Below are 57,671 nucleotides of genomic sequence, written 5' to 3'. Positions count from 1 at the left end.
GGTAGGTCGTGCCCGTCCGCCGATCGGCCCGTATGGACAGATCGGGAAGCGTCCGATCCCGTTGTTGACCGGGCATATACGGACACCTGCCTCCCGCGAGCAGTTTGCACTGCCCGACGATGATCCGTCCGATGTGTACACCCGACTCGGCACCGACGTCGCGGCCGCGATCCCCGGCACAGCCGGTGCCGCGTCCGCACCTCGCGGCAGCGGACAACGTCGACTGGTGGTGTACGACTTCGCTGCGATCGTCGCGGGCACGGTGTATCTGGAGCTGTCGGGCAAGGAAGGCGACACCGTGACCGGGGCTCTCGTCGAGGCGGTGTCACCCGTGGCGTTTCGCAGCGCGGCCGCGTTCGAGGTGACGATGCGGAACGGCGATCTGTCGTTCGAGCCCGACAACCCGGTGGGTGGCCGTTATCTCGTGCTTTCCGTGAACTCTCCGACACTCGAGATCCATCGAGTGGAGGTGCGCGAGCGCAGACGTCCGCGCGTGCCCACTGGTGGCTTCCGGTGCAGTGATACCCTGCTCAATCGGATCTTCGACGTCTCGGTACGAACCGTCGACCTCACGTCTCGGGATGCCTACCTGGACTGCCCAACTCGCGAACAGCGTGCGTGGACTGGTGACGCCGTCGTGCACCAGTCGGTCGACCTGGTCGTCAACGGCGACTGGAGTCTTGCCCGATGGAATCCACGCCTGCTCGCCCAACCACGGCAGGACGGAATGCTACCGATCGTTGCGGTCGGTGACTTCGCCAATCCGGTAGTGCCGCCCATTCCCGACTGGGCACTGCACTGGATCCGATCGGTACACAACCTCTACCGCTACACCGGTGACCGAGCGCTGGTGGCGGAACTACTTCCCGTTGCCGAGCGGGTCCTGCGCTGGTTCCTGCCGTACCGTCGTGCCGACGGCCTTCTCCACGAGGTTCCCGGCTGGGTGTTGATCGATTGGTCTCCGGTCCAGGTGACGGGATGCTCGGCAGCACTGAATGCACTGTGGGCCAGAGCACTTCGCGATTTCGGTGAGATGAGCGAATGGCTCGGCGACGCCGGGAAAGGGACGTGGGCGCAATCGTTGCACGGGGACGTCCGCGTCGGCTTCGAGGCATTCTGGGATCCGGTGCGCCGGGCGTACCGGGATACGCTGCCCGATGGTGACCGTCCCCGTGCAGTCAGCGAGCACACGGCAGCGGCAGCGGTAACTGCGGGACTCGTGCCGGCCGAACGCAACGATGCCGTACTGGCCTTGCTGCTCGACCGCGATGCCATGTTCACCCGGACTCCGCTCAGTGACCACGGTGTGGACAAGGCCGGACCGGAGAACGGTGCTCCCATTTCGGTGCGCCCCGAACCCGATTGGGACACGGAGACACTGGTGGTCGGCGCGCAGCCGTTCTTCCGCTACGTGGTGCACGAGGCCATCGTCCAGCTCGGCGCCGCACACCGGCTCCCGGTACTGTGCCGGGACTGGCGTGAGCTGCTCGCGACGGGACCGACCGCTCTGCGCGAATGCTGGGAGGGGGGATCCTTTGCCCACGGCTGGTCCGCGACCCCGGCCCGCGACCTTGTCACCTTCACACTCGGGATCTCCCCCGCGGCGCCCGGATACGGGCGGGTGCAGATCGCCCCGCGGCTCGGCGACCTGGACTGGGCCGAAGGTTCCGCCCCCACCCCAGCCGGTGTCGTCACCGTCCGAGCCACCTCCGAACTGGTGGAACTGACATCCCCGGTGCCGGTCGACTATATCGGGGAGGACGGTCGCGAACTGTCGCTCGATCCGGGAAACCACGAAATCGAGGTGCGCTTGTGATGACTCGGTTCACCTCGGTCACCATCTCGTCGGGACCTCTTCGCGGAACCACGGTCGACGGCGTCGATCGTTTCCTGGGCGTCCCGTACGCCGCCGCGCCGTTCGGTCCTCTCCGCTTCCAGGCGCCCAGACCGCACGCTCGCTGGGACGAGGAGCGGGACGCCACCCGGAACGGCCCGACAGCCCCGCAAAATCCATACGCCGACGGTCTCGAACGGTTGTTGCCGACCATCCGGATCGACGGTGCGGAGATCCTCACCGCGAACATCTGGGCTCCCACCGAACGCACCGGAGGCGGGGTACCTGTGCTGGTGTGGATCCACGGCGGCTCGCTCTCGCACGGCAGCAATGCCCTACCGATGTACGACGGTTCACGTTTTGCTCGGGACGGAATCGTGTTCGTGGCGTTGAACTATCGACTCGGGGTCGAGGGCTTCGCGGTTCTCGACGACGCCCCCCTCAATCTCGGTCTCGCCGATATCGCTCACGGTCTGCAGTGGGTGCACGAGGAGATCGCGGCGTTCGGCGGCGACCCGACGCAGATCACCGTGGCCGGGCAATCGGCGGGCGGCACTCTCGTCGCCGGTCTGCTCGGGCACCCTACCGTCGGGCATCTCGTGCGACGGGCGGTGATCCAGAGCGCTCCCCTGCAGGCCGACGATCGGAGCAAGGCCGGGCGCATCACTCGGCTCGTGGCCGACAAGCTCGGCACAGGGACCACCCGCGCCGAGTTCGCGGCCCAGAAGCCTGAAACCATCTTGGGGGCACTACGCGCTTTGACGGGGAAGGCCACACCGCTGGCTGGTGGTCCCGGCTTCGGCCTCGTCCTCGACGAGTCGACCGTGCCTGGCAGTCCCGTCGATGCGCTCGCAGGTGGCATTGCGGACCACGTCGACATCCTGATAGGCACCACGCGAGACGAATACCGCTTGTGGACGGTGCCGACCGGACTCTCCGAGAGGATCGGCCGCGTCCATCTGACGCTCGCACGTCTCAAGTCTGGCGTCGGCCGGTGCGTCGTCGCACGGTACCGGGCCAATCGGCGGGGAATGAAAGCAGGCGACGTACTCGGTGCAGTCGTGATCGACATGCTGCTGCGCCGGCCTCTGGTCCGGATTGCCGACGCCCGTTCGCGACGCGGCGCCAGGACGTGGGTATACGAGTTCGTCTGGCCGAGTCCGGTCGAACGACTCGGTGCCGCACACGGAGTCGAACTCGGTTTCGTCTTCGATCTGCTCGACCTGCCCGAATACCGGGCGCTGAACGGGCACGGAGCACCCCAGCAGCTTGCCGACGACATGCACGGTGTGTGGGTGTCTTTCGCCCGTGGCGACGATCCGGGCTGGCCCGCCTGGGACGAACACCGGAAGGTCCGAATCTTCGGTCCGGTACCGGGACCCGTACAACCGCTACCCCGCGCGGATGAGATAGACGTCTGGGATCGCTGACATCGTCAGCCGACGCCACCGGTGGACACCCGAGGCACGAGCACCGGCTGGAAGTGCAGGTGCTCAGGTGCCCGGCCGGGGTCGTCGACCGTCGCCGTCAGTAGGTCGACAGCGGCGGCACCGATCGTCGCGCGCGGCTGCCGCACCGACGTGAGCGGGACCACCGCCGACGCCGCGAAGTCGATGTCGTCGTAGCCGACGATCGCGATGTCCTCCGGCACCGCCGCGGCACTGCGGAGCACCAGTTCCTGGACGACGCCGAGGGCGAGGAGGTCGTTGGCGCAGAAGACGGCGTCGGGACGGCGGCCGACGTGAATCCGAGCGAGTCGTTCGGCGGCGCTGCGTCCTGCTGCCACATCGGACCCGGCAGTCTCGATCACCTCCACTGTCACCCCGGCGTGCGCCGAGGCGGCGCCGCGAGCACCGTCGAGACGGTCCCGGATCTGTCGTAGCGTCGACGGTCCACCGACGAATGCGATATGTCGCCGTCCGATCTCGGCGAGGTGGTGTACCGCGATCGCTCCGCCCGCCACGTCGTCGACGGCAACCGACGAAAAGGGCGTGCCCGTGCCGTCCCGATCGACCAGTACCACCGGAGTGCCGCGGGACTGCATCTGTTCGAGGCGCGTCAGGTCGTCACCCACGGGGGAGACGAGCATCCCGTACACCCGGAGCTCATCGAAGGTGTCCAGGTATAGCCGTTCCCGCTCTGGGTCCTCGTCGGTGGTACCGAGCAGCACTGTGAGACTGTTCTCGGCCGCGCGTTCCTCGGCAGCCCGTGCGATGTCGGTGAAGAACGGATTGCCGACGTCGAGAACTGCGAGGCCGATGCAGCGGGAACGCCCAGCGCGCAACTGCCGGGCTGCGTCGTTGCGCACGAAGCCCAGCCGGCGGATTGCCTTGTGGACGCGCTCGACGGTGGCAGGGGCAACCTTGTCAGGGTTGTTCAACACGTTGGAGACCGTTCCGACGGACACCGACGCCGCCGCCGCGACATCTCGCATACTCACGGCCATGACGCGTCCTCCTCACCGACCGGTGGCAACCAGTCATACCAGAGCCGGGCTCCCCCTTCTTCGGGTGCGGGGTGTGTATGTGCGCGGAACATAGGTGCCGGCGACGAGCGCCCGCAGTGTCTCGAGGTCGCCGCGTACCAGTCCGTGGGCACGGGCCTGGACGAGGGCGTTGCCGAGCGCGGTTGCCTCGACCGGTCCGGCGAGAACGGCGATGCCGGCACGATCCGCGATGGCCTGACACAGCAGCGTGTTCTGAGCTCCGCCACCGACGAGGTGAATCCTGCGGACGTCGACTCCCGAGAGGGCCGCGGCGGTGTGCACTGCGGCGGAGAACGAGGCCGCGAGGCTGTCGATGATCGCGCGGACCAGGTGCGGACGGCCTGGTGGGACCGGTAGATCGTGCTCGGTGTACCACCGCTCGATGCGGTCCGGAACGTCACCGGGCGGGAGGAACCGCGGATCGTCGGTGTCGAACAGCGCGATCGGCTGCGGGCACTCGGCGGCTTGCATGAGCAGCTCGGGCAGGTCCACCGGGCCGTCGTCCCGCTCCCACGTCCGAACCGACTCGCTCAGCAGCCACAATCCCATGACGTTGTGGAGCAAACGAATTCGTCCGTCAACCCCGGCCTCGTTGGTGAATCGGGCGTGCTGTACCTCCGGCGAGACCACAGCCCGGGGAACCTCGACACCGACGAGCCCCCAGGTCCCACAGGAAATGTAGGCCGCCGCCGTCGCATCCATGGGAACCGCGGCCACGGCCGACGCGGTGTCGTGCGACGCCACCGCAGACACCTGGACATCGGAACCGAGTCCGAGCAGATCGGTGATCTCCGGCAGGACCGGCCCCAGTACGGTGCCCGGATCGACCGTGTCCGGGAACAGATGGGCCGGAACCCCAAGTTGCGCACACAGGTCCCGGTCCAGGGCGCCGCCGAGATCGCGCAATCCCGTTGTCGACGCGTTGGTGCGCTCGGCAACAGCGTGTCCCGTGAGCCAGTACACAACGAGGTCCGGGATGAGCAGGGCACGGTCGGCCGAATCCAGCATGCCCGAGATCCGTTCGGCGGCCAGTTGGTACACGGTGGTGAAAGGCAGAAATTGGAGGCCGTTGCGTTGGAACAGTTCGTCGGGAGAGACTATCTCGTGCACCGCCGCGACGCCCGCCTCGGTGCGGACATCGCGGTAGTGATGGGGCAGCCCCAGAAGCTGCCCGCCGCGCAGCATTCCGTAATCGACAGCCCACGAATCGATGCCGATCCCGAGCAGTGCATCCGCTTGCGTCACCGCGCTTCGAAGTCCCCGGCACACCTGCCCGAACAGCCCGGGAAGATCCCAGTGCAGGGCGGCCCGGGTGCCGTTCCACAGGTGCACGGGCTCGTTCGGGAACCTCGCGACGGCATGCATCTCGAGCACGCCGGGCCCCACCGACGCCAGCATCACCCGGCCGCTCGTGGCGCCAAGATCGACCGCGGCGACCTGCCCGGCGTTCATCGCAGGAACGCCGCAGCGACTCCGGCGTCGACCGGAACATGCAACCCTGTCGTGTGCGAGAAGTCGGAGGTGCACAGCGCGAACACGGCAGCGGCGACGTGTTCGGGAAGCACCTCTCGCTTCAGCAAGGTCCGCTGCGCGTAGAACGCGCCGAGATCGTCCTCATCGATCCCGTACACAGCGGCTCGCTCGGCGCCCCATCCACCTGCGAAAATGCCCGAACCTCGCACCACACCATCCGGATTGATGCCGTTGACCTTCACCCCGTGCTCGCCGAGTTCCGCGGCGAGCAGGCGTACCTGATGTGCCTGGTCGGCCTTGCTCGCCGAGTAGGCGAGATTGTTCGGTCCCGCGAACACCGAGTTCTTCGACGAGACGTACAGGATGTCGCCCCCCATCCCCTGCTCTATCAATGCCGCGGCGGCGGCGCGTGAGACGAGGAACGATCCGCGGGCCATCACATCGTGCTGAAGGTCCCAGTCGGCAACGGTGGTCTCGAGCAACGGCTTCGACAGCGATAGACCGGCGTTGTTCACGACGATGTCGATACCCCCGAAGGCCAGCACGCATGTGTCGACCGCCGCCTGCACGGCCGCTTCGTCGGTGACGTCCGCGGCGACCCCGACCGCGACATCTGCGGACCCGATCTCGGCGGCGACCGCACGGGCCTGCGCGGCATCGAGGTCGGCCACCACCACGCACGCGCCCTCGGCAGCGAGGCGACGTGCGACCGCCCTCCCGATGCCCGACGCGGCACCGGTCACGAGCGCGATCCGGGTCGCCAGTGGCTTCGGTTCCGGCATGCGTTGCAGCTTGGCCTCCTCGAGCGACCAATACTCGATGCGGAACTTCTCGGAGTCATCGATCGGCCGGTAACGGGAAATCGCTTCGGCGCCACGCATGACATTGACGGCGTTGAGGTAGAAGTCGCCGGCGACCCGAGCGGTCTGCTTGTCCCGGCCGTAGCTGAACATGCCGACGCCGGGCACCAACACGATCGCGGGATCTGCCCCACGCATGGCGGGTGAATCGGCGGTGGCGTGTCGCTCGTAGTACGAGCGATACTCGTCGCGGTACCGGGCATGTAAGACCGCCAACCGTTCCTTGCACTCGGTGACGGTCGCCGACGCCGGAAGATCGAGCACCATGGGACGAACCTTGGTGCGCAGGAAGTGGTCGGGACAGCTCGTGCCGAGCGCGGCGAGACGCGGATGCTCGCTGCCTTCGAGGAATTCGAGAATCTCCTCCGTGTCGGTGAAGTGGCCGACCTTCGGTTCGTCGGTGGACGCCAGTCCGCGCAGGAACGGCGCCAGGGCGGCCGCCCTGGCGCGACGCTCGATCGACGGAAGAGCGCCGTATCCGGGCAGCGGTGCCCCGAAGGGCTGCGCCCGGCCGTGGCTCCGGATGTACTGCTCGGCGGTGTCGATGATCTCGAGGGAGTTCGCCTCCGCCTCGTCCGACGTCCGTCCCCACGCCGTGATTCCGTGGCCTCCCAGGACGGTGCCGATCGCCTGGGGATTGCGCCGACGCACGGCGGCGATGTCGAGACCGAGCTGGAACCCGGGGCGACGCCACGGAACCCACACGACGCGGTCACCGAAGATCTTCCGCGTGAGTTCGGGTCCGTCGGCGGAGGTCGCCAACGCGATACCCGAGTCGGGGTGCAGGTGGTCGACGTGTTCGGCGTCCACGAGTCCGTGCATCGCGGTGTCGATCGACGGAACCGCGCCGCCACGACCGTGGAGAGCGTAGTCGAACGCTGCAACCATCTCGTCCTCGCGGTCGACGCCCGGATACACGTCGACCAGAGCACGGAGGCGATCGAGGCGCAGCACCGCCAGTCCTTCCTCGGTCAGCGTACCAAGATCACCACCGGATCCCTTGACCCACAATACATCTACCGGATGACCCGTCACCGGATCGGTGTCGATTCCTTTGGCGGACGTGTTGCCGCCGGCGTAGTTCGTGTTCTTGGGATCGGCGCCGAGCCGGTGTGCCCTGGCGAGGAGGGCGGCGACGGTGGGGTTGGTCATGGGATGTGCGTCCTAGGGTCGATGATGTGTCGAAGAAGGATCCGAGGTGGGATTCGTCAAGAACCCCATGTAGACTGTGTCCCCCCGATCCGAGCCCTTTCAATTTCCTGCTGGTAACCCGATTGTGCGTATGCAGTGACCGGATCCGCAGGAAGCCCGCGTCGGGACCGCCAGAGCGCCAGGAGTGGGCGAACGTCGGTATAGAAGGCGTCCATGAAGACGGCGTTCGCGGTCAGCACGTCGTTCGCCCGCTGGGCGGTCTCGAGTGCGTCGAGATCGAGCAGCGCCGCACGCGCCACCATCTCCTGCACGTTGAGGACCGACCGGATCTGCGCGGGGATCTTCTGTTCGATGTTGTGACACTGATCGAGCATCAACGTGAGGTCCGAGTCGGACGCGAGGCAGTCGGCACGGAGCACCTCGACGAGGATTCGGTAGAGCTGGAACGGGTCGGCTGCGCCTACGATGAGATCGTCGTCCGCGTAGAAGCGCGAGTTGAGGTCGAAGGCACCGAGTTTCCCGAGCCGGAGCAGCTGCGCGACGATGAACTCCACGTTGGTTCCGGGGGCGTGATGTCCGGTGTCCAAGCAGACCACCGCCCGCTCCCCCAGCGCCGCCACGTGCACGAAGGCCGTCCCCCAGTCCGGTATGTCGGTCGTGTACATCGCAGGTTCGAAGAACTTGTACTCGAGGACGAGTCGCTGATCGTCGCCGAGGTTGCGATAGATCACATCGAGCGAGTCGGCGAGCCGCTCCTGTCGAGACCGGATATCGCCCTGCCCAGGGTAATTCGTCCCGTCCGCCAGCCAGATCTTCAGGTCCGTCGAGCCGGTCTGGTGCATGATGTCGATACATGCGAGGTGGTGGTCGATGGCCTTCTGCCGCACCGACCTGTCGCCGTGGGTCAGGCTACCGAATTTGTAGGAATCGTCTTGGAAGGTATTGGAATTCACCGTACCAAGGCGCACACCCAGGCTCTCGGCGTGAGCGCGCAGCCCCGAGTAGTCGTCTACCGCGTCCCAGGGAATGTGCAGGGCGACTGTGGGTGCCAGCCCGGTCAACCGATGCACGGTCGCGGCGTCGGCAATCTTCTCCTCGACCGTTCGGGCGGTACCGGGCGAACCGAAGACCTTGAAGCGGGTGCCCGAATTACCGAATGCCCACGACGGCAGTTCGATGGCCAGCGAGTCCAGAATCCGATCGAGGGTCTCCATCGACACCTTCCTGATTGAAACGTTTCAATCACGGTAGCGTCGATACGTCGAATCGGTCAATCGTCGGACAGTGGCCGGCTGCCTTTACTGGCCTGCCTCGTCACCACGCTCGACCGCGGCGACTCAATCGCAGTGGAGCCTTCGTGCACCAGGGCCCTCCGCGGAGAGTCTGTCTTCGGGATTCAGGATGCGGCACGTGTTCAGTGAGAGGCAGCCGCAGCCTATGCAGCCCGACAGTTCCTCCTCGAGCCGCTCGATCTCCCGGCGCCGCGCCTCGAGCTTGCCGTGCCACGCGGCCGAGATGCGACGCCAGTCCCGCTTACTGGGCATACGGTCGTCCGGGAGTCGGGCGAACATGTCGGAGACCTCCGAGAGAGGAATCCCGAAGCGCCTCGCCGCGAGAATTATCCCGATCCTCCGCAGCACGTAACGGGGGTAGCGACGCTGGTTGCCCGCCGTCCGCACAGACGAGATCAGATTCCGATCCTCGTAGAAGCGTACGGCGCTGGTAGCGATGCCGGCGCGTTTGGCGACCTCACCTACGGTGAGCAGATCCTTCGGGGTGTACGACACATCGCTCCTTGACTTCAACCGAACTTGAACTTCTAGGTTAGCCGACATGAGTGAATCCGCCCTGGCAGAGGATCAGCCGCCCAACGTACCCAATGATGGATGGGGCACCCTATTCCGTCGTCCGCACCTTCCCGTAGTTGTCGTACTCGCGAGCGGGATAGGCCTTTACGCGATGAACCTGTACTTCACCGCGGCGCTGATGCCGTCGGTCGTCGCGGAGATCGGAGGTGCCCGGTACTACGCATGGGCCTCGACCGCCTACCTCATCACCGCGGTCGTCGCGACGATGTTCGTCAGCCGCTTTCTCGGAATGCAGGGCGCCGCACGCTCATACGTCATCGCGTTCCTCACCTTCGCCGCCGGTACCGTGGTGAGCGCCGTGAGCCCGACCATGGAAGTGTTCATCACCGGGCGCGCGATCCAAGGATTCGGCGCGGGTCTTCTCACCGGACTCGGCTACGCGGTCATCAGGACCGTGCTCCCCGGGCAGCTCTGGACGCGAGCGACGGGGCTCGTCTCGGCCATGTTCGGCATAGGTACGCTGCTCGGCCCCGCGCTGGGAGGTCTCTTCGCCGAACTTGGCGCATGGCGCACGGCCTTCGGCGGCCTCGCCGCGATCGCGCTCGTGCTCATTCTGGTCACCATTCGCTCCCTTCCAGGCGAGAGAGTGGGGCCCGCATCGAAGGCGGCAGTACCCGTGTCCTCCATCGTCACCCTTGCCCTCACTGCCGCAGCGTTGAGCATCAGTTCCACCCTCACCGGATGGCTCGTTCCTGCGACGATCATCGGCGCCGCCGCTCTGCTCGCCGTCTTCGTGAGCGTCGACGCCAGGAACCCCGATGGTGTCTTGCCGCGCCTCACATATGTGCGGAGAGGGCGTTTGAAGTGGATCTACCTCACCGTCGCCGCGCTGTGCGCGGGCGTCATGACCGAGAACTTCATCCCGCTCTTCGCCCAGGAACTGGGTGGATTCCCGCCCCTCGTGGCCGGGCTTCTCGGCGCCGTCCTCTCGCTGGGCTGGGTCATCGCACAGTTGTTCAGCGCCAACGCTTCCGCCACCGCAAGTTCCCGATACATCCGCATCGCCCCATGGTTGCTCACGGGTGGACTACTGGGGTACGGACTGCTCCAGTTCGAGGCGCCGGGGACAGGCGTCCTGATCCTCTGGGCCGGCCTGCTCTTCCTCGCGGGCCTCGGCATCGGTCTCGCATTTCCGCACCTGTCCGTCGCGGCCATGAGCAGCACGACCGACCAACTCGAGGGCTCCAAGGCCGCTGCCGCGGTGAGCACGACACAACTGATCGCGTTCACACTCTCTTCCGCCATCGCCGGCAATCTCATGGCGATCGGAGGCGACTCGCTCCTCGTGTCGGCACGGTGGTTGATCCTCGGAACAGCCGTCCTCACGTTCCTCGGAACGTTCACCTCGTTCGCGGCCACCGGGCGATCCACGGGTTCCCGGTCCCCACGCTAGTGGGATGCCGTTGACGCAGCTTTTCCGCGGTCCTGTTCGACGATCCCGCGGGGCCTGCCCCGAACGCACACCTCAGCCGGAGCGGATCTGTTCCGACAATGCGGTTCGGGGCCGCGCGCTCGGCTTTGCGGCGGACTCGCGGGCCGCGGGGATCCGTGTGCTCGTCGCACCGGCCCTGCTCTCGTACGCCGGACCCTCCGGCGTCACGGCGGCCGGTTGTGCCCCCTTCGTGCGGTTGTGTGCATAATGACGCGAACGTTGCTGACACCCGCCGCAGGGGAAGTCCGGTCGAAATCCGGCGCTGACCCGCAACGGTAGACCGTCGATTCGACGGTGAGCCCGAATACCTGCCCGGGGGTCCGCGACTCCGATTGTCGCCGTGGTCTGCGAGACGGGGTCCAGCAAGGCAGTTCGGGCACCTCGCCATCGGCGCCTGCTGTCGTGGTGGCCCGCTCGAGCCACCCGAGCAGAGCAGAGGTCCATGATTCACCAGACCTACCCCGACCGCCGCCACATCATCGCCCTCGCCTCCGTCGCAGCCGCGGCGCTGCTGCTGACCGGCTGCTCACGCGGCACTGTCATCACCACGGACACCACCGTCGAACCGTTCGCCGAACCGGTGACCATCACGAACTGCGACCGCACGGTCACCTTCGACGCTGCCCCCCAGCGCATCGTCTCGATGAACGACCACGTCACCGAGACGTTGATCCAGATGGGTGTGGGCGACCGCATCGTCGGCATGGGATACGGCGAAAAGTCCGATCCGTTGCCTGAGACCGCGGAACAGTTCCGTGCCATCCCGGCGCTCGCAAAGGAGTATCCGAGCTCAGAACAGGTCTTCGATCTCGAGCCCGATCTCATCGTCGGGGGCATGCGCAGCGCGTTCGACGAGAAGATCGGATTCGGCCGCGACACTCTCGAAGCCTCCGGTATCGGCACATTCCTGTTCTCCGAGTACTGCGGGCAGGGATTCTCCGACATAGGGCTGCTCGTAAACGACTTCGCTCAGCTCGGGGTGATCCTCGGTGCAGAAGAAGCGGCGGCAGAACTGTCGGAACGGATTACTTCCGGTCTCGACGCTGTCGGTACCCGACTCGACGCCGCCGGCGTGCGACCGATCCGCACCTTCTTCTACGACTCCGGGGAGGCCGAGCCTCTCTCGGTTGGTGGGGTCGGAATCGGCAACCTCATCGGTAAGTACGCCGGGCTCGAGAACATCACCGCCGAAGGTTCCAAGCCATACTTCGCAACCAGCTGGGAGATCGTCGGCGAACGTCAGCCCGAAGCCATCGTGGTCCTCAACTACGGGTCGACCCGTGCCGAGGACAAGATCACCTTCCTGAAGAACCATCCCATCATGGCAACCACTCCGGCGGTACGAAACGGACGCTTCGTCGTCGTCCCACTCGACGATTTCTTCGAAAGCTCACGCATGGTCACTTCTGTCGAGACCATTGCGCGAGCGCTCCACCCGGAAGCGTTCGTGGCGTGAGCACGCTCACCGCCGATACCCCGCCCCGTCGCGCACGAATCACGCCCAGAGAGGCGTTGAGAGAGCGTCGATGCCCGCCGGTGATGGTGCTCGCGCTACTCGCCGCAGCGCTCGTCCTCGCGATAGGGGTCGCGGTGTCGCTTGGCACGCTTACCATTCCGCTCGGTGACGTGTGGGCCATCGTTGCATACCGCCTCTCTCCCGTCCCACTCGAGGCGTGGTGGGGTGACGCATGGTGGAGCCCGACCCGCGACGCGATTGTCTTCGAATCTCGCCTTCCTCGAGCACTGACCGCCGCGGTGGTAGGCGCCGCCCTCGCTGTCGCCGGAGCCGTCGCGCAAGCGGTGACACGCAATCCCCTCGCCGATCCTTATCTTCTCGGGGTGTCCTCCGGCGCCGGCTTCGGTGTCGCCACCGTGACGGTGCTCGGCTTCGGCGCAGGTACGCTCGGGATCTTCACGTTGCCTCTCGCTGCGTTCTTCGGAGCCCTGTTCCCCCTTGCCGCGACAATCGTGGTCAGCCTGCGCGCGCGTTCGGTGACGGCGATCGTGCTGGTCGGGGTGGCGTTGTCGATGGTCTTCTCCTCGCTCGTCACCTTCGTACTTCTGGTCTTGGGCGACGTGCACCAGCTCGGAACCGTGATGCAGTGGCTCGCGGGCGGATTCGGCGACGCGAACTGGACGTCGTTGATGGTGCCCGCGGGGGTTTTGTGCATCGTCGGAACCGCGGTCGTACTGTGCAGTCGGCCCCTCAATCTGCTTCTCGCCGGTGACGACGGCGCGACCGCGCTCGGCATGAATGTTGTTCGTTTCCGCATCCTGATCCTGCTGGCCGTGTCGTTGCTGGCGGCCTCGGCGGTGGCGGTATCGGGAACGATCGGGTTCGTGGGCCTGCTGGTGCCTCATCTGGCCGCATATCTCGTCGGCCGCAACGCGGCGCATCTCGTCCCGACTGCAGCTCTTCTCGGCGCAGTCACACTCGTACTCGCCGACATCCTCGCCCGCTCGCTGAGCAACACCGCCGAACTGCCCATCGGCGTGATCACCGGCCTTGCAGGAGGCCCCCTGTTCATCGTCATGCTGTGGCGACGTTACCGGCAGGTAGCCCGATGACCCGACTGCGCGCGGCCGGAGTGCACGCCCGGCTCGGGGAACGCACCGTCCTGCACGGGGTCGATCTCGAGGTCGCAAAGGGCGAAGTGATCGGCCTGGTCGGACCCAACGGTAGCGGCAAGACAACGCTGCTGCGAACCTGCTATCGTGCCCTGCCGATCACGGCCGGCGCGATCGTGCTCGACGACGAGAAGATCCACACTCTGCGTCGCCGACAGGTGGCGCGCACGATCGGGGTGAGCACCCAGGAACCCGTCGCCTTCGGCGGTCTGACCGTACGCGAATCCGTCCGACTCGGTCGCACCGCGAGACGTGGCTGGCTCACACCCTTCCAACCCGAAGACGACGATGTGGTGGCAGGTGTACTCGACCAGCTTGCTCTCACCTCGCAGGCCGACCGTGATGTCACCGAACTCTCCGGCGGAGAACGCCAACGCGTGTCGATCGCCCGCGCGCTCGCGCAGGAACCGAAGGTGCTCCTTCTGGACGAGCCGACCAATCACCTCGACCTGCGCCACCAACTCGGAGTGCTCGAACTCCTGCGCGAACTGGCCGCCCGCGGCCTCGCGGTGCTCGTCACCCTGCACGACCTGCGCCTCGCAACCGAGTACTGCGATCGGATCGCCGTACTGCAGGCGGGAGAGGTGGTCGCCGTCGGCACGCCCGAGCACGTCCTCACAACCGAGCTGCTCGGAGCCGTCTTCGGTGTACGCGGGAGCGTACGAACCACCGGCCGGCGGGTCCTCGATCTGTGGGGTCGCGTTGACACCTGACATCGTGGTCGGCCTCGATGCGCAGATGTCAGTCGCCGGAGCATACCGGCGGCTGGCACCCTTCCTCGGCGAAGTCGCTCGCACCATCGACTTGGTTGGCGAGACGTTCTCCGGGAATCGGATGACCGACGGAGACTGGCTCGCCGCCCGCGTCGCGGATACAGGCGCACGGTGGAGCTGCAACGATCCGCGTGTGAACGGCACGTTGTGGTGGTATTCGGCCAGTTCGACGTTGGTGGCCGCGCCCATCTTCATGTTGTCGACCGAGCGCCGCGCGCCCGATCCGCACTTGGACCAGCTGGAGTGCACCCTGCGCGACGACGGATACCTCGGTGCGGTGCGCTCGCACCGACTCGAACACGACGCCCGTTCCTTCGCCGCAGGACTGGTCGTCGCCTATGGATCGGTGATCGACGCTCTCGCTGCGGTATCCGGTGCAGCACATCGCGCCCTGTGGGCGATCGTGACGGACTCCGTCGCCAGCCATGCCCTCGCTGCAGGCCGCACGCTGGGCAAGATCGACGAGGCGTGCGCGCTCGCGGTCGAGCTCGCCGTACCACCGCTGCCCACACCGAGGTTTGTTGACATCGAAAGTTCTTCTCGCACCGATCGGTTCGTCAGACGAGCATCGTGCTGCCTCATCCATCTCAGGGCAGGCAACGACAAATGCACGAGTTGTCCTCGTCGGGATCCGACCGACCGCCACGCGCGGCTTCTCCGGCGCATCGACGGATCGTGACGAGATGTCCGGCCCGATACCGGCAGCCCTGAGGAACCTCGGTCGCTGGAAACCAGCTGTAGCGGCTACCCGCGCGACGGGCCGGGCACCACCGCCGGTAGCGGTGCACCGGTCCGTGTTCACCGCTCGTTCCGGTGCATCGCCAGTCCCGCCCATCGGGGCTATTTCTTCGCGAACCTGATCTCATACTTCTCGTCCGGTGTTGCGACGCCGGACACGGTGATCTCACCTCTCAGACCGGCGTACCTGCCCGTCCCTCCGGTGATGGTCATGTCGAACGGTGCGGTGGTGTGAATTCCGAGGCCCTGTGCGAAGATCTGCCCCTCCTCGAACTGGATGGTCAGCACGCAATGGGTGATGGGGCTGTCGGGCCCCGCGATGTTGGTGAACCAGCACACGCCGCCGTCGTGACCCACCTGCCGCCCGTCCTGACTGAGCTTGTCGGAGAATACGTCCACGTCACCGACATCCAGCCCCGGGGCACCGAAGTCGTGTTTGGCGACCTGGTCGTTCTCGACGTGGACGGTGATGGGATCGGGGACGGGGTCGGCCGCGGCGGGCAAAATGTCGTCGAACACGAGGACGGCGGTGAACCCGAGGACTGCGGCGCCGGCGAGGACGGCTCGGACGAGATTCTTTCCCAGCATCGTGGGTACCCCCTTCAGGGATCGACGGATCGTCGGCTGGCGCTACCGATCCGGCCGCGGGTGCGGCGCGGCGTTCACCGGATCCGAATGTATGTGGTTGCGGCACAGAGTAACTCGAACGTCATGGAGCAAATTCGCCACAGTCTCGACTGTGGGTATGTCAATGCTGAGGGAGATCCTCTACGGAAGTCCAATATCCGAATCTGCTTGCTGCTAGCATCTTCTCGCATGGAACTTCGGCAGCTGGCATACTTCGTGACCGTCGCCGAGGAGGCGAGTTTCACCAGGGCTGCCGCCAGGTTGCACACCGCACAGTCGGGTGTCAGCGCGCAGGTTCGACAGCTCGAACGCGAACTGGGCCAACCGCTTCTCGACCGGAGCACACGCACGGTGCGCCTAACTCAGGTGGGGGACGAGGTGCTGCCGTACGCTCGCGCCGCGCTTGCCGCGGCGGCCGACATGCGCCGCATCGTCGACGAGCACTCTGGTCTACTGCGCGGTCATGTGAACCTCGGAATCGTCGCGTCGTCGTCGGTGGCGTTCAATCTGCCCGCGTTCCTGACGCGGTTCAACCGCGAGCACCCGGAGGTCGGAGTATCGGTATCCGAGGCCGGTTCGGACACGCTTGTCGACGCATTGCTCGACGGCCGACTCGATGCGGCAATTATCGCGCCCGCCGGACCGGTGCCGCCGGGGCTGCAACTGGAGGTGGTGGCCGACGAGCCGCTGGTCGCGGCGGTCCGACACGACGACCCCTGGTCGGATCGATGCGAGGTCACGCTGGCCGAACTGGGCAGTCGGCCGCTTATCAGCTTCCCTCGCAGCGTCGGAGCCCGCCTCGTCTTGGAGGACTCGTTCGCGATCGCCGGGATCGTGCCGCGTATCGGTATCGAGGCAGGCGATCCCGAGGTGCTCGCGGAGCTCGCTGCGGGCGGTCTCGGGGTCGCGATTCTGCCTGAGCCCTATGCGGTTTCCCGCCGGAGCTCGTTGCATGTCCTCGGCATCGCATGCGGTTCCCTCCGGGGCCGCCTGGCGTTGGCGTGGCACGCCGGCGGCCCTCGGACCCCAGCGGCACGTGCTCTGATCGCGCAGTACCGCGGTGCGCACCCACTCGTCCGACCCACCGCCGCAGCGTCGGCGGCAGGGGGCCGGACGGGTGGGCCTAGATGAATGCGGGCGCGTGTTCGGCGTGCAGTTCGTCAGGGGCGATGCCCAGCATCGGATCGACGAGAGATTCGGACATTTCGAACTGTGCCACAGCGTGATTGAGCTGATAGGACCGGGCCGCCGAGCCGAGGTAGAACAGCTCGTACAGTTCGTTGCGTCCGCCGAGCGCGCTGCCGACGAAGTCCCATGCAGCACGGAACAGCCGCACGCGCTCACGGGCGTCGAACCCATCGGCGCCCTGCAGGTGCCGGTCCAGTAGCGGTTTCAGTTCGGGATTATCGAACGCGGATTCCGCCGGCGTGGCCAGCAGGTTGTGTGAGCCGAGCAGCTTGATGATCTCGTTGACGCGTGGGAACCATTTGGGCAGCGTCGGCCGGAGAGCCCGGAACGGGCGCTCGTCGCAGAACCACACGCCGTTGCCCCACTCGTGCGCACCCGCTTCGGCCGCGACGAGAAGGGCGCGAGTCATCTCCGCGTAAGTCCACAGTTCCCCGAGCATCTCGGTGGTCCGCGGGTCCGACGCGTTGATCGCCCGGCAGCAGCGGCTGACCAACTCGTAGGCGAAGCGCAGTTTGGCCTCTGCCCGGATAGTGGTCTGCTGCATGATGTTTGCGGTCCAACCACTCATCATCGCCGCGTTCCAGACCGTGGTGTTGCCATCGATGAACACACGATCACGTGGTATTTCGACGTCGTCGAAGATGAGGAAAGCGTCCTGTTCGTCGAACCGCCCCGAGAACGGTGCATCGTAGCGCCCCGCAGCCGCCGAGAAGTTGTCGCGGCACAACAGTTTCAAGCCCGGCGTCCCGATCGGAACGGAGAAGGCGAGCGCATACTTGCCGGCATCCTTCGGCATCGGCTGGCCGGGATAGACGGCGACTTCGTCCGCGAACGGGGCCAGGGTGCTGAGAACCATGGCACCGCGTACCACGATTCCGTGCTCGGTATCGGCTACCTTGTGCAGCGCCGACTCGCCACCGGCGGACGCAAGGTCACCTAGACCCTTGTCGACCGTCGGCCGGATGATCGCGTGGGTCAGCGCCAGGTCCCGTCGGGCGAGCTGATCCTGGAACGCAACAAGATTCTGTGCGCCGGCCTCGTTTCCATCTGCCGCCCAGACGTCGGACCGGCCTGCATGGCCGGCGAACGTGACGTTGAGATAGTCGGGTGATCGGCCCAGCAGCCCGACGGAGTAGCGGGCGGCGTGGGCCATCGCGGCATGACGCTTCTCGAGATCGGCGCGGGAACGGGGAATCAGGTGTGATGCGTTGATCAATTCTCCGCCGTCGGGGTGATCGACGAGGCAATCGTCGGCGTGCTTGTGCTGGAGGTCGTACAGTCCCGCGACCGACCGCACCGCGCCGGAAAAGGGTTCGTAGTCGGTGACATCCGGCACGCGCCGTCCGTCGACCCAGACCTCGCGGTCGTCGCGCAGCCCCGCTGTGTACTCGGTGCCGGTCCGTGGGCTCATTCTGGTTCCTCCGGGTTCTCTGTGGGGTCGAGTCCGCTGGATGGTTTTCGCCGCGGTCGACCGCGGCCCCGGAACGGGGTCGCGGTGTCGTTCGATGCCAGTAGGGCACCGTGGTTCTCCGGGGCCCGATCGGGCAGGGCGACACCGGCGCCGCGGTTGTCACGAGAAGAGGTGATCACCGAGCCGCGAGGGTCGACCTCGCGGCGACATGAGTGGTCGTCCGATCATGGGATACCTTCCGCCGCTGTGGACTCACCGGATCTGGTGTCCACATCCGCTCGTGAGGGTGCAGTGTTGTGGCGCCGGCCTCACCCAGGCAACGGTGTCGGTCCGCCTGGCGGAACGTTGCGCGGGTTTCCGTTCCACGACGCGGGTTTCGTGGCGCAACGATGGTGCGTGAGGTCAGGAAGCCGGTGATGGTCCGGTGCCGCCGTACCGGGCAAGATATCCCTCGATCATGATCTGCAGTCCGTCGATGTAGTCCTCACGCGTCGTTCCGGACGGCCAGTCCTCCGCCACCGCGTGCAGTGCCGGCAGCCGCTCGGGACCTGCCTCGCGAATCTTGGCGGCCAGCGGAGTGATGTCCTCCGCAGGTGCTGGCATGCGGAGATTCAGCAGCGCGCCGAGGGTGTAGTTCCACAGTGCGCGGTAGAACAGCAGCGCGCGCCGCGGGCTCATGCCGAGCTCCAGCCCAGCGGCGATCGCGTGGTCTACGAGAACGAGCGCGCCGGCTCCGCCGCGGCCTCCGCGCTCGAGGAGTTCGAGGATCCAGGATTCGGCGGCGAGCGTGTCGAAGATCGCTACGAAGATCTCGCACATCCGGATTCTGGGGACCTGGGACAGTGAGATGTCCTCGAGTCCCCGGGAATATTCGTCGAGTACTCGGTCGAGTAGCTGTTCTTTGTCGCCGACGTGCCGGTACAGCGCCATCGGTGTGGTGCCGAGGTGTTTGGCGAGCGCCCGCATGCTGAGTGAGGCCAGGCCGCCCTGTTCGAGTTGAGCTCGGGCCGCGGCGACGACCCGGTCCGCGGACAACCGAGGGGGTCGTCCGCGGCGAGGCGTGCCGTGATCGGCAGCGGGTGTGGCCATCCGCTCATTGTGCCCGACGGCGGAGGTCGAAGGCCTTGCCGGACCGTGGGGTCGTAGGGTAGACCGCTTCATTATGAGAACGCGTATACAAATTAGGAGACTGTCGTGACGACTCTCCCTGCATCCCCATCCGTCCGATCTGGACTTGTACTCACGGCCGCCGCGGCGGCGCAGTTCCTCGTCGCCTTCGACATGTCGGTCATCAACGTTGCGCTGCCGGACATCCAACGCTCGTTGGGTTTCACGGACACGGATCTCTCGTGGGTCGTCAACGCGTACGCACTGGCGTTCGGAGGCTTGCTTCTGCTCGGCGGTCGGTTGTGCGACGTGGCCGGGACGCGCCGCATCCTCGTCGCCGGACTGCTGGTGTTCGGGGCCGTCAGCGTCGCTGGTACGTGCGCACCGACCGCAAGCCTGCTCGTCGCGGCCCGCGCGGTGCAGGGAGTCGGGGCCGCGATGATCGCCCCCGCCGGTCTGGCCGCGCTCAGTCAGGCATTCCCGGACGGGGCCGCCCGGGCGCGGGCGTTCGGGGTCGGCGCGATGAGTTCGGCGCTCGGCGGTGCGCTGGGTGTGGTTCTCAGCGGTGTACTCACTCAGGTCCTGGGCTGGCGCTGGGTGATGTTCGCCGGTGCCCCGGTGGCATTGGTCGCTGCTGCGGCGGCCGCGCGCGGATTCGGGCGCGTGCCCGCACGGCCGGGCGGCGGCACCCTGGACGTGCCGGGCGCGATCCTGGCCACCGCGGCCCTGACCGTTTTGGTCGGCACGGTCGGCGTCACGGACACCCAGGGATGGGGCTCGCGGGTCGTACTCGGCGGCACGGTGGCCGCCCTCGCCCTGTTCGTTGCGTTCGTCGTGGTGGAGCGCCGGACCCCGAATCCGCTGGTGCGCTTCTCCACGTTGCTACGGCCCAGGATCGGCCTCGCGAACGCGATCATGTGCGTGCTGTGCGCCGGGCAGTTCGGCGCGTTCTTCTTCGTTTCGCTGTACATGCAGCGCGGCCTCGGATACTCGCCCGCCGTGACCGGCGTGGCCTTCCTACCGTTCTGCGCGGGTCTCGTCGTCGGCATCGTTGCATCGTCCGGCCTGTTGCCCCGAATCGGACCTCGCCCGCTGCTGATCGTCGGTACCGCGATCGCTGCCGCCGGTGCGTGGGGGTTCTCGATGATGTCCGCGGACGGCGGGTACGTCGCGACGGTGCTGCTGCCGTCGCTCGCTACGAGCATCGGCATAGGACTGTCGTTCATGCCCTTGAGCAATGTCGCGACGGCAGACGCGCCGGACGGGGAGGTCGGTATGGCGGCCGGTATGTTGAGTGCGTCCCGTCAGATCGGCGGTTCAGTCGGTCTTGCCGGCCTGGTCAGCATCGCGGCGGCGGCGACTGCCGCCGCGGCGCCTTCCGGCGCATCCGCGCTCGTGGCCGGCTACTCGCACGCGCTGTCGATCTGCGCGGTGCTACTGCTCGCGGGCACGATGCTCGCGCTGTTCTTCCCGTCGTCCTCACGGCCGAAGCGCGCACGGCCAGGAGCCGGGTCGGCGAAACCGCGAACCTGACCGACTGCAGTCGGGGCGGAACGGAGATTAATTTTCGCTCTTGGCCTTTGCGAGTGCACCGGGACGCACGATGCCTGTGAGGACGAGGGCCACCGCCTCGTCCGGAAGTCGCGCGGGGATCTCGTCACCCAGATGCGTGACGTACAGATGGATCAGACCGCCCAACGTCAGAACGACGAGCCGGGCATCGGCGTCGGGATCGACCTCGCCGCGCCGCTTGCCGCGTTCGATGATCACCTCCGCGGCGGAGAGCCGCTGCACCCAGAAGTCGCGGCGCGCGGCTTCGACCTCAGGGTCGGTATCGGAGACGACAGTGCCCCGGATCAGTGCGATACCTGCGGGTGTCCGCGCAAAACGCGCGAGGTCGGCCGTAAACAACTCGAGATCCGATCTGGTCGAGCCGGTATCGGGGATCGGGACCTCGGCGGCAGTCCGGGACACCAATGCGTCGACGAGCAGGCGCGGCAACGTCTTCCACCGCCGGTACAGGGACGTCTCGTGCACTCCTACGTCTGCCGCGATGTCAGCGATGCGGACGTTGTCGATCCCGACGCGTTCGATACGGGCGATCGTCGCGTCCAGCACCCGGGCACGCAACTTCGCCCCGCGCACCGCAATCCGCCTGCCGTCGTCCGAGGAGGTAACCATACAACGATTATCGCAAGAACACTTGCGTTATGCGCCCTGCCCCTCTTACCGTGTTGCTATCGCAAGTCAACTTGCGATAGAAGGTGAGGACGCAATGGGCCACGTGACAGCCCCCTCCGGACAGTGGCGCGGTACCACCGCCAACGGTGTCACCGTTCACCACGGCATCCGCTACGCACGCGCTGCGCGTTTCGAACAACCCCGCCGGGAACCGGCCCACCGCGAGGTCATCGACGCCACCATCCCGGGGCCGGTCGCCCCGCAGTTGCCGTCCCGACTCGAGGCCGTCATGGGGGCACCGGCACCCCTCGCCCAGTCGGAGGACTGCCTGACCGTGACGGTCACCGCGCCGGCCGGAGCAGACCCGGGATCCTGCCCGGTACTGGTGTGGTTGCACGGTGGCGCGTACCTCTCGGGCAGCGGACAGTGGAATCTCTACGCCGCCGACCGACTGGTCCGCGAGACCGGGATCGTCGTCGTGGCGGTCGGGTACCGCCTCGGCGTCCTCGGCTACCTCGAAGCCCCGGGAATCTCAGCCGGAAATTTGGGATTGCTCGATCAGATCACGGCTTTGGAGTGGGTCCGCGACAACATCACCGCATTCGGCGGCGACCCCGCGCGCGTGACGGTCTCGGGGCAGTCGGCGGGGGCACAGTCGGTCGTCGCGATGCTCGGCATCGAGCGAGCGCGTGCCACGTTCACGCAGGCGATCGTGCAGAGCGCGCCACTGGGTCTCCCTTTCCACGGCCACGACGAGGCGCAGCGGGTCGCCGGCGTGTTTCTGGACGAGCTGCGAGGCGACCCGCATCGCGCCGATATCGCGGATCTCCTGGCCGCCCAGGACCGCACGGCCCGCCGGCTCGCCGGCCCGGCCGCCCTCAACTCGGCACCTCCCCTGCTTCCGGTATACGACACCGATCCGCTTCCGGCACGACGACAGTGGCAGGACGCCGTGGTGCGTGGCGCCGACGGGCTGCGCGTCCTGATCGGTACCACGGCCGACGAAATGGAAGCATTCTACGGCCAACACCCCGTGTTCTCCGCCGTGCGGCGGGTGCCCATTGTCGGTCCCCGCCTCGTGGCCGGTGTGCAGCAACTCGTGCAGCACAAGGTCTTCGATGCGCCGGCGGACCGGTTCGCCGACCTACTTACCGACGCCGGTGCCGATGTCCGCTGCTTCCGTTTCCACCGCCTGCATCCGTCGAACCCTTTCGGCGCATGCCACTGCATCGAGCTTCCGTTGTTGTTCGGTAGCGACGAGGCATGGCGCGACGCCCCCATGCTCCATCCGCTGTCACCCGACGACGCAGCCTCGATAGGCGCCCGCACCCGCCGGTACTGGGGTGAATTCGTCCGCAGCGGCGACATCAGCGACACGACCTGGCCGCGACACCGGACGGGATCCGGTTCCCGGCACGCACTCCCCTGATCACGCGCCCTAATCAGAAAGGCCGCTCATGGACAGTCGGCACGCAACCGTTATCGGTGCGGGGATAGGCGGTTTGACCGCAGCTTCCGCCCTGGCCCGCCGGGGCTGGACAGTTCGTCTCCACGAACGGCAGGCCGAGATCCGGGCTGTAGGCGCGGGAATCTACGTCTGGGACAACGGCCTGTTCGCGCTCGACTCGATCGGAGCGTTCGACGACGCGACGTACGGAGCGCACATGGGCCCGGCTGTCGAGGCTCGTACCCACACGGGAGATCTGCTCTACCGCATCGACATCAACGGGGCGGACCGGCCCCGCTGCTACACACTGCTGCGCGAGCGACTCGTTGCCGCCCTGGTGCGGTCGGCACGCGAGAGCGGGGTCGACATCGTCACCGGCTCGGGTGCCACCGCAGTCCGCCCTGACGGCACAGTCGAATTCGACGGTCGCGCCACCGAGCAGTCAGACCTCGTGGTGGTCGCGGACGGCGTCCACTCCCGGCTGCGGGACAGCATCGATCTGGCGTACCGGAGGATCCGGATGACGCAGGGTGCCGCCCGCCTCATGATCCCGGCCTCGCCGGATTACTTCCCAGCCGAGGACGCAGTCAAGCATCTCGAGTTCTTCCGGGGACGCCGTCGCCTGCTGTACACGCCGTGCACACCGGATTTGATCTACCTCGCGCTGGTGTGCGACGCGGACGACCCCGCCATCCGCGGTTCCCGCCTCGACGTGCCGCTGTGGCAGCACAGCTTTCCCGTGCTCACGCAGCTCTTGGCCGCGACATCTGACATCAGGATTCGCTGGGACACATTCGAATACGTGCGCATGTCGGCGTGGTCTCGGGGGGCGGTGGCGTTCCTCGGGGACGCCGCGCACGCGCAACCGCCCTATCTAGGGCAGGGCGGCGGAACTGCCATGACCAACGCCGTGGCACTGGCCGACGCCGTGAGTCGGCCGGGTCGGGAACCGGCCGATGCACTGACCGTGTGGGAGCGGGACATGCGTCCCGGCACCGAACGCACACAACGCACGTCCTATCGGATGCGTCTGCTGAATTCGGTACCCGACCGCGTGCGCAACCCGTTGTTGACCGCCGCCGGCCGTGTGTCCGCCTTCACCGAATCGCAGCTCGCCGCCACCCGACTTCGTCCGACCATCAACACCTAGAGGATCAGGAGACCAACCATGATCAACACCATGACCGTCAACGGGGTGCAGATCGCGTTCGACGACCAGGGGCTCGCACCCGGCCCCGCGATCGTCCTTCTCACCGGCTGGGCACACGACCATCGGGCCTACAACCGGCTGCTGCCGCATCTGCTGCCGGACCACCGGGTGATCCGGGTCTGCTGGCGCGGGCACGGCCCCGACCGTACCCCGGTTGGTGACTTCGGCGTCGCCGAGCAGACTGCCGATACGATCGCTCTGCTCGACGCACTCGAGATCGAGTCTTTCGTACCGGTCGCACACGCCCACGGTGGCTGGGCGGCCCTCGATATCGCCGACGCGCTCGGAGCTCAGCGGGTACCCCAGGTGATGATCCTCGACTTGATCATGACTCCGCCCCCACCGGAGTTCGTCGCAGGCCTGCACGCTATTCAGCAGCGCGAGACGTGGTTGGCCGGCCGCGAGGGTCTCGTGCAGTCGTGGCTGGCGGGCAGCAGTGACGAAGCGGTGCGGTACCACATGGAACACGAGTGCGGGGGCTTCGCGTTCGACATGTGGTCACGAGCCTGCCGCGTCATCGAGAACGCCTACGACACCTGGGGTTCCCCGATGGGGCGCATGGAGCGATTGGTCGAACCGCGACCTATCCGGCACGTGTTCTCCCATCCCAAGGTTCCTGAGTACGACCAATTGCACGAGGAGTTCCGCTCCCGCAACCCGTGGTTCAGCTATACCCGGCTCAACGGGCAGACCCATTTTCCCGGCCTCGAGCTCCCGGACCGGGTAGCGCGCGAACTTCACGACCTGCTCGGCACCCCGCCACACCCGTCACCCGCCGGCGCGCACGCGTGACGGCTCCGCGGGTGGCCGTCGGACTGCAGGCCGACGGCCACCCGCGGCGGCATTTCCGTTACGACGCGATGTTATTCGGTCAGGAACTTCCGGTGACAGCCTCGTCCCCGGTCCGGGCGGGCAGAGCCTCCGAATCGGTCACTGCCTCGCCCCGCACGTGGCGCCACAGCACGAACGTGGCGACCGCGCCGATCAGCATGGGCACTGCGGACCAGAAGTACAGGGCCCGTGGGCTGGCGACCAGCAGCGCGTAGCCGACCGCGATGGGGGCCGAGATGGAAAACAACCGGCCGATCCCGAGCATCCATCCGAGCGCGGTCGATCGATTCCGAACCGGATACAGCGGTGGTACCACCGCCATGAGCGCGGTGATCGCGATGAACGTGAACAGGCCGATGACGACAGTCAACGCGATGGCAACACCCGTGTAGGAGAAAACGGACGCGAAGACGACGATGGCGACACCGGTGACGACCATCGCTATCCACAGCAGCTTCTGCGCGGAGATCCGCAGCGACGACGCTCCGAAGGCGAGCGCACCGAACACGCCACCGAGGCTGAGGATGAGCCCGGCCGTCGTACCGAGCTGCGCACTACCGCTCGAGTCCTTGATCAGCTGCGGTGTCCAGAAACTCGCGAAGTAGAATGTCGCCATCACACACGAGTACGCGACCCACGACAGGACGGTGCGCACGTACATCCGCTGCTCGAACAGTCCCTGAATCGACCCGGTGGAGACTGCCTTCGCTGCCAACACGGGCCGGGCCTCCGGATCGACGTCCGGGTTGCACAGTTTCGCCGCAAGCACGGCCAGCTTCGCTCGGTCATCGGGCGTGTTGCGGGTGACAAGGAATTCAATGGATTCGGGGATCAAGGTCCAGGTGAGAACGAATGCCGCACCGGTGATCACGGCACCGAAGACGAACATCGCCTGCCACGCGCCGCCGAACGCGCCGATCAGGAGGGAACCGATGAATCCACCGACCAGCGAACCGAGGGGAAACCCGATCGTGTAGACGCCCATGACCGCATTCCGGCGTTTCTCGGACGAGTACTCCTGCACCAGCACCGTCAGGCTCGCGGTCATCCCGCCGATGCCTAGGCCGGTGACGAGTCTTGCCGCCGTCAGCATTTCGACGTTCGGAGCCGCGGCCGAGGCCACCAGGCCGACGAAGTTGACCAGCAGGCACCACAGCACCAGCGCTCGGCGACCGAATCGGTCACCGAGTGGGGAGAGCAGTAGCGACCCGATCGCCATGCCCGCCAGACCGGCGCTGAGCAGGTAGCCCTTCTGTGCACTGCTGTCGAAGAATCCGTCGGGTAGGTGCGGCAGGACGAAACCCATGACGAATACGTCGAATCCGTCGATGGTCAGGACCAGGAGGCAGGCCGTCAGTGCCAGGTACTGGAAGCGGCTCAGGGGCGACTTCCGGATCGCGGTTGCGATATCCATCGGGTGGTTCCATTCGGTGTGGGGGAAACTGACTCAGTTGGGTGATGGTCGAGTGACGCCTCCCTCCCCACTCGACGAGCATCTCCCGGGTGGAGCTCGTCACCCCGGGCAATCGGTTCAGGTCCGCGTGCCGGGGGTGACGAATCAGAGCGGGTAGACGAGGTACCGTGCGGGCATGCTGTCCAGCCGCACCGCGCGGCTCACGAACTGCGCGCCGTCGACAGAGATCTCGACCACGTCCTCGTAGTATCCGGTGGCCAGCAGACCGGACAGAGAATCGTTCTCGGTGAAGCTGACGTGGAAGTTCGCCCGTACCTCCCACCGGTTCTCCGCGACCTGCGCGGCATGGGTGCGCTGGGTGACGTGGCGTGTGCGGTACGGTTCGATCGTCCCTGCCCAGACCTCGGTGATGAACTTGACCCGGTCCAGGATTCGTGCGCGATTGTCGTCGTACATGTAGGCCAGCGGCAGACCGCGTCGGATGTTGTCGAGCGTGTGCACCGTGTAGCTGCACTCATCCGCGAACAAATCGGGCCACCGATCCCAGTCTTGCTCGTCGAGCACCTGGGCGTAGCACCCTAGCAACGCGTCGATCGCGCGCATCTCGTTGGAAGTTTCAGTGATCAAAACCCATCACCTCCCGGTAGTAGGCCCAGCCGACGGTGTTGCCGATCTCGTCGTTCTGGGTGGCATCCTCGGGACGACCGTCCACGCCCTTGACGAACCGGGCGAGTGTGCCGTCCGCGGCGGTCATCTGCTGCCGATTGAACACGGCGGCGTCCTCGATGGTGATGAAGCCACTCGGCCCCAGCAGATTCGAAGCTTGTCGAACCCGGTGTTCGCGGTACTCGTCGGTGTCGCTGACGTGCCCGAAGAACGCATAGCTCACCTCGGTGCGATCCACACCGCGGGGTCGGGCGAACCGCACATTGATCGTGTCGACGTGCTTGGTCATCACGGTCACCGGCCGCAGTGCCACGACCCGCGCCCGGTCATCGGTGCCGCGAAACTGAACCACACTGGGATCCGCCAGATAGCCGTTGTCCACATAGGGTGTGCTCTGGTAGCCGACCGAGAAATGACCAACGGGCTGGGTGATCCTCACGTCACCTTTGCCGCCCTGCCAACCCAGGATCCGGAAGCCGGTGTGCAGGAGTGGTGCGTGGTAGAAGTCGTTGTCGAAGTAGGTCTTCCAGTTCGCCTTGTACACAACCTTCTGGTAGCCGAGCAGCGTCAGATCACCGTCGTCGATCAGGCAGTCGCGAATCGGCTCGGCAACCTCTCCCAGAAAAGTCTCCAAAAGCGGAGTCTCGGGATGGCGGGTGACGAAGACCAGGCCGGCCATCTCGGACACCCGCAGCTCCGGCAGCCCGTAGTCCTTGCGGTCGAAATCCGATCGGAACTCCCGCTCCCCGGGTGCTCCGCAGAACTCGCCTCCGTTGTTGAACAGCCATCGGTGGTACGGGCATTGGAACTCGGTGGCGACCCCCACCTCGCGCTGCTCCAGCAACGTCCCGCGGTGCGTACAGGTGTTGACGAACGCGCGAATCCGATCGTCGGAACCACGGCTGACGAGGATCGGAATCTCCCCCAGCCAGGTCGTCTTGAAACTGTTGATCTCGGCCAGTTCGGCGCGATGCGCAACCGGGTGCCAGTACGGGCCGTAGAAGATGCGTTCGAGTTCCTCACGGTAGACGAGAGGATCGGAGAAGATCTCCTTCGGGATGTCGAGTGGGTTGGTGAATCGCGCTGCGATCGACGCACGTACCTGTTCGTAGTCGGTCGCGGATTCGGGTTCGGATATGGTGGTGTTCACCATGTGAGGGGCCTCCGCATCGAATGGTCCTCGGAAACAAGATGTTCGAGTGTGCCGGTGACAGTATCCGGGTGATTCCGGCGCTCGGAACGGGCGGTCGCCGATGTCGCCGATCCTATGGTTCCATTCAATTCCGGTCAACCCTGCAATAGCACGAAATCCGTTGTACCACAGGATAGAAAAGGAGAATTGACATGTCGTCACCGAGTATGCATCAGCCATTTCGGGGCCGAACGGCCGTCGTCACCGCCGCGGGCGCCGGCATCGGCCGCGCCATCGCGGTCGAGTGGTCCGCGCGGGGCGGTGCCGTTGTGGCCGCCGACGTGGACATCAGGGCGGCCCGCGCGACGGCCGCGCAGATCCGTGACCGCGGGGGCGAGTGCATCGCGGTCGCCGCCGACGTCACCGATTCCAGTGCCGTACCGGACGTGGTGGATGCCGCGTTGGCCGACTACGATCGCGTGGACGCGCTGTTCAACGTTGCCGGCGCGAGCCTGCCGAAACGAGTCGACGAGATGGACGACGCCGACTGGTATCGCGTGATCGACCTCAATCTGACGTCGGTGTACCGAGCCTCGAAGCACGTCATTCCGCAGCTGCGGCGCGTCGGAGGCGGCAGTATCGTCAACATCTCGTCGACGGCAGGGATTCTCGCCGAGAATCGTTGTTCCGCATACAGTGCCGCCAAAGCCGGTGTCCTGATGCTCACCCGGAACATGGCGATGGACTACGCCCCAGACAACATCCGGGTCAACGCCGTCTGCCCGGGTAGCACGATGACTCCCCGGATCAAGGACTACCTGGAGCGCGTGCCCGGGCACGGTTCGCTCCTGGACGGTCTGTGCCCGATGAATCGGTATGCAGAGCCCGAGGAAATCGCCCGTCCTGCAGTGTTTCTCGCGTCGGACGAGGCCAGCTACATCACGGGCGCCACCCTGGCCGTAGACGGTGGGCTCACTGCCGGAAAGCACTTCGCGATCTTCGAGGATGCCTGACCGGGTCCCGCACGCGCTACGCCCTGGTGTTCGGCGCCGAACACCAGGGCGTAGCGGTTACCAACGGGCGCGGTGTCCCAACGCCCGTCGGCCTATACCGCCCGGCCGAGCACCCGGCCGAGCACGCACACTTCGCTGCCGACTGTGCGCAGTTGGAAGTCGACTCGCGGATCGGGCGGCCCGTCGGAACCGAGCCGGGTGACCGACGAGTTGATTGCCGCGCCGAGCGGAGTGGGCCAACCCCGCAGTGCGTGGACGATGCTGCGCAGCGTCTGCAGGGTGGTCACCGCGGCCTGCCAGCCGTACGCAGTGGTGATACACCCCACTGCCCGTCCCGACAGGTACGGCCGTTCGTCCTCGCGCAGCTCCTCCACGTAGTCGAGGGCGTTCTTGACCAGACCCGACACCGAGCCGTGGTACCCCGGCGACGCGATGATCACCCCGTCCGCGAGGCGCAGTGCATCAACGAGGCGGTCGGATTCCGCGCACCGCGGGCGTCCGGGATCGTACATGGGCAGACGGGCGAGCACGTCGTTGCCGAACATCTCGGTTCGTGCCCCGGCGTCGGCGGCGGCGGCCAGCGCGATCTGCAGGGCCGTCTCGGTCGACGACCGCGTCTGCATCGTGCCGCCCAACCCCACGATGTACGGTTCCATCGGTCAGTTCACCGTCCTCATCAAACCATCTTCATGAGGCCGTCGTGACCCCATGCGAAGCCGGATCCGAGCGAATAGTTCTCCGCCGTCCAGTTCTCCGGATCCACCGTGCGCGGTCCCCACCCGTACTCGAAATGCCAACCGGAGGGATTGCGGAAATAGAACGAGAAGACATGGTCGTTCTGGTGGCGTCCCGTGGATGTACTGGTGATACCTCGTTCGAGGCACAGGTCGTAGCTGTGCCCCACATCGTCCATGCTGACGGTCTCGAACATCACGTGCTGGATGCGCCGCGGCGCTCCCGGGATGTGCATGAACGCGAGGGAATGGTGTCGGCGGTTGCAGTGCAGGAACACTGCGAACGGTCCGACCTGGGGAATGTGCGCGAAGTCGGTGACTCCGAAACCCAATACGCGCGAATAGAATCCGGCTGCGCCGACGACATCGTCGGCGTACAGGACGACATGCCCCATACCCATCTCGCCCGTGTTGAAGCCGGCGAGGTCGCGGGCAGGGCGGAACCGCGGCATGAAGACCGTCTCGTGGCCGAGGACAAGTTCCATCCGCACGCCGGAGTACGGGCACGTGAAGTACACGAAGTCCATGACGCGACGGTCGGCGGCCTCCTCGGGTGTACCCGCGGTCACCTCGACACCGGCCAGTTCCAGTGCGGCTGCGGCGGATTCGAGTGCGTCCCGGGAAGGGACGTCCCATCCCACGTACGCGACGTCGTCCTCATGTCCGGACCGCACCGCAATCCGGTGGTGTCGGTCGTCGGCGCGGACGTAGAGCAGGCTCTCCTCGCTGTCCCGCGACACCTCCAATCCGAGCACTTCCGTCGCGTAACGCTTCCATGCGGGAACATCGCTCGACGTCCCCACAACGTAACTGAGCTGGCTGACTGCGGCCATGATGTGTTTCTTCCTCTCGAAGCCCGGTTGTCGGGGTCCTGATTTGTCGGGATCTGGGGCCTGCCGGATGTGGGTACAGCTCAGAACACGGCGAGCTTGGGATCGCGTTCGAGACCGAGGACCATCCGGCCGTAGTGCTGGTCGTTGGCACGGGTGAACGAGACGTGGCTGGCCATCATGCGGATGTCTCGCCACTTCTGCTGCATCGGACTGGCCTCCTTGAACGCGGACGTGCCGCTGAGACGAAACAGCCGGTCGACCAGTCCAGTGAGCAGCTCCGCGACGCGGTTGTAGTCGCGCAGAATCTGCGCACGATCGGCGAGTTCGAGGCTGGTGGATGTGCGGGCAGCCGTCAGAACCCGGCGGATCGCAAGCCGCGCCAGATCGAGGTCGGCGGCGGCCTGCGCGATCGCCTCCTGGACGATCTCCGATCCCGCCGTCTGTGCCCGTCCGCGCGCCCACTCGACGAAGTGGTCGTAGGCGTCGAGTGCCGTCCCCATCATCGGGCCGAGGAACGTCAGACCGGCGTGCAGCGCAAGCGGCTGACGATAGAGCGGCCCATGATTGACTTCACGGCCCGGCCCGTCGCCCGCGACCAGTGCTGTCGCAGGCAACACGTATCCATCCGGAACGAACACGTCGTCGACCACGATCGTCTTGCTGCCGGTACCGCGCATCCCGGCCGCATACCAGTCGTCGTCGATCGTGAAGTCACCCTTTCGCACCAGGAAGTGATGGTTCGCCGCCCGGCCATCGTTCTTGATGAGCCCACTCACGACCACCCAGTCCGCATGATCGACACCACTGGCGAAGCCGTGCCGGCCGGTCAGTCGGTAGCCGCCTTCGACCTTCTGTACCGTCGCGGCGGGAGCGAGCGACGCGGCGATACATGTATCCGGGCCGTCCTCCCACACCGCATCCTGCGCACACTGCGGGAAGAACCCGACCATGTGGGCGTCGTGCGGCAGCAGCGCCGCGCACCACGCTGTCGACGCGCACGCGCGCCCGAGTTCCACGGACACGTCGTACATCGTGTCGAGCGTCAGCTCGTCACCGCCGTACCGGCGCGGGGCCAGGATCCTACCTCCCAACCCGGCGCCGATGAGCTCCTCGATCGATTCACGCGGCACCGCACGCAACATCTCGGTGCGCCGCGTGCGCTCACGGATCGCCGGCGCGAGCGCACGCGCGCGCTCGACGAGCTCTTCGTGCAGCGCCAGACCCGTCGGGTTCTCGATGTCGCTGACTACCATGGCATTCCATCTCCTTCTTCGGCCGCGATGCGGCCGAGACATCACGCTCGGAGCCCATCGAGAGCCGAGCAGGTCCTAGAACAGCACGCTCAGATTCTTCGATTGCACTACGTTCTGGTCCAGCAGAATCGTGCGCTTGGCGATCTTGAATCCCTCGTCGACGACCCGCAGCACGTCCCGCCGCTCACCGGCCCAGATGTCGGTCTCGGATTCGAGCCGGTTGCGGTAGACCAGGAAGTTCGACCACACGTCGTATTCCTGCGGCGTGCCGGCCGGCGCGTCGTTCGCGACGCTCGGGGACACACGCACGTTCGTGACGAGATGCCGGCACCGTGACGGCGGATCTTCCGCCCAATGCGTGCCCGACTGCATTTGGTTCACCCGGATGCGCAGCGAATCGAAATCGTCGTAGAAGTGCGCCATCTCGATACCCCGGGGTACCTCGTCCTGGTCTCGCTGGCGGCGCAACCGATTCTTGCGCACCGGCATCCAGTACAGGATGTCGTCGGCGAACAGCTCCAGCCAACGATCCCACTGCCAGTGGTCGAGCAGCTGCGCCTCGGTGAACAGGAATTGCTCGATGCGGTGCTGCAGCACCACGCGTTCGAGTTCCCCGGCGGTCACGGTATTCGCGTCGACGGTCATCGAGCACCTCCCGCCGTCCGGGCGGTCGACGCGGGCTGCGGCCGGCTGTCGGCACCGCGTTCCTCCGGCGGGATCACCGGCCACGTCTCGCTGGTCATGAACTCCAGCCAGCGCCGGTAGAATCCGCGCTGCCCCGCCTCACCGAAGAACGAGTCGTAGTACTCGCCCGGCATTTCGGGATGGTCGCCGCCGGTGCCCAGACCCATCTCGTAGTTCCATGCCATCTTCCGCGCCTGGTAGCCCTGCTCCAGGATGGCACCGATCATGCCCCAGTTCTCGCCGTCGTCCGTCTCCACGACGCCGGCAGCACCTTCGGTGAACGACGCGGAAACCTGCTGGGCTCGCTTCGCCTCCTCCGGCGCGTTCTTCTCCACGACAGTGAAGGACCAGATTTCGAACTTGTTGGGTCCCTTCGGATGCCATACACGGATGTTGGCCGATCCGGGTAGACCGGCGAAGTTCGGGAAAGCATTGAAATTGGCGACCATGTCGGCACGGTCGCCGACCCGCTCGCGGGCGATGCGGCGCTTGTTCTCGTTGTACTGGCCCAGTGGATCGTCCGAGAACCGGGTGTGGCGCTCGAACAGGAAGCTCTCACCATGGCCTTCACGCAGCGATACGTGCGCCCCGTCCTTGGCCTCGAAACCGGGCCCGAACGACAGCAGCGACGACAGGTGACTCGTCGTGGCGTGGTAGGTGTCGCCGGCGAACTGCTCGGCGGCGAGCTTCCAGTTGGCGTTGATAGTCCACTTGATCGCCCCGGGAAGAACCTCGATGCCGCCCTCGGCGTGGTCGACCCAGCCGTCGATGTAGTACTTCAGGTCACCCAGGTACTCGTGCAGCGGCGGTGCCGTTGGGTCGAAGTTGCCGAAGATCAGCCCCTTGTAGCTGTCGATTTGGGCCACCTGGATCAGGCCGTTGTCCTCGAGCGACAACCTGTTGTAGTACGCGTCGTCGAGGTTCGGCACGCCGACGAGCTTGCCGGCGCTGTCGTACGTCCACCCGTGGTAGGTGCACATGAACGAACGGGTGTTGCCCTCCTCGGCACGGCAGACCCGCATGCCCCGATGCCGGCAGACGTTGAGGAACGCTCGGACGCTGCCGTCGGGCTGGCGTGTCACCAGCACCGGGTCGCCGCCCATGTAGGTGGCGAAGAAGTCGTGGGGCTCCGGGATCATGCTGTCGTGCGCCAGGAACAACCACGAACGTCCGAAAATGCGTTCTTGCTCCAGCTTGTAGATTTCGTCGCTGACGAAGATCTCGGGTCCGACGATACCCTCTTTCCAGTTCACCAGCGATTGCAGATGGTCGGCGTCAACGGCCACGATATTCCCCTATCTCTCTCAGGGTTCGGCACGGAAGACGATGCGCCTTCCGGCATCTGGGTGGGTGTCCGACCTGCACCGCGCTCACTTTGTGCAGTCCAGGTCGATCCACTCGTTCTGGGTTTTCGAACAGCGACGTCAGTCCTCGAGCACGACATAGACCACGCCGTCGATCACTTCCACGTCGTACCTGGCCAGCGGGACGGTCGCCGGGGGCGCCGTGACCGCTCCTGTCCGGATGCAGAACTTCGCGAAGTGCCAGCCGCACTCGATCTGGTCACCGTCGATGTAGCCCTCGTCGGCGAGCGACGATTTGTCGTGCGAGCACCAGTCCGCGGTGGCGTAGAACTCGCCGTCGATGTTGTACACGGCGATCGGTGGACGTGTGTCGACTCGGATTACGTTGCCGGGTTCGAGATCTGTGACCGCGCAGGCACGCACCACATTTCTCGAAGTCTCCGTGCTTGCCATGGTTTTCCTCCTCCTACCTATGCACTCCTACCGAGGTACGACGGTTGCGGGTGACGGGGCGTCGTCGAGCGTGCGCAGGTCCACGGACGGGTCGGCGAGCAGCGCCGGATCGGGGCGCATCCGTTTGTCGATCATGGTCATGGCGGTCCGGATGTCCCGCCGTCGGTTGACGCCGATCGCCGCGGTCACCGCTCCGTCACGGAGATAGAACTGGGCGAAGTCCATCTCTTCCGGATCGCCCCGAATGATCACCGTGTCGTCTGCTCGGGCACGACCGGCAGCCTGGACATTGATTTCCCCCTGGTCGGACCAGAACCAAGGCACGTCACGGAAGGGTTCGCGGTGCCCGAGCATCGATCGGGCTGTCGCGATGCCCTGGTTCTGTGCGTTCTGCCAGTGTTCGAGCCGCACCTGGCCCCCCGCGAACTCGTTGGGACCGCACGCCACATCGCCGGCGGCGAACACGCCCGGAAGCGACGTCTCGCCGAACTCGTCGACAAGGATCCCGTTGCCGACCTCGATGCCGCTGTCGCGCGCGAGATCGTCCACCGGTACCACGCCGATGCCGATCACGACCAGGTCGGCATCGACAACCGTGCCGTCGGCGGTGTGCACCCGACGAACCCGATGATCACCCTCGATGCGCGTCACGTCGGCGTTCGTGTGGATGGCCACCCCCTGGTCGCGATGCCACTGTGCCAACCGATCGCCGACACGGCTGCCGAGGGCACGGCGGAGCAGCGCGTCGTCACGCTCGAGCACGGTGACCGTGTTTCCGAGTGCCACCGCAGCCGCGGCGAGCTCCATCCCGATCAACCCGCCGCCGACGATGACGACGGATCCTCCGACCTGCATACCGTCACGGACGGCGAGCGCGTCGTCGACGGTGCGCAGGAAGTGCACGCCGTCGAGTTCCATCCCCGGGATGTCCGGGCGGCGTGGTGCCGTGCCGGTGCAGATCAATACCTTGTCCCCGCGGATCACCGACCCGGTGTCGAGACGGATACGGCGCTCGTGGGGGTCGATATGGGTCGCCCGGGTCCCGAGGAGCAGTTCGATATCGTTGTTGTGGTAGTACTCCGGATCACGGAGCAGGATGTCCTCTGGTGTCCGGCCGCCGAGGATCAGCTCCTTGGAAAGTGGTGGGCGATCGTACGGGAGACGATGCTCGGACCCGACGAGGACGACGCGACCGTCGAATCCCTCGGTGCGGAGCGTCTCGACTGCTCGTGTGCCGGCCAGGCTCGCGCCGACCACGACGTAGGTTTCGGTCATCTCGGTATCTCTGTCGTATCGATTGTGCGTGTAGATGCGATGGGTGTTTCGGGGTCAGGACTCGCTGTCGGTGTCGGGCCGGTCCCGGTGGTGCCCCCAGAGACTGGTGGCGTCGTAGTTGGTCACTCGCCAGGTCGTGTCGTCGACCAGCCGCCCGTCGTAGCCGTACTCGACCTCGGATCCTGACGGGTTCTTCATGAAGAAGGAGATCGCTCGGTCGTTCGTGTGCCGCCCCAGCGTCTCGGTCAGGGTGACTCCGCGGCTGTCGACCTCGTCGAGGGTGCGCCCGACGTCGTCGATGTCGTCTACCTCGAGCATGAAGTGCCCCAGCGCGGGTGCCAACTCTTCATTCTGCACGAACGCAAGGCTGTGGTGACGGGGGTTGACGTGCAGGAAATGCACTTTCCGGCCGTGGAATTCGATCGTGTCGCTCAACCGGAATCCGAGTGAGCCGAGATAGAACTCCTTGGCCGCGTCCAGGTCGGTCACGAAGAAGAAGACGTGCCCCAACCCGAGATCGCCGGTGACGAACCGGACGCCGCGCGGCGAGACGAACGGGTACTTCGGGATGTGGGGCCCGTAGAAGAACTCGAGCCGGTGGCCGTCGGGATCGACGCATCGGATCAAGCCCTCGACCCGACGTTCCTGGGCGCACGCCTGATCCTCCTCGACGGTGACGCCGGCCGCCGAGAGACGGTCGCCGAGATCGTCGAGTGCCCGCCGATTCGCGACCTCCCATCCGATGTATGCCGCACCGCCGGTCTCGCCCTGATGGATCGCGAACCTCCAGGACTGCTCGTCGGCCCGGAGCAGCACGGTGTCGCTCTCCACACCGATCTTCTCTGAAACATTCTGCAACCCAAGAACTTCAGTTCCGTATGTGCGCCAGTCGTCCAGTTTCTCCGCATACAGGCCCAGGTACCCGAGTCCGACGATTTCGGTCATGATCGCGTGTTGCCTTCCTAATATCTGCCGTGGGACATGAGCCCGGTTCCGGCTGTCCGCGTCCAGCTTCGAGGTTCGATGTCGTTGCGACAATGCCTCCGATCCGCCCACCGGAACACCCGGGATGCAAGCAATTCACTCTCTCAACGAGAGGAATGTCCGTACGGCTGCGACGAATTCGCGGGGACGTTCGAACGGCGGCCAGTGCCCGCACTCGTTGAGCACGACCAGATCCGCATTCGGTAGATGGCTCAGCAGCAGAAGCGCGCCCTCGAGCGGCACCATTCGGTCGTGCCGGCCGTGGACGACCAGGATGGGAACCGTGACCGACGGCAGCGCATGGAGATTGCCGCGCGGCACACTGGTCGAGCGGGACCATGCTTCGGCGTGTTCGGGTTCACGGCACCGCCACCGGTACATCCGGTCGACGAGATCGTCGTCGACGAGGGCGGTGTCGTGCAGCAGTGCCCGCAGCAGGCGGGCGATGCGATCCCGATCGGGCCGGCCGCTCTGACATTCGTCGAACAGTCGCGCCACTTCGGTGGGGGCCGGGGCGAGCAGATACGGGTCCCCGCCGGTGGAGGCACTGCAGCCACCGATCACCAGCCCGGTCACCCGCTCCGGCGCGGTCAACGCGAGGTCCAGCCCGACCGTTCCGCCGGTTGACACACCGATCACCGTCACGGCATCGAGACCGAGTTCGTCGAGGACGGCTACCGCGTTGCGTACATACAGGTCGTGTACCGGTTCGTGGAACTCACGGGGGCCGCTGCGCCCGAAGTTGGGATAATCCACGACGATGCAGCGGTGATCGGTGGCGAGGTCGGCGAGGACCCTCTGATAGACCAACCAACCGGTCGTGCCCGGCAGTGGACCGAACGCCGGGTTGATCAGCAGGGGTTTTCCCACACCGACGTCGTGGTAGTGGACGGTACCTCCGTCCACCTGCAGCGTGCGGCTTCCCCAGTTCTCCGACAGCTCCGACACGGTGTCCCTCTCCCTAACCGTCAACTCAGCTGATCGCGCCCGCACCGAGACGCAGGTCCGGACCGTCGTGCTGTGCCGACACCGAGATCGCCACCAGCACCGCCTGTTCGAGTAGAGCGAGCGGCATCGACGGCAGCGGCGTCGTATCCCCGGTAGCCCGAGCTGGAACCACCGGTATGTGCACCATCCCGGCCCGCACCTCCGTGCCCGCCGTGAGATGTCGAGCGAGATAGAATGTTTGGTTGCACAGGTACGTGCCTGCCGTGTTGGACACGTACCCCGGAAGGCCGGCGCGGTGCCAGCTATCCATAACCGCCTTGACCGGAAGCGTGGCCAGATACGCGGGGGGCCCACCCACGACAACCGGCTCGTCAATCGGCGTGCTGCCGTCGGTGTCGGGAATCGGAAAGTCCCGAACGTTGAGCGCCACGCGTTCGAGCGCGGGCGCGGTGCGGCCAGGAGCCACCCCTGTCACCACCACGACGTCCGGGCGCGCCCGATCGAGTGCCGAGACGAGTGCGGACTCCACCGTGGCAGTGTTCACCGGTAGCACGGACCCGACGATTCGGTGGTCGCCGACCTGTCGTCCGTCGAGGCGGCGCGCGATCGCGCCGCTCGGATTGTCGGTCTCCTCGGCATAATCCCCGAAGCCGGTGACGAGAACGGTGCTCATCCCGCGGGCACCGTCGCACACCGGTCCTGGAAGGCCGCGAATTCGGTGACGAACCACTCGGGACGTTCCAGCATGACCGACGACTGTGTCAGCCCGGGTGCGATGAACAGTTCGGTGTTCGGGGCCTGCTTGTGCCAGATGAACGCGTCGTCGACCGGGTGGATCGAGTCGTCGAGATCGCCGCGGCACACGAGGGTGGGAACGTCGATCTCCGACAGATGCGGCCGGAGGGTGAAGTATTCCTGGAACTCGGCGGTGCTGCGCGTGGCGGCGTAGAACGCCACGGCATCACGCCAGTCGTCCCCGTGGAGCTGTTGCCATTCGCGCGCCTGATCGCTGTCCGGATCGACTTCGGTGAAAACCGAATTGAGAGACGCATTCCCACTGTTGCTCAAGCCGACGATGGGGGCATCCACCGTGAGCGTGCGCACGCGGGCCGCGTCGTCGAGCACGAGCCGCCCGGCGATCCGCGAGCCCAGGGAGACACCGGCCACATGCACCCTATCGAGGCCGAGAAGGTCCAGCAGGCGCCACAGATCCTCCACCCAGACCTGCGGGCGTTCGAGCGGCGCGACCCGGGCACTCCGACCGAGTCCCCGCAAGTCCGGCACGATCATTCTGTACCTACGGGCCAACTGCGACACGAGATCGCCGAACCAGCGCCCGGATGCCGCAGCGCCGTGGATGAGCAGGACCGGATCACCCTGCCCTTGATCCTCGTAATGGATTTCGACACCGTCGATTTCCACAGTAGCCATGAGTGTGTATCCCCTTTCGGAATCCAGACTGTCGGGGCATCAGGCTGGTGCGGAGCGCCGCAGACGGCAATGCCAGTGTTCCGCCTGATGGTCCGAACGACCCGACGATCCGGCGATGTTCCAACCAACGGACCGTCGAGATTCCACACGCCTCCCCGGCAGTCCAGGGTGAACTCCCACAAGGCGATTCACTCGAGGAGTAGACATGGCATCGCACATCGACCACACGGATCACACTGTCGAACAGTTGAGAATGATCGACACCCTCGCGGATCTGTTGTTGCGGGCGGAAGCGGAATGTACCGACCGGGCACCGCTCACCGACGAGTATCCGGAACTCGACATCGAAACGGCCTATCGCGTACAGGACGAGATGCTGAGTCGGCGAGTGGAGCGAGGGGAAAGCGTGGTCGGTGTGAAGCTGGGGCTGACGTCCGTCGCCAAACAGCGTCAAATGGGTGTGTCCGCACCGTTGACCGCCTGGCTGACGGACGCGATGGTACTGCCGCCGGGCGCCCCGCTGCCGCAGGACCGTCTGATCCATCCGCGCATCGAACCGGAGATCACGTTCGTGATGAAACGGCGTCTGGTCGGGCCCGGCGTCACCGCCGCTACCGCACTCGCGGCGGTGGATCGGGTCTACGCCGGTCTCGAGGTAATCGACAGCCGGTTCGCCGACTTCCGCTTCACGCTGCCGGATGTGATCGCCGACAACGCGTCGTCGGCATATTTCACGACCGGGTCGGTCGGTGTCGATCCCGCGGGGCTACACCTTCCGTTGGAAGCGTGCCTGCTGGAGTCCGATGGCCGGGTCGTCGACGTCGGTGTCGGCGCGTCGGTACAGGGTCATCCTGCGCAGGCGCTGGCGCTGGCTGCCAATTCTCTTGCCGAGCGCGGACACGCAATCGAGGCCGGGTGGATCGTGATGACCGGTGGAATGACCGATGCCGTGGCGGCGCCGGCAGGGACAATGATCTCCGCACAGTTCACCCACCTGGGTTCGGTCGGGCTGATGTGCTGACGGTCGGGGATCGGAACATACCGATCGGTCTCCCGGTGTTCATGTACGTGTCTCGGTAGTTTCTCGGTAGTTCCCCCGATGTGACGGTTCCCACTGCCCTCTTACAGTCGACGAGCAGGTCGAACGCGAGACACAGCGCGTACGCCGGCCCCGAAAGGCCGTGTACAGCCATCGTGCGTGTCGCCGCGGACAACAGCCCCAGACCGCCGACCGGCGGTCGGCCCTCGCGACCGAGAGGCAATCATGATCCCGTCCAGCACCACTGCACCGATCCGGCCGCCCGCCCACTCCCCGAACAACGGGGCGAACATGAAGCTGATCCCCGGCCATGAGCATCCCGACCGGGACTCGTCCACCTCGGTGGCGAAGGCCCTCGCGCTCCTGAGCAGCTTCACCCCAAATCGACCGAGGATGGGGGTGTCCGAAATCGCACGCCGTGCCCGTCTCCCGAAGTCCACCGCCCATCGACTGCTCACCGTCCTGGTCGAGTGGGAGATGGTGCACAAGCACGGTACCGAGTACTCTCCCGGCCCGCGGTTGAGCGAGCTGTCCGTACTCGCCGAGCGACCCGACACTCAGGATCTGCGCCGTGTGGCACTTCCGCACCTGCTGGACCTGTACGAGATGACCCACGAGACGGTAAATCTGTGCGTACTCGCCGGGCAGGACGCGTTGTACGTCGACAAGATCCACGGTCACAACAGCGTCGACTCGCCGGCGTGCGTCGGTGGTCGGATCCCAGCCACCAACACTGCGGTCGGCAAGGCGCTGTTGGCATTCAGCAGCAATGACGTACTCGCCCGTGTCGCAGACAATCTGCGTCCCGCCACCTCCTTCAGCATCGCTACACCACTGCAACTCGCGCGCGATCTCGACGCCGTCCGACAGTTCGGTATCGCATATGACCGACAGGAGACGAAGTCCGGACTGACCTGTGTCGCTGCACCCATCCGCGGCTGGTCGGGGGCGGTCGTCGCCGCCGTATCCATCTCGGGTCCGGTGCACCGCTTCCGGCCCGCGAGCGCGGTACCCGCCATCCGTATGGCGGCCGCCGGGATCGCCAAACTCGCTCAGGAGGCGAATTGGCAACGACAGAGTCACGGTTAGCGACGCCGGCCTCCCCTCCCCCACCCCGCACCGTGATACCCACGTCCACAGAGAGGACCGACCCATGCCGCTACTGACCTTCGAACTGCCCGACCGAGAACAGGTTGCAGTGACGGTCAACACCCTTCTCAACGCCGGTTACGCCGGTCGCAGCCAGGCGGACGTTGCCGCCCATATCGAGGAGTTGGCAGAACTGGGAGTTCCTGCACCGCAGCGAATTCCGTGCATCTACCCACTTTCGCCGTATCTGGCCATGCAGGTCGACGATGTGACCGTCCAACACGAACTGACCTCCGGAGAGGCGGAATGGGCACTCGTGGTATGCGGAACGGAGCCAAACGACTTGCTACTGACTGCCGCCTGCGACCACACCGACCGACATCTCGAGCAACACGGCGTGGCATGGAGCAAACAGGCCGCACCCGATGTACTTGCCCGCCAGGCGTGGCGGCTGACGGATGTCGCCGACCGCATCGACCAACTCACCCTGACCGGTAAGGTCCTGACCGACACTGGAACTCAGGTGATCCAGGATGGCACACTTGCCGAACTGCTGAGCCCGCTGTACTGGGTGGACGAACTGCGGGAACGCGGCTTGCTCGAGCCCGGCACCGTTCTCATGTCCGGCACCATCCCGATGCGCACCGAGGTCGACCAGTTCAGCGCCGGCTGGAGCGTCGAACTCGGCGATCCTCACACGAACCGGTCGATTTCGTTGTCGTATTCCGTGCAGCAGACTCCACCCGCGGTCGACTGACGCATCGTCCGATCGCTTCACCTTCCAGGAGCCGTAATGCACTCATCTTCAGATCCTTGGTCCCCGCTGACACTCAGATCAGGTACCACACTCAGAAATCGATTCCTTCTCGCGCCCATGACAACCGATTCCTCTCATCCGGACGGATCGGCCACCGAGGCCGAGCTGACCTATCTTTCCCGCCGGGCCGCAACCGGATTCGGCGCGGTGATCACCTCCTGCGCCTACGTCCATCCTGCCGGGCGGGCATGGCAGGGAATCGGTGCGTCCGGCGAATTCCACCTCGACAGTCTGCGAGCGGTCGCGCGCGCGGCACGCGGTGACGGTGGCGTCGGCATCCTGCAGATATACGACGGTGGTCGAATCGCGCTACCCGAACTGATCGGACCCGACGCCTTGCGTGGCCCCTCCGCTGTGCCGTCCGCCCGACCCGATGCCCGCACACCCAGAGCGCTCCGCGACGACGAGATCGAGGGTCTCCTCGCCGCGTTCGGACAGGCGGCGGCCTACGGAGTGAAGGCGGGCTTCGACGGCATCGAAATCCACGGCGCCAACCACTATCTGATCCATCAGTTCTTCTCCCCGCGAGCCAACCGCCGCACCGACCTGTGGGGTGGCAACCTCGAGGCACGGATGCGATTCCCGCTCTCCGTCGCCCGCGTCGTGCGCGAAACTGTCGGCGACGCAGTGACCGTCGGGTTCCGGATCACACCGTTCGAATCCGAAACGGGCGGGTACACACTTGACGACGCCGCGAGGTTGGCCGATCGACTGGCCGCCGAGGGCATGGACTACATCCACATCTCCATGGACAACTTCCGCCGCAACTCGCCACAGCCGGAAGACCGGGACTGGACGAAGAGCCGACAGCAGGTGGAGTCACGTAATCCGATCGAGGCGATCGCCGAGGCGGTGGACGGGCATAGCGCCGTGGTCGCCAGCGGGGGCATACGCACCCTGGACGACGCCCGGACCGCCCTCACTGCCGGTGCCGACCTGGTCGCGATCGGACGTGCGGCGCTCGTCGACCCGGAATGGGTGGACAAGATACAGGCCGGCGCACATTCGCAGATCCGCACCCACTTGCCACCGGATGCCGGCGACATCGAATCGACCCTGACCATTCCACCGCGAATGGTGCGCTACCTGCTCAGCCGCCCGGGATGGATTCCGCGGGTAGGACAGGACAGCTGATCATGAACGACACCTTGCAGATAGCGTTGTGCCAGATCGCGTCGACCGGCGATCCGGACCGCAACCTTGCCACGGTCCGCGCCGAGGTCGGACATGCCGCCCGCGCCGGCGCCAGGGTTGTGGTGTTCCCGGAGGCCACCATGGCGCACTTCGGGACCGAACTCGGCGCGGTCGCCGAACCGATCGATGGACCGTGGGCCTGTGCGGTCGCCGCCATCGCGGACGAGCACGATGTGCTCGTCGTGGCCGGCATGTTCACCCCCGACGGTGCCCGCGTCCGCAACACCGTGATCATTACCGGTCTCGGTCAGCATTTCGGCTATGACAAAATCCACCTCTACGATGCGTTCGGATACCGCGAATCGGACACCGTGGCACCCGGCAGCGAATGTGTCACGGTCACCGTCGACGGTCTGGTACTCGGCGTCGCCACCTGTTATGACATCCGCTTTCCCGCTCTGTTCCAGCGGTTGGCCGAGGACGGCGCGAGCGCGGTACTGGTACCGACGTCCTGGGGAGCCGGCGACGGGAAAGCCGACCAATGGGACGTGTTGGTACGGGCACGGGCCCTCGACTCTGGGTGTTGGGTACTCGGATGTGATCAGGCCGACCCGCGTACGGCCGGTGTCGCGGTCCGGCCCGACGCTCCCACCGGGATCGGGCGGTCCCTCGTTGCGGATCCCTCGGGTGCCGTCGTGGCGCGCCTGGGCGCCGAATCGGGGATGCTCCTCGCCGGTATCGACGGCGCCGCGTCAATCGCGGCGCGGCGACGAACGGGCGTGCTGGCCAACCGTTCCCGCACGGTGTACTAGCTCGTTCAACGCCGCTGTGTGGCCAGCAGGACCGCGACCTGTGTCCGCGAATTGACACCGAACTTGGTGAAGATGTGTTCGACATGGCTGTCCACGGTGCGCAGGGCGATCACCAGTGTCTGTGCTATCTGTTTGTTCGTGAGCCCCTGGGCAAGCAGCTGGGCGATCTGCGTCTCGCGGGGCGTAAGGAGGGCGAGGAGCGCGTCCTCGGACGAGAGTTCCGCCTCGTCCGAGGACTCCTCACCGAGCGCGTAGTCGATCGTGCGATCCACCTCCATCCTCGCGCCCTCCTCGAATTGATATTCGAACTCCTTCTCTCCAAGCACCTTTCGGACATCAGCTTCCGTACGGCTGCTCCAGGATCGCAGTTCGAACCCACCCGGGTAGATCCCCAGCGGCTCCCACATCCGACGCACCGCCCCCAGAAGCCGCGCCGAGCGCACGGCATCACCTTCGGCGCACGCAACCCAGGAGAGCAACTCCACAACCACAGCGATACCCAGCACGTCGTGGAAGGGTCGTTTGACCGCGAGCGCCTCCCTCAACGCGCGTGCCGCGGCCGCAGCGTCTCCGCGCATCCAGTGCGCCAGTCCCGTGAATGTGAGAACCCACGACAGCGACCACCGCTCGCCTAGTTCTTTGCATAGGTGAAGCCCTTGTTCGAGCACCGCGAGAGCCCGTTCGGGCTCCTGCCGGTGACACAGAGCCCACCCCAGGTGCTCCATCGCGAGGACCTGCTGCGCAGATGTCCCGTTCTCCGACTCCATCGCCATGCCCTCCTCGATCAAGGTCATGCCCAGCGATGGGTTGCCGAGGTTGTGCTCGGCAATGCCGCGTATGTGGGTCGCGTGAGCGAGTCCGATCGCGTCTCCTGCTTGCCGAGCGGCGTCCTGACTGCCACGAAGCAGATCGAGCGCGACGACGGCCTTACCTTCGGCTATCGCGAGATAGCCGTTGGCCCACAACGCTGCTGCACGTTCGGGTCCAGCATTGTCGTCGAGCGCCAGGCACCGGTCCAGCCAGTGCCGTCCCTCCCGTTGCTGTCCGCATCCGAGCCAATACCAGAAAAGCGCCGAACTCATGCCGAGCGCGGCGCGCCCTCCCTCGGGGTCGGAAACCAGCGAATCCAGGACTGCTCGCAGATTCGCCTGTTCCCGACGCATCCGTTCGACCATTTCCTCCTGGCCGGGCCCGAACCAGTTCTCGTCGAACTCGCGTGCGAGCCGCTGGTAGTACGCGCGATAACGCCCGACAACCGCAGCGTCGAGCGGATCTTCGCGCAGTTTCCGCAATCCGTACTCGCGCACCGTCTCGAGCATGCGATAGGTGGGTCCGTCGCTCGAGTTGTGCATCACAAGGATCGATTTGTCCACTAGCGCCGCGATGTGTTCCACGACGACCTCTCGGGGGAGATCGTCGTCGCTGCAGACACACTCGGCGGCGTTCAGGTAGATGGAGCCGGTGAAGATCGACATGCGTTCCCACAGAAGCCTCTCGTGCTTCGAGCACAGGTCGTAACTCCAGTCCAGGGTTGCCCACAACGACTGATGGCGGGGGGCAGCGGAACGGTCGCCCAGGCTGAGAAGCCGGTGGTGGTCGTCCAGACGAACCAGCAATTCGCGGGGTGACAGTGCCCGCATCCGTCCAGCCGCGAGCTCGATCGCCAACGGCAACCCATCGAGCCGACGGCACAGTTCCTCCACCGTACGCTCGTTGTCGGCGGTGATCCGGAAATCCGGCGCCGCAGCCGTGGCCCGTTCCTCGAACAACCGCATGGCCTCCGGGCGTACGTCATCGGAGCCCCGGCCGCTGCGCGAGACGTGGACCGGAAGCGGCTCGACCTTGAAGATGTGTTCACCGGTGACACGCAACGGTTCGCGGCTGGTGGCAAGGATCCGCAGCCCAGGGCAAGCGGACAGGAGGTTCCGTACCAGGATCGCGGTTTCGTCGAGCAGATGCTCACAGTTGTCGAGGACCATCAGCATCTCGCGCCCGCGCAGATAATCGACCAAAGTCGCCACCACATCCGACTGGTGAACCGGGGCTCCGACAACCTGGGCCACCGTCATCGCTACCAGTGCCGGGTCGGCGACCTCGGCCAGCTCGACGAGCGTTGCGTGATCCGCGAAGCCGCGCTCGGCTTTCCGGCCGACGTGCACCGCGAGACGCGATTTGCCCACACCACCGATACCGGTGAGGGTCACCAGCCTCGAGTGAGCAAGCAGTCGCCGGATCTCAGTGGTTTCGGTGCCTCGTCCGACGAGGGCCGTCACATCTGCAGGGAGCCGCGGCGGCGGAACATCGGGCATCATGTCCTCTCAATAGTCCATGCTGCGCCGATGTTCAAGGGTAGCGGGGACGGACCGGGTGCTCGGTGTTCGTCGAGTTCAACGACGATGGGGGGTGTTCGACGACCGATCCCGCATCGGCCGGATCGCCGATGTGTGGGAGTCCCGGGGGTCGGCCGGCGGAAGGTCACGCTTCGACGTCGCGCTGGCGCTGCCGCTTCCGCTGCCGCCGCAGCAACTCGGCGTGGGCTTCGGAGAGCGTCAGGAAACGCCCGTCGGCTGCTACCCGGACCGCCATGCCGCGCTCGACGTCTGCGACGAAACGTTCCAGTGATTCCGTATCCCATGTATGGACGGGCCCGGGCGGCCACATTATCGGCATGTGCATCTCATCTCCTCCGAAAGTGTCAGCCGAACGAGGATCCGGACATTCCGTGTCCGGAGTATGAGGTTGGAACGCTAGATGGATATCCCCGGGATCGTCCACGGCACCGTTCTGCGGTGCGAGACACCGCCGAGATCGCCATTGGGCAGCGAGCAGTCGAGCAAGTGACGTTTGTGAACCTGTTCGCGGGCCTTGAACAGCACGATGGCGCTCAATCGGATCGTGTCAGGAACGCGGGACGCCAGGTGGTGGGTTTTGTGTGGCCGCCGGTGGACTACTCAGTGCCACGTGACGTCGAGCTTGTCGATGGCGTCGAAGTGGAATCCGAACTGGTCCCCGTACACGTCGAATCCCTTGTTCTCCGGGTAGTCGAGGGTGGCGTGGCGTTCGAGGATCGCCACCACGCGGGCCTGGTCGTCGTTCGCCAGGGCTGCGGCGATCTCCCGTGATTCCTCGGCGCTGAACGGGACGTCGGAGTTGCCGAAGTCCAGTGTGCGGGTGCGGTAGTCGTATCCGACTTCGTCGCCGTTGCGGACGTGCACCCGGCCGGTGACCCGGATCGTGGCGACCCTCGGTGTCCCGTCCGGCCGGAAGACACCGGCCTTGCGCATGGTGTCCGTCGCTTTCGCGGCGTTGAGTTTGGACTTCGCGTCGTTGCGCAGCTCGTTGGTCTTGCCCGACATGTACTTACGCACCGACGAGGGGGCGCGACCGATCTGCTGCGCCACGGCGTTGACGCCGCCGAGGCGTTGGATCGCGGCGCGGCGCTGCGCCAACTCAGCGACCTCAGGATGGGGAATACGGCCCTGCTGCGCCCAGCGGCGCAGCGTCCGGTCCGAGGGCGGGGTGCGGCCGGCATCGATCGCGGCTTGGCGCAACCCGTCGTTCCCGATCTCGCTGCGCAGCTGCCGGACCGAGACCCTCGCGGTCAGCCCCGCCAGGCCGCGGCTGGTTTCCTGCGCCTTGGCGATGCCTTCGGCCGCGGCGGCCGCGACCGTGACGCGCATGCCGTCGAGACCGGTGGTTTTCTGCGGCACGGATTTCGAGCGCGGCTTGGGCAGGTGCAGCGCCATCTACTGCTCCTCGTCGGTGTCGGTGCCGTAGGCCGCGGCGATCGCGAGCCGAACCTCGTGGGTGGTTTCGGCGGCCGCAAACGCCAGGATCATCTCGTCGGTCAGCTCCACCTGCTTCTCGAGGGTCATCTTGCCGAGGGCGGCACTGTCGTCGGCGATGTCCTGCCCCTCTCCCAGCAGATACACCCAGGAGTCGGTCATGGTACGGATCGGCCACCGTCCGGTCTCGCGGGCGATGCGCATCGCCACCCGGCGCCCGCGCCACCGGCAGTGCGCCATGATCGCCGCCCGCCACAACGGCTGGTGGTGATGCTGCATCCGGCTGGCGGTCCACATGTCGGGGTTGACCATCCGACCCACGTACCCCTTGTAGCAGGCGCCGAGGAACCGCTTCATCGCCACATCCCCGGTCTCGACCGCGACGGTGCGGGCCTCGCGCAGGATCTTCGCCCACTTGTCTAGGGCCCGGCCCTGTTCCTCGTAGACCCAGGCGTCGGTGACGTCGAGGTCGTCGATGTCCAGGCCCATTCCGCCGTCGGCGATCGGCGCGCACAGTCCTTCCAGGCTGACGGTGGTGATCCAGGTCCGCACCGGCTGGTCGTGCAGCATCGCTGGGTGCGGCAGCGGGAGCTTGTCCGGCAGGGCGTACTGGCCGGCGGCGGGCAGGGTCACGCGCCAGATCCCGAACGCCGGCTTGTCGACCGCGGCGGCGGCCGCGACATCGGCACCGCTCAGGTTGCGCACGCGGCCGTAGCCGAACGAGAGCATCCCGGCCGAGGCCAGGTAGGCAGCGCGCTGGTCGATGGTGACCAGCCGGGTCACCCCGTCGAGATCGTCGTCATCGGGAATCCGGGACCAACCGGCGGCAGGTTCGAGATCGCCGCGGGGGGCGCCGTCGATCGGTGGGACCGGACCGGCGGCGGTCACCACGATGCCCTTCCCTGTCTGGGTGCGTTCGCGGCGGATCTTGTCGAGAATCGCGGCACCGGTGCGGGCCGGGGTGGGGCCGGGCAGGGTGCCGAGGTGTTTGGCGGACCAGGCCAGGCGGCGGCCGAGCTCGCGGGCGGCGGGCAGGTCCTCGTCGGGCAGGTAGGTGCCGGCGGTCGGCGAGCCGAGGATGCCCATATCCCCGACTCGGTTACCCCAGCCAAAGTCCTTGTTCCAGTACGTCCATACGTACGGTTCGAGGATGAGGTCGACCATTTGGGTGGCCTTGCCGAGCTGACGTTTGAGGTGCACGACGAAGCCGGGATCGCCGCGCAGCTCCCAGCCGGCGGCGATGAGCGGCGGCAGCGTCGCGGCGACGGCCTGGGTCAGGTCCGAGGCGGCGCGGCGGCGCAGCTGTTCGAGGTCGTCGACGTCGTCTTCGCTGCCGGGGTCGATCGTCCAGCCGAGTCGGGCGCAGGAGTCGATGCCGACGAACCACACCTGGGCGGTGAGACCGTGTGGGGTCAGGGCTGCCCAGTGGATCAGCTTGTCCAGTTTCTCGATGGTGTCGACGGGGCCGGTGAGTCGGGCGCCGGAGGGACTGTAGGTGGCTTCGGCGGTGACGATGAGGGCGTGTCCGTCGGCGTCCGTGCCGGTGGGGAGGGATTCCCAGGGTTTCGGGTCGTCGGTGTTTTCTGTGTTCGGCTGGGTGTCGTCGCTTGTTTGGTCGCTGTCGGGGTCTGTGTCGGTGCCGGTGTCGTCGGGGGCCGGATCGGTCGTGGCGTGGGTTTCGGTGCGATTGTGGTCGACTACGTCGTCCTCTACCCGATCCGATTCGCCGGGTGTCGAGGCATCGGGTGGGGCGGGCACGTCGGTGTGTTCGGTGTCGGGTTCGGGTTCGACATCGAAGAGCGTGAACTGTTCGTTGTTTCGGCTCATCGGGGCTCCGCTGGGATTCGCATGAGGGTGTGGCCGTGTGAGGTGCGCGGACGGTGATCGAAGGTGCCGGATGGGAGTGGGTCGCGGCATGGTGTCCCGCAACCAGCCGGTGGGGGTCCGGCTGGTTGCGGAATCATCTTGTCCACGAACGCAAATCGGTTAGCGGAGACCGAGAGCGTCGATGAGGGCGCGTTGTTCGTCGTTGGAGTAGTGCTTGCGCACGGCGGCGGCGAGGACAGCCGGGTCGACGGACAACTTCTTCAGTGCCTGCACCACTTTGTCGGCGGGTTCGATCGGCGCCGACTCGTCCGGATCGTCCTTCGTGGGCGTATTCGGCTGGGAGTCGGCCGGTCCGGGGTCGGCTGTGGACTTGTCCGACTCCGGGTTCTGCGCGGCTTCCCATGCTGCGACCTGTTCCTCGAGGGGCACCTTGGCGAGCGAGCGGGCGTGCCGGATCGCGAGATCGCCGGCGCGCAGCGCCGCTTGGAGTTCCGGTGCGAGTTTGAGCAGTGCGCGGCGCTGGGACACCCATCCCTTGGAGCGTCCGAGTTTGGTCGCGGCGGCGTCGGCACTGCCGAACTCGGCCACCATCAGCTCGACGGCCTTGGCTTCTTCGAGGACGTCGAAGTCGCGGCGGTCGATGTTCTCGCTGGTCGCCGCCCAGAGGATCTCCCCCTTGTTGACGGCGATGCTGTCTCGGACGACGACATCGAGACCGGGGCGGCCGTACTTGACGGCGGCCGCGAGGCGTCGGTTTCCGTTGACGACGATGTACTTGGCGGTGCCGATCTCGGCTTCGTCTTCGGGCCACAGTTTGAGCCACGCGGCCCGGCTGACGGCCGTGCCGGGTTGCAGCTGCCGATCTGTGATGGTGGACAGATCGGAGAGGTCGCCGACCTCGTCGCGGGGATTGCGCGGGTTGGCGACGAGCTCGGCGACCGGCACATCGGCCAGGAACTGGCCGTCGACGGGCTCGGTGGTGATGGGCTTGGGGCTCACGGTTCGCTTGCGGTCGACCGGTGAGTTGTCTCCGACTGCGCCGACCAGCGAGGCGAAGTTCGCGCGCCCTCCCTTGGGGGCCATCAGCGGCCGCCGTCCGCGAGTTCGAGGCTGAGTTTGTAGAAGTCTTCGCGGGCCTGGAGGGAGACCCGGTTGGTTTCGTACTCGGTGACGACCCGACCTTCGGCGGCGGCGCGGGTATGCACCTTGTAGTGGCGCACGACGGTGCGGGCGAGGGGCCAGCCGTTCGCCTGGACGAATTCCCGGGTCTGGTCGAGGTCGACCTTGCCGTCCCGCGGGTCCCAGTTGTTCACCACGACAATGAATTTCTTGCCGAGGGGTTCGAGGACCTGCTTGATGGTGCGGGCGGTCGGGTCGAAGCACAGCGGTTCGGGTTCGATCGGCACGATCACCAGGTCGGCGACATCGAGGACGGCGCGCAGGGCGTCACCGGAGGTGCCAGCCCCGAGGGGGTCGGTGCCGTCGTCGTTGCCGGACAGGTCGATCCAGCCGGGGGTGTCGACGTAGACGTGTTTGATGCCGGGGAGTTTGTCGAGGTTGCGCAGGACCTCGAGGTTGTCGTGGACCTGGTCGATCAGGAACGGGAGTTCTTCGACTCGCGAGGCCCACCAGACCGCCGAGCCCTGGGGGTCGACGGAGATCGCCGCGACCGGGGACTGCACGTCGTCATCGTCGCCGGATGTGAGGACGTCGGCTTTCACCGCGGCCAGATTCATTGTCAGGGTGGATTTTCCGACCCCGCCCTTTTGATTCAGCATGACATGCACAGCCATTGGATACCCTCCGTATGCTTCACCCCCGAGGGGGCTACTTCGGACTTGCACCACCACGTTGCGATCGAGGTGGCGATTGCGCTTCCACTGTAATGGGTTTGAGACCTTTTTTGGTGGATTGCGTCGCTCTGCACAATAGATCCGCGTGGGTCTATTGTGCAACCGGGCAGTATGATCCCGGGCATGGTCCGATACCTGACGTTGCACGAGTTCGCTGACCGTGTTGGGATCGCGTACAACACCGCGAAGGGTTATCTCCGCAAAGGTGTTCTGCCGCAAGCAGATGCAGAGATCGGGCCCAGGCTCGGCTGGCTTCCCGAGACCGTGGACGAGTGGATGTCGAGTCGTCCTGGGCGCGGACGGTGGGGCCGCGACGACCTTCCCCCACGCTGAGTTCCGATCCTCTTGGCGCCCAAAATTTCTCGAGATTTCTTGAGCGCCCTCGGCGTGTCGCCTTCCGAATCGGGCATACCCGCGCGAAGCGCGTCTCGCACATCTGCCCCGACCGACTTTCCGGCACCGGATTACACCACCCAGTTTCGTCACTGTGACGGATATGTGGCGCGAGTCAGCACTCCTATCGACTCCCGGCCGATCGCGAAATGCCTACTTCCGCTACCGAAATGACCGCGCAACCTTCCTGCTACGGTGCAATCACGGAATGCGAGTCCGATACCTCCCGCGCGATCGCTTTCCACCCCGACCGGACGACCGACCTTGTGGTGGTTTACCGCGGTAAACCACCCGTCCTGCACTGAGGTAGCAATGGTCGTTCGAAGCTGCGACTCCCCCGGGGCTTCACCGGCACCGAGCTCCATCGTGTCGGAGAAATCCGCTACAGAACCGACAGGCCACTTCTATTCAACTTCGCGTCACCTTGCCGGCCGGACCTGTGCCCAGCAGACAGCGATGCCCGGACCAGGCTTTCATTCAGGGTTCTTCCCGTCTCGCGGAACTGCAGCGACATGGGAAGAGGTGCGACTGGTTTACCGCGGTAAACCGCCCAGCCCGTCGCGGCGGACATCGCCTTCGCGCTGCAACTGCGGGCCAACCGTGCCCGGACGACCTGTCCAGGATGCCACTCCCCCGGTTTACCGCGGTAAACCCGAGACTCAGCGACGGCCCTCGCTGCAGTTTTCGTGCGAGCATCTCAAGGGCACGAAGAGCGATCCACCGTTTACCGCGGTAAACCAGCAAGACCGACAGGCAGCAGCTACGCCGGCAGGATCCGTGGCATCGCTCCATTGTCGAAGACGATGAAGAACGCCGACATTATCGACATGGTTCACCGCGGTCAACATGTATAGCGCTTTTCGAAGACCGAGGCGAACCCCGCCATGGGCCGGCGGGTGTTAGTGGTTTACTGCGGTAAACCGAGCCATCAACACCAGGCATCGCATTCTGGTGTCGGCTTCTGGTGTCGGTGAAACGTGGGGATTCCCCACTCAAGGGCTGCCGCTTAGGCACACCACTCCCCTGGTTTACCGCGGTAAACCAGGGGAAGACTTGGTCGCGCCCGTTCCACGATGGGATCTCCGCCTAGCCTCGTGCACGCGCATCGACGTCCAGTGGCCCGCACGCGTTCCGCGCGGCAAGGTACTAGAGACACGAGTCGATGGCTCGGCATGTTCGGCCTGAAGGCACCAGCCTTCTGCCGATGTCGACGAGTCTGTTCCGACGTGTTCGGCGCGGTCTACCGCGGTAAACGAGATCACGACCTCCTGTTCGGCGCGCCGGGAAGTCTGAGGCGGTGATCTTTCCCTCGGAGGATGCTTCCTGGTTTACCGCGGTAAACCGGTTCACGGCTATGGCGTCGGGTCCCCTTCCCGCCGACAGCATGCGTGGCACGCCGGTTCCGAGTACAACAGATCAGGGATACCCCTCCCCCCGGTTTACCGCGGTAAACGTCACCTCGAGCCATCCGTTCCAGAATGTCGAAGGATCTCCGCCGCAGACTTGCCTCCACGCCAGCCCCGAGCTCTTCGCGGCACGAGATGTTTACCGCGGTAAACCGAGCCGCACGGTGCACTTCCTCGGCTACAACCACTCTGACGGCCGGAGCAAAAGGGCTACCCTTCGGCGCGATCCCGGTTTACCGCGGTAAACCGGTCCGGGTGTGCGGTGCTGGTGCAGGCGTCGCCTGACGCCGACGACGGGGTGCTAACAGCCGCCATTCCCAGCGAATGCAATGTCAGCGGGCTGACCTACAGCTGTTTACCGCGGTAAACAACGTCAGCCGGAGCAGCCTGCTAGTTCTCGAAGCCAAGAGTTCGGCGGGTTATTACCGAGTTCCCCGTCCCTTCGACGGAGGCGGGCGTGAGACTGTGACCCCGGGCCGGTTTACCGCGGTAAACCAGCCCTCCTGCATCGCTCCTGCGCGGCCGGGTCACGCCGTCCTCGGCGAGGCAACTCCTTCCGTCGCACTGAAAACGCAGATACCACCCCTTCCGTTTACCGCGGTAAACACGATCCGGCTACGCGCTCCGGCGCGATGATGAATCACCGCCAACATCGACGCTCTCGATCATCTCCAGGCAGCCCACCGCGTTTACCGCGGTAAACCGGTGAGCCACACGCCACATCGGACCGGTCGTTCATCAGCTCGAATCTTCCGTTGCAGCGTCACGTACGGCACGTACTGCCGGTTTACCGCGGTAAACAACGGAGGGAATCGCGGTCAGGCCCCGAAACGATCGGGATTGCCAGCGCACATGTGGTGATTCGATGTCACCGCAGCGATCTCCTCAGCGCGTTTACCGCGGTAAACGAGATGCGGTAAACGCGCTCGATCGCATACCGGCGACTCGACGCGACACTCGGTATCCGACGAGAGTCATCGAGTGGTGCACCTGCTGCGGTTTACCGCGGTAAACCGCAGCACTGGATTGAACCGATCAGTTCACGTAGGCACCCCAAGGCTGGCGCATAGCGCTACGACCTGCTGAGCGGATCCCACGCCAACTCGATCGGTGCTCGCGGGAAGTATCTCCGTGAGCACCGCCGCTGCAGGCGACTACCGTCAAGCCAGAGTCGTCGATAGCTCACGGCTCTCCGCGTCACGGCAACGATCCGAAACCGTGTTTACCGCGGTAAACACGGATGACGATCTGGCCGTTGCCCGAAGCAATAGCAAGCCTGGGGCTCGTGGTTTACCGCGGTAAACCACGAGCCCCAGGGGAGCGGTCGGCGTTCATCGACAGGAGCCGCCCATGCAGCTCCCAGTCCACGGCGATCACTGAGGATGGGCCGCTTGGGCACTCACACGGATGTAACGGGGTTCCGGCGGTTCGTCGCGACCACACTTCGTCGGCGTGGTTTACCGCGGTAAACCACGCGGAGGTCGTGTGGACACGCGCGATCATTCTGGGTATGTCAGAAGCACCGCGTGTCATGGCTGTTTACCGCGGTAAACAGCCATGACACGCATCTCGCTGTCACGAACACCGCCAACGACGAGCCGGTGGGGGAGGGGAGTCTCCCGTGTTTCCGTCGGACGGGGAGCGCGCCTACCTCACAGCGCTACCGGAGGGATTGCTTCGCCTGCGGGAGAGGGCTTCTCGAATCTGATTCATGACCGACACCCGCGTGCTTGTAGAGGCGATTCGCATGTCGCGGTCGGACGCCGCCACGGCGGCTCGCCGGCGTTCCAGGTCCCGCTCCAACTTGGCCTCGCGGGCGCGTTCGGAGGGGGAGGGGCCGGACCAATCGATGCGTGCCAGGCGCCAGCGCAAGAACCTGATGGGGTGCCTAAGCGAGCCCCGTTCAGGCCAGGTCCAGCCACGAAGCCTGGTGTCTTCGTTGAGGGTTCTCGCGATATCGCGCCCTGTCCAGCGAGTCGTATCGACGCAATGGTCCCTGAGTGCGTCGCAGACGGATCCGATATGCCTTCCGGTATCCAAGGATGGGGCAAGGGAAATTAGCTCGGCAGCGGCCTTCTGAAGCTGAATTGGTCGAGGATTCGCGTTGCGGGAAGCGGAAGCTCCGGCCGCGTGCGTTCGCGCGCGCGTTGTCTTGTACTTCCTGACGGAAGTAGAACTACATAAAACAACACCAAGAGATTGGGGGCCACCGGTGCGGGATTGTGGATGAATCGGTGGGGTAGGGGTGCGGGGGTCGCGTGAGGCGTTCCCGACGCGTGTAGAGGGCGGAGTGTCCGTGGGCGAGCCAGCGGAGGTAACGCGAATCACGACGGATCTGGGGGAGGTCAGGGCCCAGACGCTTGTCGCCTTCACTTGTTTACGTCCGTGATGGGCTTCGGCGGCCCACTGTTCGATGGTGCGTAGGAATCGGCCCCGGACCATCTCGTGAGCCATCCCCAGTTCGGACAGAACGCGCCGTGCACGCTTGAGGACAGTGATCGAGACGCCGGCTCGCTCGGCGAGGGTCTCCCGTGATGCGGTGACGCGGCGGCCGGTGCGCTGGTCGGCTACGGCGGCCATGCATACCGCGACGGCGAAGACGCGTTCTGGGTCGATGCTGTGGCGCCGGCATATTTGAATGCCGGCGTCGCTATTCAGAATTTCTCGGACTTGGCGTTGCCAGATTGCTCGTCCAGACCAGACGGGGGTGGTCGACTGCATTTCCGGTGGTACCGGAATTGACCAGGTTCGACCGCGTTGGTCGCTTTCGATATTGATTTTCTCGACTCGCGCCACGTTTTCTTGTGCGCGATTTATTGCATCAAAATAGGCGAGGTCATGGGAAGTGGGGGATTGTTGAGTTGCGGCCTCCCGAGCGGCTGGTGCGGAAAATTCGCGGCGTGTCGTTGTGGAAGTTGTTGTATCTGTGTCAGGGCATGAGTTACCCTGAGACGTACCAAGCACGGTATGTCCCTCCAAGAAAGCGGGACCTATCGAGCACCGATAAGCCCTGGTGGGAGCAGTACTTGGAGCGAAGCGGCAACTTCGGTTCCATGTCGAGCGCCAACAGTGGTGAGAACTGAACACACGGTTAGCTGCACTACAACTCGATGAACCTGGTGGAAAGATTCTCGAAGGACAAGCCCCCGTTAGGGGGTTTTGTCTTGTACTGCCCTGTGAGTTATTTACTTATTACTCGTCGGTAAGTTCCGGCTCCTTCCTTCGGTGGGTATCGATGTGGTTTATTTCACCACATCACCGGTCCGTGATCGCGCAGCGACTCGAATTTTATTTTCGGTGCGTCGAGAGCGGCTGTCCACGGCCGAGGACGATATTCGGCGTCTATTTTCGAAAATGAATGTCGGGCACTACTCGGCGCCGTCCCGATCTGAGGGTTCGACGTGGCACTGTCCCCGACTCGCTCTCGACCGCGTGCGCTACTCGGCGTTCTGGGCCGAATGAGAGGCTCGCGGCTCGGGTCCGTCGGGGTGGTTGTCCGCAGCGGATCGCGGGTCGAGAGGGAACTGCCGGCACCGAACCCGCCGCGGCGTTCGGTGCCCGATCTGTTGATGGACGCGGCACGGACCCCCAGTGCCGGCAGGTTTCGGAAAGGATCCGGGTCGCGCCGTCCGTTCAGACGACAGCTGCTCTGCCGGTGCGTTCGTCTCGGCGATACGGACACGCCAGAGCCCTTTCTGTAGGGGAGGGGAGGAACCAGAAGGGTCCCGGGCATCGCAACCCCGACACGGGATCCGTCAACCGCGGGGCATCAGAAGAGCACGGCTGTTCCGTCAGCACGACGGGGTACTCCACTGCGTCGAGGTGATCTGCCGCTCGGGACGACGGTGGTCTGATCACGGTAGACGAGGCCGACGCGAGGTCGTCGAATGGCGAGGTGATGCATGGGGGAATCGAACATGTGACGGTCCTGCGGAGCCAGGATCCTTGTTCAATAGCTGCGGCGTTGTGGCCACGCGCGATCCTTTTCCCGAGGTCTGGGTGCGGAACCCGATGCCGTGTTCACGGATCGGAACACGAAACACTTGCGCGCGCATACGATGACGGTCGACTCGGCCGGAGCTGAGCGCGGCCGGCTGGTGTCCGACGTGGTAGGCGCGGCATTGTGCGTCAATACCGCTCACCCCTG

48 protein-coding genes and 1 riboswitch (1 of these 49 running past the window's edge) are annotated in these 57,671 nt (G+C 65.7%); of the genes, 19 read left to right on the top strand and 29 right to left on the bottom strand.

Going from position 1 to position 57,671, the window contains the following annotated elements; genetic code table 11:
* On the top strand, window positions 1-1,816 hold the 3' portion of the coding sequence (locus tag ACN675_RS05070; RefSeq protein ID WP_420749823.1) for an alpha-L-rhamnosidase C-terminal domain-containing protein. 674 nt of this gene lie to the left of the window's left edge; 1,816 of the gene's 2,490 nt are visible here — the last part of the coding sequence; the start codon falls outside the window, past its left edge; its stop codon occupies window positions 1,814-1,816.
* Window positions 1,816-3,264: a carboxylesterase/lipase family protein gene (locus tag ACN675_RS05065; RefSeq protein ID WP_420749822.1), complete on the top strand. Its 1,449-nt coding sequence runs from the start codon at window positions 1,816-1,818 to the stop codon at window positions 3,262-3,264. The genes ACN675_RS05070 and ACN675_RS05065 overlap by 1 nt, the downstream gene beginning before the upstream one ends.
* Before the next feature lie 5 nt (window positions 3,265-3,269).
* On the opposite strand, the gene ACN675_RS05060 is transcribed toward ACN675_RS05065, so the two are convergent.
* The 5 genes from ACN675_RS05060 to soxR all read right to left on the bottom strand — a co-directional run bounded on the left by ACN675_RS05060 (window position 3,270) and on the right by soxR (window position 9,591).
* Window positions 3,270-4,280, bottom strand: a complete 1,011-nt coding sequence (locus ACN675_RS05060) for a LacI family DNA-binding transcriptional regulator (RefSeq protein ID WP_420749821.1) — start codon at window positions 4,278-4,280, stop codon at window positions 3,270-3,272.
* Between the two features lie 33 nt (window positions 4,281-4,313).
* Window positions 4,314-5,771 carry a rhamnulokinase gene (locus tag ACN675_RS05055; protein WP_420749820.1) on the bottom strand — a complete coding sequence of 486 codons (1,458 nt, stop codon included), beginning with the start codon at window positions 5,769-5,771 and terminating at the stop codon, window positions 4,314-4,316.
* Entirely contained in the window at window positions 5,768-7,804 is a 2,037-nt protein-coding gene (locus ACN675_RS05050; protein WP_420749819.1) for a bifunctional aldolase/short-chain dehydrogenase, read from the bottom strand. Before ACN675_RS05050 ends, ACN675_RS05055 begins: the two co-directional genes overlap by 4 nt.
* 56 nt (window positions 7,805-7,860) lie before the next feature.
* A complete protein-coding gene (gene rhaI / locus ACN675_RS05045) occupies window positions 7,861-9,018 on the bottom strand; it encodes an L-rhamnose isomerase (RefSeq protein WP_420749818.1) in 1,158 nt (385 codons plus the stop codon).
* Between the two features lie 123 nt (window positions 9,019-9,141).
* A complete protein-coding gene (gene soxR, locus ACN675_RS05040) occupies window positions 9,142-9,591 on the bottom strand; it encodes a redox-sensitive transcriptional activator SoxR (protein ID WP_420749817.1) in 450 nt (149 codons plus the stop codon).
* A 46-nt stretch (window positions 9,592-9,637) separates the two neighbouring features.
* Here soxR and ACN675_RS05035 point away from each other — a divergent pair, with 46 nt between their 5' ends.
* The 5 genes from ACN675_RS05035 (at window position 9,638) to ACN675_RS05015 (ending at window position 15,184) form a co-directional block, all read left to right on the top strand.
* On the top strand, window positions 9,638-11,065 hold the full coding sequence (locus tag ACN675_RS05035; protein ID WP_420749816.1) for an MFS transporter: 1,428 nt from the start codon (window positions 9,638-9,640) through the stop codon (window positions 11,063-11,065).
* A gap of 241 nt (window positions 11,066-11,306) precedes the next feature.
* Window positions 11,307-11,435: riboswitch (cobalamin riboswitch) on the top strand.
* A 111-nt stretch (window positions 11,436-11,546) separates the two neighbouring features.
* The gene (locus ACN675_RS05030; protein ID WP_420749815.1) at window positions 11,547-12,560 is read left to right on the top strand and encodes an ABC transporter substrate-binding protein; all 1,014 of its coding nucleotides are present in this window, start codon (window positions 11,547-11,549) and stop codon (window positions 12,558-12,560) included.
* A gap of 83 nt (window positions 12,561-12,643) precedes the next feature.
* Window positions 12,644-13,672, top strand: coding sequence for a FecCD family ABC transporter permease (locus ACN675_RS05025; RefSeq protein ID WP_420749850.1), 1,029 nt, complete (start codon window positions 12,644-12,646; stop codon window positions 13,670-13,672).
* Complete coding sequence (locus ACN675_RS05020) at window positions 13,669-14,445, top strand: ABC transporter ATP-binding protein (RefSeq protein ID WP_420749814.1); 777 nt, start codon at window positions 13,669-13,671, stop codon at window positions 14,443-14,445. Before ACN675_RS05025 ends, ACN675_RS05020 begins: the two co-directional genes overlap by 4 nt.
* A 121-nt stretch (window positions 14,446-14,566) precedes the next feature.
* The gene (locus ACN675_RS05015) at window positions 14,567-15,184 is read left to right on the top strand and encodes a (2Fe-2S)-binding protein (RefSeq protein WP_420749813.1); all 618 of its coding nucleotides are present in this window, start codon (window positions 14,567-14,569) and stop codon (window positions 15,182-15,184) included.
* A 161-nt stretch (window positions 15,185-15,345) separates the two neighbouring features.
* On the opposite strand, the gene ACN675_RS05010 is transcribed toward ACN675_RS05015, so the two are convergent.
* On the bottom strand, window positions 15,346-15,831 hold the full coding sequence (locus ACN675_RS05010; RefSeq protein ID WP_420749812.1) for an allene oxide cyclase barrel-like domain-containing protein: 486 nt from the start codon (window positions 15,829-15,831) through the stop codon (window positions 15,346-15,348).
* 228 nt (window positions 15,832-16,059) lie between these two features.
* On the opposite strand from ACN675_RS05010, the gene ACN675_RS05005 reads away from it, so the two are divergent.
* Window positions 16,060-17,001: a LysR family transcriptional regulator gene (locus ACN675_RS05005; RefSeq protein ID WP_420749811.1), complete on the top strand. Its 942-nt coding sequence runs from the start codon at window positions 16,060-16,062 to the stop codon at window positions 16,999-17,001.
* Here the strand turns inward: ACN675_RS05005 and ACN675_RS05000 are convergent.
* Both ACN675_RS05000 and ACN675_RS04995 read right to left on the bottom strand, forming a co-directional pair.
* Complete coding sequence (locus tag ACN675_RS05000; protein ID WP_420749810.1) at window positions 16,994-18,469, bottom strand: 4-hydroxyphenylacetate 3-hydroxylase N-terminal domain-containing protein; 1,476 nt, start codon at window positions 18,467-18,469, stop codon at window positions 16,994-16,996. The two genes, ACN675_RS05005 and ACN675_RS05000, sit on opposite strands and share 8 nt — an antisense overlap.
* A 402-nt stretch (window positions 18,470-18,871) precedes the next feature.
* Window positions 18,872-19,558 carry a TetR/AcrR family transcriptional regulator gene (locus ACN675_RS04995; protein ID WP_420749809.1) on the bottom strand — a complete coding sequence of 229 codons (687 nt, stop codon included), beginning with the start codon at window positions 19,556-19,558 and terminating at the stop codon, window positions 18,872-18,874.
* Window positions 19,559-19,663: 105 nt separating this feature from the next.
* Here ACN675_RS04995 and ACN675_RS04990 point away from each other — a divergent pair, with 105 nt between their 5' ends.
* Window positions 19,664-21,109 carry an MFS transporter gene (locus ACN675_RS04990; protein WP_420749808.1) on the top strand — a complete coding sequence of 482 codons (1,446 nt, stop codon included), beginning with the start codon at window positions 19,664-19,666 and terminating at the stop codon, window positions 21,107-21,109.
* A 27-nt stretch (window positions 21,110-21,136) separates the two neighbouring features.
* Here ACN675_RS04990 and ACN675_RS04985 read toward each other — a convergent pair whose 3' ends face one another.
* Window positions 21,137-21,757: a TetR-like C-terminal domain-containing protein gene (locus ACN675_RS04985; protein ID WP_420749807.1), complete on the bottom strand. Its 621-nt coding sequence runs from the start codon at window positions 21,755-21,757 to the stop codon at window positions 21,137-21,139.
* A 94-nt stretch (window positions 21,758-21,851) separates the two neighbouring features.
* Here ACN675_RS04985 and ACN675_RS04980 point away from each other — a divergent pair, with 94 nt between their 5' ends.
* Genes ACN675_RS04980 through ACN675_RS04970 form a run of 3 tightly spaced genes read left to right on the top strand, consistent with a single transcriptional unit; the run spans window position 21,852 to window position 25,206 of the window.
* Window positions 21,852-23,186, top strand: coding sequence for a carboxylesterase family protein (locus ACN675_RS04980; RefSeq protein WP_420749806.1), 1,335 nt, complete (start codon window positions 21,852-21,854; stop codon window positions 23,184-23,186).
* Window positions 23,187-23,214: 28 nt separating this feature from the next.
* Window positions 23,215-24,354 carry an FAD-dependent oxidoreductase gene (locus ACN675_RS04975; protein WP_420749805.1) on the top strand — a complete coding sequence of 380 codons (1,140 nt, stop codon included), beginning with the start codon at window positions 23,215-23,217 and terminating at the stop codon, window positions 24,352-24,354.
* Window positions 24,355-24,375: 21 nt separating this feature from the next.
* Window positions 24,376-25,206 carry an alpha/beta fold hydrolase gene (locus tag ACN675_RS04970; protein ID WP_420749849.1) on the top strand — a complete coding sequence of 277 codons (831 nt, stop codon included), beginning with the start codon at window positions 24,376-24,378 and terminating at the stop codon, window positions 25,204-25,206.
* Window positions 25,207-25,285: 79 nt separating this feature from the next.
* Here the strand turns inward: ACN675_RS04970 and ACN675_RS04965 are convergent, their stop codons facing one another.
* The 3 genes from ACN675_RS04965 to ACN675_RS04955 form a co-directional block, all read right to left on the bottom strand.
* On the bottom strand, window positions 25,286-26,659 hold the full coding sequence (locus tag ACN675_RS04965) for an MFS transporter (protein ID WP_420749804.1): 1,374 nt from the start codon (window positions 26,657-26,659) through the stop codon (window positions 25,286-25,288).
* Between the two features lie 144 nt (window positions 26,660-26,803).
* The gene (locus tag ACN675_RS04960) at window positions 26,804-27,286 is read right to left on the bottom strand and encodes an aromatic-ring-hydroxylating dioxygenase subunit beta (protein ID WP_420749803.1); all 483 of its coding nucleotides are present in this window, start codon (window positions 27,284-27,286) and stop codon (window positions 26,804-26,806) included.
* Window positions 27,276-28,478: an aromatic ring-hydroxylating oxygenase subunit alpha gene (locus ACN675_RS04955; protein ID WP_420749802.1), complete on the bottom strand. Its 1,203-nt coding sequence runs from the start codon at window positions 28,476-28,478 to the stop codon at window positions 27,276-27,278. The genes ACN675_RS04960 and ACN675_RS04955 overlap by 11 nt, the downstream gene beginning before the upstream one ends.
* A gap of 191 nt (window positions 28,479-28,669) precedes the next feature.
* Between ACN675_RS04955 and ACN675_RS04950 the strand changes: the two genes are divergently transcribed.
* Entirely contained in the window at window positions 28,670-29,470 is an 801-nt protein-coding gene (locus tag ACN675_RS04950) for an SDR family NAD(P)-dependent oxidoreductase (protein WP_420749801.1), read from the top strand.
* A gap of 92 nt (window positions 29,471-29,562) precedes the next feature.
* Here the strand turns inward: ACN675_RS04950 and ACN675_RS04945 are convergent, their stop codons facing one another.
* The 11 genes from ACN675_RS04945 to ACN675_RS04895 all read right to left on the bottom strand — a co-directional run bounded on the left by ACN675_RS04945 (window position 29,563) and on the right by ACN675_RS04895 (window position 39,369).
* Window positions 29,563-30,126 carry an NADPH-dependent FMN reductase gene (locus ACN675_RS04945; protein WP_420749800.1) on the bottom strand — a complete coding sequence of 188 codons (564 nt, stop codon included), beginning with the start codon at window positions 30,124-30,126 and terminating at the stop codon, window positions 29,563-29,565.
* Between the two features lie 20 nt (window positions 30,127-30,146).
* Window positions 30,147-31,037 carry a VOC family protein gene (locus ACN675_RS04940; protein ID WP_420749799.1) on the bottom strand — a complete coding sequence of 297 codons (891 nt, stop codon included), beginning with the start codon at window positions 31,035-31,037 and terminating at the stop codon, window positions 30,147-30,149.
* Window positions 31,038-31,117: 80 nt separating this feature from the next.
* On the bottom strand, window positions 31,118-32,290 hold the full coding sequence (locus ACN675_RS04935) for an acyl-CoA dehydrogenase family protein (RefSeq protein ID WP_420749798.1): 1,173 nt from the start codon (window positions 32,288-32,290) through the stop codon (window positions 31,118-31,120).
* A 75-nt stretch (window positions 32,291-32,365) separates the two neighbouring features.
* The gene (locus ACN675_RS04930; RefSeq protein ID WP_420749797.1) at window positions 32,366-32,935 is read right to left on the bottom strand and encodes an aromatic-ring-hydroxylating dioxygenase subunit beta; all 570 of its coding nucleotides are present in this window, start codon (window positions 32,933-32,935) and stop codon (window positions 32,366-32,368) included.
* Entirely contained in the window at window positions 32,932-34,260 is a 1,329-nt protein-coding gene (locus ACN675_RS04925) for an aromatic ring-hydroxylating dioxygenase subunit alpha (protein WP_420749796.1), read from the bottom strand. The genes ACN675_RS04930 and ACN675_RS04925 overlap by 4 nt, the downstream gene beginning before the upstream one ends.
* 138 nt (window positions 34,261-34,398) lie before the next feature.
* Window positions 34,399-34,731 carry a non-heme iron oxygenase ferredoxin subunit gene (locus ACN675_RS04920; RefSeq protein WP_420749795.1) on the bottom strand — a complete coding sequence of 111 codons (333 nt, stop codon included), beginning with the start codon at window positions 34,729-34,731 and terminating at the stop codon, window positions 34,399-34,401.
* A gap of 27 nt (window positions 34,732-34,758) precedes the next feature.
* The gene (locus ACN675_RS04915) at window positions 34,759-36,006 is read right to left on the bottom strand and encodes an NAD(P)/FAD-dependent oxidoreductase (protein ID WP_420749794.1); all 1,248 of its coding nucleotides are present in this window, start codon (window positions 36,004-36,006) and stop codon (window positions 34,759-34,761) included.
* 54 nt (window positions 36,007-36,060) lie between these two features.
* Window positions 36,061-36,951, bottom strand: a complete 891-nt coding sequence (locus tag ACN675_RS04910; protein WP_420749793.1) for a VOC family protein — start codon at window positions 36,949-36,951, stop codon at window positions 36,061-36,063.
* A 135-nt stretch (window positions 36,952-37,086) separates the two neighbouring features.
* Complete coding sequence (locus tag ACN675_RS04905; protein ID WP_420749792.1) at window positions 37,087-37,938, bottom strand: alpha/beta fold hydrolase; 852 nt, start codon at window positions 37,936-37,938, stop codon at window positions 37,087-37,089.
* 25 nt (window positions 37,939-37,963) lie between these two features.
* Window positions 37,964-38,611, bottom strand: coding sequence for a peptidase C15 (locus tag ACN675_RS04900; protein ID WP_420749791.1), 648 nt, complete (start codon window positions 38,609-38,611; stop codon window positions 37,964-37,966).
* The gene (locus tag ACN675_RS04895; protein WP_420749790.1) at window positions 38,608-39,369 is read right to left on the bottom strand and encodes an alpha/beta fold hydrolase; all 762 of its coding nucleotides are present in this window, start codon (window positions 39,367-39,369) and stop codon (window positions 38,608-38,610) included. Before ACN675_RS04895 ends, ACN675_RS04900 begins: the two co-directional genes overlap by 4 nt.
* A 205-nt stretch (window positions 39,370-39,574) precedes the next feature.
* Here ACN675_RS04895 and ACN675_RS04890 point away from each other — a divergent pair, with 205 nt between their 5' ends.
* From ACN675_RS04890 to ACN675_RS04870, 5 genes are all read left to right on the top strand, one after another.
* A complete protein-coding gene (locus tag ACN675_RS04890) occupies window positions 39,575-40,390 on the top strand; it encodes a 2-keto-4-pentenoate hydratase (RefSeq protein ID WP_420749789.1) in 816 nt (271 codons plus the stop codon).
* Window positions 40,391-40,633: 243 nt separating this feature from the next.
* Window positions 40,634-41,497 (top strand): IclR family transcriptional regulator, encoded by an 864-nt coding sequence (locus tag ACN675_RS04885; RefSeq protein ID WP_420749788.1) that lies wholly within the window; start codon window positions 40,634-40,636, stop codon window positions 41,495-41,497.
* Between the two features lie 109 nt (window positions 41,498-41,606).
* Window positions 41,607-42,254 carry a DUF2848 domain-containing protein gene (locus tag ACN675_RS04880; protein WP_420749787.1) on the top strand — a complete coding sequence of 216 codons (648 nt, stop codon included), beginning with the start codon at window positions 41,607-41,609 and terminating at the stop codon, window positions 42,252-42,254.
* Window positions 42,255-42,290: 36 nt separating this feature from the next.
* The gene (locus ACN675_RS04875) at window positions 42,291-43,448 is read left to right on the top strand and encodes a HisA/HisF-related TIM barrel protein (protein ID WP_420749786.1); all 1,158 of its coding nucleotides are present in this window, start codon (window positions 42,291-42,293) and stop codon (window positions 43,446-43,448) included.
* 2 nt (window positions 43,449-43,450) lie between these two features.
* On the top strand, window positions 43,451-44,260 hold the full coding sequence (locus ACN675_RS04870) for a carbon-nitrogen hydrolase family protein (protein ID WP_248676490.1): 810 nt from the start codon (window positions 43,451-43,453) through the stop codon (window positions 44,258-44,260).
* 5 nt (window positions 44,261-44,265) lie between these two features.
* Here the strand turns inward: ACN675_RS04870 and ACN675_RS04865 are convergent, their stop codons facing one another.
* Window positions 44,266-46,464, bottom strand: coding sequence for a LuxR C-terminal-related transcriptional regulator (locus ACN675_RS04865; RefSeq protein ID WP_420749785.1), 2,199 nt, complete (start codon window positions 46,462-46,464; stop codon window positions 44,266-44,268).
* A gap of 199 nt (window positions 46,465-46,663) precedes the next feature.
* On the opposite strand from ACN675_RS04865, the gene ACN675_RS04860 reads away from it, so the two are divergent.
* Window positions 46,664-46,882 (top strand): hypothetical protein, encoded by a 219-nt coding sequence (locus tag ACN675_RS04860; RefSeq protein ID WP_420749784.1) that lies wholly within the window; start codon window positions 46,664-46,666, stop codon window positions 46,880-46,882.
* A 125-nt stretch (window positions 46,883-47,007) separates the two neighbouring features.
* Here the strand turns inward: ACN675_RS04860 and ACN675_RS04855 are convergent, their stop codons facing one another.
* The 5 genes from ACN675_RS04855 to ACN675_RS04835 form a co-directional block, all read right to left on the bottom strand.
* Complete coding sequence (locus ACN675_RS04855) at window positions 47,008-47,148, bottom strand: hypothetical protein (protein ID WP_420749783.1); 141 nt, start codon at window positions 47,146-47,148, stop codon at window positions 47,008-47,010.
* A gap of 63 nt (window positions 47,149-47,211) precedes the next feature.
* Window positions 47,212-48,006, bottom strand: a complete 795-nt coding sequence (locus ACN675_RS04850; RefSeq protein ID WP_420749782.1) for a hypothetical protein — start codon at window positions 48,004-48,006, stop codon at window positions 47,212-47,214.
* Window positions 48,007-49,872 carry a hypothetical protein gene (locus ACN675_RS04845; RefSeq protein WP_248676485.1) on the bottom strand — a complete coding sequence of 622 codons (1,866 nt, stop codon included), beginning with the start codon at window positions 49,870-49,872 and terminating at the stop codon, window positions 48,007-48,009.
* Between the two features lie 159 nt (window positions 49,873-50,031).
* Complete coding sequence (locus ACN675_RS04840) at window positions 50,032-50,955, bottom strand: ParB/RepB/Spo0J family partition protein (protein ID WP_248676483.1); 924 nt, start codon at window positions 50,953-50,955, stop codon at window positions 50,032-50,034.
* Complete coding sequence (locus tag ACN675_RS04835; protein WP_248676482.1) at window positions 50,955-51,665, bottom strand: ParA family protein; 711 nt, start codon at window positions 51,663-51,665, stop codon at window positions 50,955-50,957. Before ACN675_RS04835 ends, ACN675_RS04840 begins: the two co-directional genes overlap by 1 nt.
* Window positions 51,666-57,671: the final 6,006 nt, after the last annotated feature.

It is taken from the genome of Rhodococcus sp. O3, from assembly GCF_048897285.1.
GTDB lineage: Bacteria > Actinomycetota > Actinomycetes > Mycobacteriales > Mycobacteriaceae > Rhodococcus.
Note: the sequence above shows the minus strand (reverse complement) of the source record. Positions and strands in the feature narration are given on the sequence as shown.

Coding starts and splice junctions, on each gene's coding strand:
- ACN675_RS04945 (WP_420749800.1), bottom strand. CDS start 30,126: ATGGAACCGTACATCGTGGGGTTGGGCGGCACGATGCAGACGCGGTCG.
- ACN675_RS05050 (WP_420749819.1), bottom strand. CDS start 7,804: ATGACCAACCCCACCGTCGCCGCCCTCCTCGCCAGGGCACACCGGCTC.
- ACN675_RS04885 (WP_420749788.1), top strand. CDS start 40,634: ATGATCCCGTCCAGCACCACTGCACCGATCCGGCCGCCCGCCCACTCC.
- ACN675_RS04935 (WP_420749798.1), bottom strand. CDS start 32,290: ATGGTAGTCAGCGACATCGAGAACCCGACGGGTCTGGCGCTGCACGAA.
- ACN675_RS04845 (WP_248676485.1), bottom strand. CDS start 49,872: ATGAGCCGAAACAACGAACAGTTCACGCTCTTCGATGTCGAACCCGAA.
- ACN675_RS04955 (WP_420749802.1), bottom strand. CDS start 28,478: ATGGTGAACACCACCATATCCGAACCCGAATCCGCGACCGACTACGAA.
- ACN675_RS04870 (WP_248676490.1), top strand. CDS start 43,451: ATGAACGACACCTTGCAGATAGCGTTGTGCCAGATCGCGTCGACCGGC.
- ACN675_RS04850 (WP_420749782.1), bottom strand. CDS start 48,006: ATGGCGCTGCACCTGCCCAAGCCGCGCTCGAAATCCGTGCCGCAGAAA.
- ACN675_RS05015 (WP_420749813.1), top strand. CDS start 14,567: ATGACCGACGGAGACTGGCTCGCCGCCCGCGTCGCGGATACAGGCGCA.
- ACN675_RS05020 (WP_420749814.1), top strand. CDS start 13,669: ATGACCCGACTGCGCGCGGCCGGAGTGCACGCCCGGCTCGGGGAACGC.
- ACN675_RS04875 (WP_420749786.1), top strand. CDS start 42,291: ATGCACTCATCTTCAGATCCTTGGTCCCCGCTGACACTCAGATCAGGT.
- ACN675_RS05000 (WP_420749810.1), bottom strand. CDS start 18,469: ATGAGCCCACGGACCGGCACCGAGTACACAGCGGGGCTGCGCGACGAC.
- ACN675_RS04985 (WP_420749807.1), bottom strand. CDS start 21,757: ATGGTTACCTCCTCGGACGACGGCAGGCGGATTGCGGTGCGCGGGGCG.
- ACN675_RS05030 (WP_420749815.1), top strand. CDS start 11,547: ATGATTCACCAGACCTACCCCGACCGCCGCCACATCATCGCCCTCGCC.
- ACN675_RS04975 (WP_420749805.1), top strand. CDS start 23,215: ATGGACAGTCGGCACGCAACCGTTATCGGTGCGGGGATAGGCGGTTTG.
- ACN675_RS04950 (WP_420749801.1), top strand. CDS start 28,670: ATGTCGTCACCGAGTATGCATCAGCCATTTCGGGGCCGAACGGCCGTC.
- ACN675_RS05065 (WP_420749822.1), top strand. CDS start 1,816: ATGACTCGGTTCACCTCGGTCACCATCTCGTCGGGACCTCTTCGCGGA.
- rhaI (WP_420749818.1), bottom strand. CDS start 9,018: ATGGAGACCCTCGATCGGATTCTGGACTCGCTGGCCATCGAACTGCCG.
- ACN675_RS04890 (WP_420749789.1), top strand. CDS start 39,575: ATGGCATCGCACATCGACCACACGGATCACACTGTCGAACAGTTGAGA.
- ACN675_RS04920 (WP_420749795.1), bottom strand. CDS start 34,731: ATGGCAAGCACGGAGACTTCGAGAAATGTGGTGCGTGCCTGCGCGGTC.
- ACN675_RS05005 (WP_420749811.1), top strand. CDS start 16,060: ATGGAACTTCGGCAGCTGGCATACTTCGTGACCGTCGCCGAGGAGGCG.
- ACN675_RS05060 (WP_420749821.1), bottom strand. CDS start 4,280: ATGGCCGTGAGTATGCGAGATGTCGCGGCGGCGGCGTCGGTGTCCGTC.
- ACN675_RS05035 (WP_420749816.1), top strand. CDS start 9,638: ATGAGTGAATCCGCCCTGGCAGAGGATCAGCCGCCCAACGTACCCAAT.
- ACN675_RS05010 (WP_420749812.1), bottom strand. CDS start 15,831: ATGCTGGGAAAGAATCTCGTCCGAGCCGTCCTCGCCGGCGCCGCAGTC.
- ACN675_RS04840 (WP_248676483.1), bottom strand. CDS start 50,955: ATGGCCCCCAAGGGAGGGCGCGCGAACTTCGCCTCGCTGGTCGGCGCA.
- ACN675_RS04895 (WP_420749790.1), bottom strand. CDS start 39,369: ATGGCTACTGTGGAAATCGACGGTGTCGAAATCCATTACGAGGATCAA.
- ACN675_RS04940 (WP_420749799.1), bottom strand. CDS start 31,037: ATGGCCGCAGTCAGCCAGCTCAGTTACGTTGTGGGGACGTCGAGCGAT.
- ACN675_RS04980 (WP_420749806.1), top strand. CDS start 21,852: ATGGGCCACGTGACAGCCCCCTCCGGACAGTGGCGCGGTACCACCGCC.
- ACN675_RS04910 (WP_420749793.1), bottom strand. CDS start 36,951: ATGACCGAAATCGTCGGACTCGGGTACCTGGGCCTGTATGCGGAGAAA.
- ACN675_RS04930 (WP_420749797.1), bottom strand. CDS start 32,935: ATGACCGTCGACGCGAATACCGTGACCGCCGGGGAACTCGAACGCGTG.
- ACN675_RS04835 (WP_248676482.1), bottom strand. CDS start 51,665: ATGGCTGTGCATGTCATGCTGAATCAAAAGGGCGGGGTCGGAAAATCC.
- ACN675_RS04900 (WP_420749791.1), bottom strand. CDS start 38,611: ATGAGCACCGTTCTCGTCACCGGCTTCGGGGATTATGCCGAGGAGACC.
- ACN675_RS04915 (WP_420749794.1), bottom strand. CDS start 36,006: ATGACCGAAACCTACGTCGTGGTCGGCGCGAGCCTGGCCGGCACACGA.
- ACN675_RS05055 (WP_420749820.1), bottom strand. CDS start 5,771: ATGAACGCCGGGCAGGTCGCCGCGGTCGATCTTGGCGCCACGAGCGGC.
- ACN675_RS05025 (WP_420749850.1), top strand. CDS start 12,644: ATGGTGCTCGCGCTACTCGCCGCAGCGCTCGTCCTCGCGATAGGGGTC.
- ACN675_RS04965 (WP_420749804.1), bottom strand. CDS start 26,659: ATGGATATCGCAACCGCGATCCGGAAGTCGCCCCTGAGCCGCTTCCAG.
- ACN675_RS04995 (WP_420749809.1), bottom strand. CDS start 19,558: ATGGCCACACCCGCTGCCGATCACGGCACGCCTCGCCGCGGACGACCC.